This is a genomic window from Streptomyces gossypii (assembly GCF_025165795.1).
In the GTDB taxonomy this organism is placed as follows: Bacteria; Actinomycetota; Actinomycetes; order Streptomycetales; family Streptomycetaceae; genus Streptomyces; species Streptomyces gossypii.
In genome coordinates, this window is record NZ_JAJAGO010000019.1 from 57,672 (window position 1) to 112,755 (window position 55,084).

General features: G+C 65.7%; 65 protein-coding genes and 1 pseudogene (2 of these 66 only partly in view). 42 read left to right on the plus strand and 24 right to left on the minus strand.

Going from position 1 to position 55,084, the window contains the following annotated elements; translation table 11 throughout:
- From LHJ74_RS30780 to LHJ74_RS30975, 40 genes are all read left to right on the plus strand, one after another.
- On the plus strand, positions 1–1,777 hold the 3' portion of the coding sequence (locus tag LHJ74_RS30780) for a hypothetical protein (RefSeq protein WP_260221542.1). 86 nt of this gene lie to the left of the window's left edge; the window shows 1,777 of its 1,863 coding nt (coding positions 87–1,863); its start codon lies off the left edge, out of view; the stop codon is at positions 1,775–1,777.
- Positions 1,758–2,918, plus strand: a complete 1,161-nt coding sequence (locus LHJ74_RS30785) for a DUF5047 domain-containing protein (protein WP_260221543.1) — start codon at positions 1,758–1,760, stop codon at positions 2,916–2,918. Before LHJ74_RS30780 ends, LHJ74_RS30785 begins: the two co-directional genes overlap by 20 nt.
- Positions 2,918–3,505, plus strand: a complete 588-nt coding sequence (locus tag LHJ74_RS30790) for a hypothetical protein (protein WP_260221545.1) — start codon at positions 2,918–2,920, stop codon at positions 3,503–3,505. Before LHJ74_RS30785 ends, LHJ74_RS30790 begins: the two co-directional genes overlap by 1 nt.
- Before the next feature lie 11 nt (positions 3,506–3,516).
- Positions 3,517–3,756, plus strand: coding sequence for a hypothetical protein (locus LHJ74_RS30795; protein ID WP_260221550.1), 240 nt, complete (start codon positions 3,517–3,519; stop codon positions 3,754–3,756).
- Positions 3,756–4,415 (plus strand): DUF2793 domain-containing protein, encoded by a 660-nt coding sequence (locus LHJ74_RS30800; RefSeq protein ID WP_260221552.1) that lies wholly within the window; start codon positions 3,756–3,758, stop codon positions 4,413–4,415. Before LHJ74_RS30795 ends, LHJ74_RS30800 begins: the two co-directional genes overlap by 1 nt.
- A 207-nt stretch (positions 4,416–4,622) precedes the next feature.
- Positions 4,623–5,555, plus strand: coding sequence for a peptidoglycan recognition protein family protein (locus tag LHJ74_RS30805; protein WP_260221553.1), 933 nt, complete (start codon positions 4,623–4,625; stop codon positions 5,553–5,555).
- A gap of 247 nt (positions 5,556–5,802) precedes the next feature.
- Positions 5,803–5,961 carry a hypothetical protein gene (locus tag LHJ74_RS30810; protein WP_260221554.1) on the plus strand — a complete coding sequence of 53 codons (159 nt, stop codon included), beginning with the start codon at positions 5,803–5,805 and terminating at the stop codon, positions 5,959–5,961.
- Between the two features lie 54 nt (positions 5,962–6,015).
- The gene (locus LHJ74_RS30815; RefSeq protein ID WP_260221555.1) at positions 6,016–6,597 is read left to right on the plus strand and encodes a deoxynucleotide monophosphate kinase family protein; all 582 of its coding nucleotides are present in this window, start codon (positions 6,016–6,018) and stop codon (positions 6,595–6,597) included.
- A 114-nt stretch (positions 6,598–6,711) separates the two neighbouring features.
- Positions 6,712–7,707, plus strand: a complete 996-nt coding sequence (locus LHJ74_RS30820; protein ID WP_260221556.1) for a hypothetical protein — start codon at positions 6,712–6,714, stop codon at positions 7,705–7,707.
- A 258-nt stretch (positions 7,708–7,965) separates the two neighbouring features.
- Positions 7,966–8,898, plus strand: coding sequence for a hypothetical protein (locus LHJ74_RS30825; protein ID WP_260221557.1), 933 nt, complete (start codon positions 7,966–7,968; stop codon positions 8,896–8,898).
- Positions 8,898–9,047, plus strand: a complete 150-nt coding sequence (locus tag LHJ74_RS30830) for a hypothetical protein (protein ID WP_260221558.1) — start codon at positions 8,898–8,900, stop codon at positions 9,045–9,047. Before LHJ74_RS30825 ends, LHJ74_RS30830 begins: the two co-directional genes overlap by 1 nt.
- 8 nt (positions 9,048–9,055) lie before the next feature.
- Complete coding sequence (locus LHJ74_RS30835; protein WP_260221559.1) at positions 9,056–9,439, plus strand: hypothetical protein; 384 nt, start codon at positions 9,056–9,058, stop codon at positions 9,437–9,439.
- Between the two features lie 66 nt (positions 9,440–9,505).
- Positions 9,506–9,892 carry a hypothetical protein gene (locus LHJ74_RS30840; RefSeq protein ID WP_260221560.1) on the plus strand — a complete coding sequence of 129 codons (387 nt, stop codon included), beginning with the start codon at positions 9,506–9,508 and terminating at the stop codon, positions 9,890–9,892.
- Between the two features lie 74 nt (positions 9,893–9,966).
- Positions 9,967–10,155 carry a hypothetical protein gene (locus LHJ74_RS30845; protein WP_260221561.1) on the plus strand — a complete coding sequence of 63 codons (189 nt, stop codon included), beginning with the start codon at positions 9,967–9,969 and terminating at the stop codon, positions 10,153–10,155.
- A gap of 103 nt (positions 10,156–10,258) precedes the next feature.
- On the plus strand, positions 10,259–10,444 hold the full coding sequence (locus tag LHJ74_RS30850; RefSeq protein ID WP_260221562.1) for a hypothetical protein: 186 nt from the start codon (positions 10,259–10,261) through the stop codon (positions 10,442–10,444).
- Positions 10,441–10,977, plus strand: a complete 537-nt coding sequence (locus tag LHJ74_RS30855) for a hypothetical protein (RefSeq protein ID WP_260221563.1) — start codon at positions 10,441–10,443, stop codon at positions 10,975–10,977. Before LHJ74_RS30850 ends, LHJ74_RS30855 begins: the two co-directional genes overlap by 4 nt.
- Positions 10,970–11,452 carry a hypothetical protein gene (locus tag LHJ74_RS30860; protein ID WP_260221564.1) on the plus strand — a complete coding sequence of 161 codons (483 nt, stop codon included), beginning with the start codon at positions 10,970–10,972 and terminating at the stop codon, positions 11,450–11,452. The genes LHJ74_RS30855 and LHJ74_RS30860 overlap by 8 nt, the downstream gene beginning before the upstream one ends.
- Positions 11,453–11,933: 481 nt before the next feature.
- Positions 11,934–12,668, plus strand: a complete 735-nt coding sequence (locus LHJ74_RS30865) for a recombination directionality factor (RefSeq protein WP_260221565.1) — start codon at positions 11,934–11,936, stop codon at positions 12,666–12,668.
- Positions 12,669–13,094: 426 nt separating this feature from the next.
- Entirely contained in the window at positions 13,095–13,361 is a 267-nt protein-coding gene (locus LHJ74_RS30870; protein WP_260221567.1) for a hypothetical protein, read from the plus strand.
- A gap of 8 nt (positions 13,362–13,369) precedes the next feature.
- Complete coding sequence (locus LHJ74_RS30875) at positions 13,370–13,555, plus strand: hypothetical protein (protein ID WP_260221568.1); 186 nt, start codon at positions 13,370–13,372, stop codon at positions 13,553–13,555.
- Positions 13,552–13,788 (plus strand): hypothetical protein, encoded by a 237-nt coding sequence (locus LHJ74_RS30880; RefSeq protein WP_260221569.1) that lies wholly within the window; start codon positions 13,552–13,554, stop codon positions 13,786–13,788. Before LHJ74_RS30875 ends, LHJ74_RS30880 begins: the two co-directional genes overlap by 4 nt.
- Positions 13,789–13,890: 102 nt before the next feature.
- Entirely contained in the window at positions 13,891–14,340 is a 450-nt protein-coding gene (locus LHJ74_RS30885) for a hypothetical protein (RefSeq protein ID WP_260221570.1), read from the plus strand.
- Between the two features lie 8 nt (positions 14,341–14,348).
- On the plus strand, positions 14,349–14,837 hold the full coding sequence (locus LHJ74_RS30890) for a hypothetical protein (protein ID WP_260221571.1): 489 nt from the start codon (positions 14,349–14,351) through the stop codon (positions 14,835–14,837).
- A 74-nt stretch (positions 14,838–14,911) separates the two neighbouring features.
- Positions 14,912–15,286: a hypothetical protein gene (locus tag LHJ74_RS30895; RefSeq protein ID WP_260221572.1), complete on the plus strand. Its 375-nt coding sequence runs from the start codon at positions 14,912–14,914 to the stop codon at positions 15,284–15,286.
- The gene (locus LHJ74_RS30900; RefSeq protein ID WP_260221573.1) at positions 15,283–15,564 is read left to right on the plus strand and encodes a hypothetical protein; all 282 of its coding nucleotides are present in this window, start codon (positions 15,283–15,285) and stop codon (positions 15,562–15,564) included. Before LHJ74_RS30895 ends, LHJ74_RS30900 begins: the two co-directional genes overlap by 4 nt.
- A 177-nt stretch (positions 15,565–15,741) precedes the next feature.
- Positions 15,742–15,906: a hypothetical protein gene (locus LHJ74_RS30905; RefSeq protein WP_260221574.1), complete on the plus strand. Its 165-nt coding sequence runs from the start codon at positions 15,742–15,744 to the stop codon at positions 15,904–15,906.
- The gene (locus tag LHJ74_RS30910) at positions 15,903–16,277 is read left to right on the plus strand and encodes a hypothetical protein (protein WP_260221575.1); all 375 of its coding nucleotides are present in this window, start codon (positions 15,903–15,905) and stop codon (positions 16,275–16,277) included. Before LHJ74_RS30905 ends, LHJ74_RS30910 begins: the two co-directional genes overlap by 4 nt.
- Positions 16,278–16,370: 93 nt before the next feature.
- Positions 16,371–18,848 carry a phage/plasmid primase, P4 family gene (locus LHJ74_RS30915; protein ID WP_260221576.1) on the plus strand — a complete coding sequence of 826 codons (2,478 nt, stop codon included), beginning with the start codon at positions 16,371–16,373 and terminating at the stop codon, positions 18,846–18,848.
- 2 nt (positions 18,849–18,850) lie between these two features.
- Positions 18,851–20,842, plus strand: a complete 1,992-nt coding sequence (locus LHJ74_RS30920) for a DNA polymerase (protein ID WP_260221577.1) — start codon at positions 18,851–18,853, stop codon at positions 20,840–20,842.
- A gap of 448 nt (positions 20,843–21,290) precedes the next feature.
- Entirely contained in the window at positions 21,291–22,139 is an 849-nt protein-coding gene (locus tag LHJ74_RS30925; RefSeq protein ID WP_260221578.1) for a sigma factor, read from the plus strand.
- A 26-nt stretch (positions 22,140–22,165) separates the two neighbouring features.
- Complete coding sequence (locus tag LHJ74_RS30930) at positions 22,166–22,705, plus strand: HNH endonuclease (RefSeq protein WP_260221588.1); 540 nt, start codon at positions 22,166–22,168, stop codon at positions 22,703–22,705.
- Between the two features lie 49 nt (positions 22,706–22,754).
- Complete coding sequence (locus LHJ74_RS30935) at positions 22,755–22,904, plus strand: hypothetical protein (protein WP_260221589.1); 150 nt, start codon at positions 22,755–22,757, stop codon at positions 22,902–22,904.
- 71 nt (positions 22,905–22,975) lie between these two features.
- On the plus strand, positions 22,976–23,206 hold the full coding sequence (locus LHJ74_RS30940) for a hypothetical protein (protein ID WP_260221590.1): 231 nt from the start codon (positions 22,976–22,978) through the stop codon (positions 23,204–23,206).
- An 81-nt stretch (positions 23,207–23,287) separates the two neighbouring features.
- Positions 23,288–23,497, plus strand: a complete 210-nt coding sequence (locus LHJ74_RS30945; RefSeq protein ID WP_260221591.1) for a hypothetical protein — start codon at positions 23,288–23,290, stop codon at positions 23,495–23,497.
- Positions 23,498–23,733: 236 nt separating this feature from the next.
- A complete protein-coding gene (locus LHJ74_RS30950; RefSeq protein ID WP_260221592.1) occupies positions 23,734–24,390 on the plus strand; it encodes a helix-turn-helix domain-containing protein in 657 nt (218 codons plus the stop codon).
- Between the two features lie 47 nt (positions 24,391–24,437).
- The gene (locus tag LHJ74_RS30955; RefSeq protein WP_260221593.1) at positions 24,438–24,956 is read left to right on the plus strand and encodes a hypothetical protein; all 519 of its coding nucleotides are present in this window, start codon (positions 24,438–24,440) and stop codon (positions 24,954–24,956) included.
- Positions 24,957–25,024: 68 nt separating this feature from the next.
- The gene (locus LHJ74_RS30960) at positions 25,025–25,171 is read left to right on the plus strand and encodes a hypothetical protein (protein ID WP_260221594.1); all 147 of its coding nucleotides are present in this window, start codon (positions 25,025–25,027) and stop codon (positions 25,169–25,171) included.
- Positions 25,172–25,188: 17 nt separating this feature from the next.
- Complete coding sequence (locus LHJ74_RS30965; RefSeq protein WP_260221595.1) at positions 25,189–25,497, plus strand: hypothetical protein; 309 nt, start codon at positions 25,189–25,191, stop codon at positions 25,495–25,497.
- A 100-nt stretch (positions 25,498–25,597) separates the two neighbouring features.
- Positions 25,598–26,017, plus strand: a complete 420-nt coding sequence (locus LHJ74_RS30970; protein ID WP_260221596.1) for a hypothetical protein — start codon at positions 25,598–25,600, stop codon at positions 26,015–26,017.
- A 619-nt stretch (positions 26,018–26,636) separates the two neighbouring features.
- Positions 26,637–26,849, plus strand: coding sequence for a hypothetical protein (locus tag LHJ74_RS30975; RefSeq protein ID WP_260221597.1), 213 nt, complete (start codon positions 26,637–26,639; stop codon positions 26,847–26,849).
- Positions 26,850–27,833: 984 nt separating this feature from the next.
- Here LHJ74_RS30975 and LHJ74_RS30980 read toward each other — a convergent pair.
- From LHJ74_RS30980 to LHJ74_RS31070, 19 genes and pseudogenes are all read right to left on the minus strand, one after another.
- Positions 27,834–28,607, minus strand: a pseudogene (locus tag LHJ74_RS30980) (magnesium chelatase domain-containing protein); the annotation flags it as partial.
- On the minus strand, positions 28,607–28,981 hold the full coding sequence (locus LHJ74_RS30985) for a YraN family protein (protein ID WP_260221598.1): 375 nt from the start codon (positions 28,979–28,981) through the stop codon (positions 28,607–28,609). The pseudogene LHJ74_RS30980 and the gene LHJ74_RS30985, both read right to left, overlap by 1 nt.
- Positions 28,982–29,126: 145 nt before the next feature.
- Entirely contained in the window at positions 29,127–29,450 is a 324-nt protein-coding gene (locus LHJ74_RS30990; protein ID WP_260221599.1) for a DUF2469 domain-containing protein, read from the minus strand.
- A gap of 57 nt (positions 29,451–29,507) precedes the next feature.
- A complete protein-coding gene (gene lepB, locus LHJ74_RS30995) occupies positions 29,508–30,245 on the minus strand; it encodes a signal peptidase I (protein WP_260221600.1) in 738 nt (245 codons plus the stop codon).
- Between the two features lie 78 nt (positions 30,246–30,323).
- Positions 30,324–31,307 (minus strand): signal peptidase I, encoded by a 984-nt coding sequence (gene lepB, locus LHJ74_RS31000; RefSeq protein ID WP_375546874.1) that lies wholly within the window; start codon positions 31,305–31,307, stop codon positions 30,324–30,326.
- Positions 31,234–32,304, minus strand: a complete 1,071-nt coding sequence (lepB, locus tag LHJ74_RS31005; protein ID WP_260221602.1) for a signal peptidase I — start codon at positions 32,302–32,304, stop codon at positions 31,234–31,236. The genes lepB (LHJ74_RS31000) and lepB (LHJ74_RS31005) overlap by 74 nt, the downstream gene beginning before the upstream one ends.
- Complete coding sequence (gene lepB / locus LHJ74_RS31010) at positions 32,297–33,034, minus strand: signal peptidase I (RefSeq protein ID WP_260221603.1); 738 nt, start codon at positions 33,032–33,034, stop codon at positions 32,297–32,299. Before lepB (LHJ74_RS31010) ends, lepB (LHJ74_RS31005) begins: the two co-directional genes overlap by 8 nt.
- Positions 33,035–33,079: 45 nt before the next feature.
- Positions 33,080–33,430, minus strand: coding sequence for a 50S ribosomal protein L19 (rplS, locus tag LHJ74_RS31015; RefSeq protein WP_260221604.1), 351 nt, complete (start codon positions 33,428–33,430; stop codon positions 33,080–33,082).
- Between the two features lie 130 nt (positions 33,431–33,560).
- A complete protein-coding gene (trmD, locus tag LHJ74_RS31020; RefSeq protein ID WP_260221605.1) occupies positions 33,561–34,382 on the minus strand; it encodes a tRNA (guanosine(37)-N1)-methyltransferase TrmD in 822 nt (273 codons plus the stop codon).
- The gene (rimM, locus tag LHJ74_RS31025) at positions 34,379–35,041 is read right to left on the minus strand and encodes a ribosome maturation factor RimM (RefSeq protein ID WP_260221606.1); all 663 of its coding nucleotides are present in this window, start codon (positions 35,039–35,041) and stop codon (positions 34,379–34,381) included. Before rimM ends, trmD begins: the two co-directional genes overlap by 4 nt.
- A gap of 85 nt (positions 35,042–35,126) precedes the next feature.
- Positions 35,127–35,366 carry an RNA-binding protein gene (locus LHJ74_RS31030; protein WP_260221607.1) on the minus strand — a complete coding sequence of 80 codons (240 nt, stop codon included), beginning with the start codon at positions 35,364–35,366 and terminating at the stop codon, positions 35,127–35,129.
- Positions 35,367–35,368: 2 nt separating this feature from the next.
- Positions 35,369–35,815 (minus strand): 30S ribosomal protein S16, encoded by a 447-nt coding sequence (gene rpsP, locus LHJ74_RS31035; protein WP_260221608.1) that lies wholly within the window; start codon positions 35,813–35,815, stop codon positions 35,369–35,371.
- A gap of 186 nt (positions 35,816–36,001) precedes the next feature.
- Complete coding sequence (locus LHJ74_RS31040; protein WP_260221609.1) at positions 36,002–36,676, minus strand: hypothetical protein; 675 nt, start codon at positions 36,674–36,676, stop codon at positions 36,002–36,004.
- Between the two features lie 519 nt (positions 36,677–37,195).
- Positions 37,196–37,717: a GNAT family N-acetyltransferase gene (locus tag LHJ74_RS31045; protein WP_260221610.1), complete on the minus strand. Its 522-nt coding sequence runs from the start codon at positions 37,715–37,717 to the stop codon at positions 37,196–37,198.
- Positions 37,718–37,744: 27 nt separating this feature from the next.
- Positions 37,745–39,301: a signal recognition particle protein gene (gene ffh, locus LHJ74_RS31050; protein WP_260221611.1), complete on the minus strand. Its 1,557-nt coding sequence runs from the start codon at positions 39,299–39,301 to the stop codon at positions 37,745–37,747.
- Positions 39,302–39,613: 312 nt separating this feature from the next.
- On the minus strand, positions 39,614–42,169 hold the full coding sequence (locus LHJ74_RS31055) for a [protein-PII] uridylyltransferase (RefSeq protein WP_260221612.1): 2,556 nt from the start codon (positions 42,167–42,169) through the stop codon (positions 39,614–39,616).
- Between the two features lies 1 nt (position 42,170).
- Complete coding sequence (locus LHJ74_RS31060) at positions 42,171–42,509, minus strand: P-II family nitrogen regulator (protein WP_260221613.1); 339 nt, start codon at positions 42,507–42,509, stop codon at positions 42,171–42,173.
- Complete coding sequence (locus LHJ74_RS31065; protein WP_260221614.1) at positions 42,506–43,834, minus strand: ammonium transporter; 1,329 nt, start codon at positions 43,832–43,834, stop codon at positions 42,506–42,508. The genes LHJ74_RS31060 and LHJ74_RS31065 overlap by 4 nt, the downstream gene beginning before the upstream one ends.
- A gap of 328 nt (positions 43,835–44,162) precedes the next feature.
- Entirely contained in the window at positions 44,163–45,827 is a 1,665-nt protein-coding gene (locus tag LHJ74_RS31070) for an NsdA family TPR-like regulatory protein (RefSeq protein WP_260221615.1), read from the minus strand.
- 304 nt (positions 45,828–46,131) lie between these two features.
- Here LHJ74_RS31070 and LHJ74_RS31075 point away from each other — a divergent pair, with 304 nt between their 5' ends.
- Positions 46,132–46,827, plus strand: coding sequence for a bifunctional DNA primase/polymerase (locus tag LHJ74_RS31075; protein ID WP_260221616.1), 696 nt, complete (start codon positions 46,132–46,134; stop codon positions 46,825–46,827).
- 31 nt (positions 46,828–46,858) lie between these two features.
- Here the strand turns inward: LHJ74_RS31075 and ftsY are convergent, their stop codons facing one another.
- From ftsY to LHJ74_RS31095, 4 genes are all read right to left on the minus strand, one after another.
- Positions 46,859–48,064, minus strand: a complete 1,206-nt coding sequence (gene ftsY / locus LHJ74_RS31080; RefSeq protein ID WP_260221617.1) for a signal recognition particle-docking protein FtsY — start codon at positions 48,062–48,064, stop codon at positions 46,859–46,861.
- A 564-nt stretch (positions 48,065–48,628) separates the two neighbouring features.
- Positions 48,629–52,258 (minus strand): chromosome segregation protein SMC, encoded by a 3,630-nt coding sequence (gene smc, locus LHJ74_RS31085; protein ID WP_260221618.1) that lies wholly within the window; start codon positions 52,256–52,258, stop codon positions 48,629–48,631.
- Between the two features lie 291 nt (positions 52,259–52,549).
- Positions 52,550–52,756, minus strand: a complete 207-nt coding sequence (locus LHJ74_RS31090; protein ID WP_260221619.1) for a hypothetical protein — start codon at positions 52,754–52,756, stop codon at positions 52,550–52,552.
- Positions 52,757–53,055: 299 nt separating this feature from the next.
- Positions 53,056–53,346 carry an acylphosphatase gene (locus LHJ74_RS31095; protein WP_260221620.1) on the minus strand — a complete coding sequence of 97 codons (291 nt, stop codon included), beginning with the start codon at positions 53,344–53,346 and terminating at the stop codon, positions 53,056–53,058.
- 184 nt (positions 53,347–53,530) lie between these two features.
- Between LHJ74_RS31095 and LHJ74_RS31100 the strand changes: the two genes are divergently transcribed.
- Positions 53,531–54,496, plus strand: coding sequence for a CAP domain-containing protein (locus LHJ74_RS31100; protein ID WP_260221621.1), 966 nt, complete (start codon positions 53,531–53,533; stop codon positions 54,494–54,496).
- Here the strand turns inward: LHJ74_RS31100 and mutM are convergent.
- Positions 54,432–55,084, minus strand: partial view of a bifunctional DNA-formamidopyrimidine glycosylase/DNA-(apurinic or apyrimidinic site) lyase gene (gene mutM / locus LHJ74_RS31105; protein ID WP_260221622.1) — the 3' portion only. 280 nt of this gene lie beyond the right edge of the window; only the last 653 of its 933 coding nucleotides appear in the window; its start codon lies beyond the right edge, outside the window; its stop codon occupies positions 54,432–54,434. The genes LHJ74_RS31100 and mutM overlap by 65 nt on opposite strands.

Sequence of the window (55,084 nt, forward strand, 5' to 3'; positions counted from 1 at the left end):
CCTACTCAACACGGTCAAGGGAAACGTTTATTGGGGAAGTGACAGTGACTACATCTGGGTCATAACCTCTACCGGATCCACCGATACCGTGGCGGATACCGAAGCCGCAACCGTATCCCCCGGTGAGGAGTACACCGCCGGAGTGTGGGTCATCCCCGCCGACCGAGCAGCAACAGTCACAATCTCAATCGTGTGGCTGAACAGTGTGTCGGCTCCGGTAGGAACCCCCGCCTCGCAGATATGGAACACGCCTTCCGGCAATCTTCAGCGGCGGGCGTCCGTGTACGGGACTGCCCCCATAGGCGCCTCTAAGGCGCTTGTACGCGTTTCGGTGACCAACGGTGCAGCGGGCGACGAAACGTACATGGACGGCACTTATCTCGGCCTGCAATCGTCGCAGATATGGGAACAGAGCATGCTCACCTTTGGTGAGGTGTACTGCGAACCCACGGGCGCGGAGTCCCTTTGGTCAGCTGCCGGGGGGACCCTGGTGCGCGACGAATCCGCGTACGTCCCGGATGAGGCGCACGCTGACGGCGCTACGATGCTCAAGGCCATCCCGGACGGGGTTGCGCCCGTGCTCACGGTGTGGCCAACCAGAGAGCTGCCGGTCACACCTGGGACTGAGTACTCTTTTGGCACACGTGTGGTCATTCGGCAGAACAGTGATCCTCTTGCGGTAATAAACGCGCGCGTACGTGCGGAGTGGTTGGGGGAGGCTGGCGAAGTCTTGTCCAGTAGTGAGGGTGACTACGGCACCTCCACATCGGCGGACGTCTGGGTGTACACCGTTCGAGAGCTGGTGGTGCTCGCTCCCGAGGGAGCTGTGTCAGTCCGCGTGCTAGTGGATGTCGACCCCACGGCGTCCACCGCTACGGGCTACTACATGCACGGGTGGCGTGTAGTCCCGGCTACTCCGCTGTACACGCTCTCGACAGATGAGGATGCCGGGGCAGTAATCCTGACCATCCCTGCATACCCCTGGCGGGACACGGACCGGCTCACTATTTGGCGCGTCCACGCGGACGGCTCACAGCACCCGCTGCGGGCCTGGCATGGGGATGTCAACGGGGATGAACACTGGTCCAGTCAGACGGAGACGTTTGAGGACTATGAGGCACCCCCCGGAGTAGAGATTCGGTACCGGATTATTACCTATTCCGACACGACGGAGGAGCACTACGACACGACTACACATAAGATCACAGCTCCGTCACTGCCCGACCCGAGTTACGTGTGGCTCAAGTCGCCCGGCCTGCCGGTCCTCAACACGAAAGCGGTCATGCAGTCTCCCCCCGCATGGTCGTATGCGTCCCGGTCGGCCTCGCATCCCATTGTTGGACGAAGCGAGCCGCTCATCATATTCGCGCCACGAGACGGACGCGTAGGAACCCTGTCAGTACTCACGTGGACTTACGCGGACGAACAGGCCGTGTTGGCGCTGCTGAAATCTGGGTCGTCCCTCTTGCTGCACGCCGCACCGGGGTACGGAATAGAAGGCGGGATGCATCTATCCGTAGGTGACGTTACTACATCCCCCGTAAGCCCGGACGGACGGGAAGAGACTCGGATTTGGACACTCGCCGTTTCCGAGGTGAGCAGACCAAAGGGACGACTCCAAGGATCCAGGTTGCGCACTTGGGACACCCTTGCCGACCCGTTCTATAGCTCACAGCCCGACTGGGCAAGTCTGCTCAACGATTTCAGTAGCTGGGCCAACGTGCTGGTCGGTATTACGGGAGGAGGTTACGACGACGATGCACCCGACGTCGCCTGAGTTCCTGGCTGCGCTGACCACAGACCACGGCTGTGTAGTCCGCGTAGATTTGATCCACGAGGGTGCTGTGACTGCCGCTGACATTCCGATAGTCGGAGGTACCGTCACGGTGGACGCGCAAAGCGATATTCGCCGCTCGTTGTCTCTCGAAATCGCTGATCCCACGATGTTTCCTGGGGGGAACTCGGCGCACGCGAATTGGAACGGCACCTTGTTGGGTATAGAGGGACAGGAACTCTACGTTCAGCGAGGAATCCGTTTCACGGATGGCACGGTGGAGATGGTCCCTCTTGGGTTCTTCGTCATTACGGATATCCGGGGAGACGCGCACACCGGGCCCCTCAGCGTGACTGCGCAGGGCCGTGAATACCTCATCAAACAGTCCCCTTTCGACTTTCCAACCAACACCGGACTTGCTACATCACCGGCTGCCTTCATAGAGGCACAGCTAGTTGAGGCATACCCGACCGCCGAGTTCGTGAATGAGTCCACATACGGTACGTATGGCCTACTCTTCGCACAGTGGGACACAGGTGAAGACAGGTGGTCCGCACTGTGTGAGGTTGCGAAGGCTGCGGGGGCAGAATTGTTCTGCAACGCGTCGGGGACCTTTGTACTCCGGGACATACCGCAGACCAACACCGGAAACAGCCCGCACGTCTGGGATGTCTCAACCGGTGCCAACGGGGTGTTGATTAGCTCCGTGCGGGGGCTTTCAGCCGAAGGAGTTTTCAACCGCGTAGTAGTAGAGATGGACTCCGTGGGATCAGATGACCCCAACGCATTGAGCTGGGCCCAGCGCCTCATAGACGACCCGGATGACCCTCTCCGCTACGGCGGTCCGTTCGGCAAGCGTACCTACTTGTACACAACGGATGTCACCACGGAGCTAGGTGCGATTCACACTGCCGGAGAACTGCTGCGTAGCTATTCAATGCCGCACCGGACAACGACACTTACCACTATACCTAACCCTGCGCTGGACGCTGGGGACTGTATTCGCGTCGGGTACCAAGAGGGTGTCGATTCAACCGGGTACCTCTATTTTCCAGAGTTGTACATCGTGCGAGCAGTCACAATACCTCTCTCAGTCGAGGGAGTTTCCGAAATTGGGACCGTAGACGGTAGGCGGGAGGGGTGATGAAGGAGCTTGTCGATTCTCTCAACGAAAGCGCCGTTGACGCGGTAATGAAAAGCGGACTGGCGAAGAGGCTGTCCCGCTCCGCAGTCGTAATCGCCGTACGCAGTGATTTCACAGTCGATGTACACACTGGGAACGACGAGATACTAACCGAGCGCGTGCGTGTACTCGGGTACGGCGTAGAGGTAGGCGACAGTGTGACCATACTCCGCACCGCTGGCGGTTGGGTCTGTCTAGGGGTCCAAATGGGGACCTACTCCACCCAATGGACCAACTTCTCTTTGGCGTCGTGGCAACAGCCATTCGGTAACGGATTTCGACAACCCCGCTACCGGCGCATCGGGTCTGCTGTGGAAATGGAAGGGGTTGTCGAGTTCAAACAGGATGTAGGCGGCGGACAGATGGGGCTCTTCTATCTCTCTGGAGATTGCTCCCCGCCCATGAGAGTTGCGCTGACTGTGAGCAGAAGTAGCGGCAATTTCTGCCAGCTAGTGGTTGAGCCGGACGGGCTTGTGAGAACACACGGCGCACCGCCCCTTGCGGCAGCATCCTGGCTGGTTGTCGACGCAAGATTTTCACTCAGATAGCGAGGCACCAAATGAACTACGAAGACGGATACAAGATTCGTTACAGCATCACCATCGGTGATCAGATGGACAACTACGTCTTTATGGATGTCCTGATCGACACAGTGTGGGGTGCGGTAACGGCCGATGATGTCGGCAGGGCAGTCCACGCCGCAATGGTCGACCTGGCAACAGAGAAGGGCGTGCTACCGGTGAATACGGCAGCTATGGAGGTCAGGCGGTCTGTGTTTCCCCCGGAGGTGGCGCCGTAATGCCAGCCAACGACAACTACGGGCAGCAGATTCCGTACCCGCTTCTCACCGACCGGCCTAACGCGCAGTCCGCATTCTCTAACCTGGTTGACGCCATGGTCCCCATGACCAACATGCGTTTCATCTCCGCATCCGTACGTGGTGCGGTCCTCACGAACCCCCAGGCCGGAATGGTCACCTGGATTCAGGACGTCGGCCGCCTTGAGGTCTACGACGGTGCGGCGTGGGTGGCTTTCTCGGTCGGTACGTCGCTATGGACTGACATCCCGCTTGTCAGCGGCTACAGCGACGTCAATTCTGAAGACAACAATTACCAAGGGCCCGTTCAGTACCGGGTCGTGAACCTTAGCGGGACTGACGCGCTGATGTTCCGTGGCGGAATGCACATCGATTATGTTGGCGGTACGCCGGAGAACAACAGCGGACAACTCCCGAATCCGTCTCATGGCGGGGGCCGTTTCAACGCAAGTCTCATGCCCGCGTCGCTGCGTCCCGCGTACCTCCGTACGACTCTCATTGCGACATCGGCGAAGAACACCACCACGTCTACGTGCAAGCTGGACATCCACCCGGATGGAGAACTCACGGTCGTCGGTCTCAATGACACAAAGGACTCACCCCCGTGGGTCAGCCTGAACGGCGTTGTCTGCCCGCTGTGACACGGCCTCTGCCTCGCGAGACACCCGCTGTGTCATGACACACGGCGGGTGTCTAACCACCGCCTCACTACCTAGGGATGACCCATGGCCACACCCATGACTGCCTCACAGCTCGTGTCAGCACTGAAGCGAGAGGGCGTGCGCGTCTCACAGCCGTATCCCGGCTGGTCAACGCACAATCGCAACCACAGGGGCCGGTGGGGAGGTGTGAACGGCGCAGTCATCCATCACACCGCCGGGCGTAACTCCCTCAGCCTCTGCTACAACGGCACGTCGAGCCTGCCGGGCCCGCTGTGTCACACCCATCTCAGCAAGAGCGGCACTGCGTCAATGCTGAGCGCTGGACGTGCCAACCATGCGGGGAGCTTCGCACGAAACGCACATGACGCAGTGGTGAGTGAGTCGGCGACACACCCGCGACCGTCTGCGAGCGAATCAGTCGACGGTAACGCGCACTACTACGGCATTGAGATTGAGAACCTGGGTGACGGACGCGACCCGTATCCGGCTGTGCAGTATGACGCAGCGGTGAGATGGGCTGCCGCTATCTGCCGGTTTCACGGGTGGTCCGCTGACTCGGTGATTGGCCACAAGGAAGGCACCCGCCGAAAGATCGACCCCACGTTCAGCATGGATCGCTTTAGGGCTGATGTGGCGGAGCGGCTCAAGGACAGCGCAGGATCAGATGACACAACCCCCGACAAGGAAGACGACAACGACATGCCGCAGTATGTGAGCCTCACCCGCACCGATTCGCACACCGTTGAGCCGGGTAAGTGGGTGGCGATTGAGTTCGGCAATGAGTACGCAGACGACCGTGGCGACCATGCCAAGGATGGCTCGCAGTTTGTCCACGGTCCGGCCCTGTATGACGGCACGTGCAGCCTCAAGATTGAGGGTATGGACGTCGGCGCACAGATTCAGATGCGCGCGGTTGAGATTGACCACAAGACCGGCAAGTCAGTGTCCGATGGGCCCATTGGCGAGTTCTTCGGCAGCGACGGAGCCACCTACCCGCATTTCGCGTTCACCGACTACGTATCGTCCGGTAGGGGTGTCCGCATTCGCATGGTGCATTTCTCCAGCAAGCCGGTAGAAATCAAGTGGGCATGCCTCAAGTCCGTCGTTTGGGGTAGGTAATGACATCCACACCCCCGCCCGATGATCTACATGGAGTAACCATCGGCACACGAGAGATTTACGATCAGCTAGTGGCACTCCGTACCGACGTCCAGACGCTGACCTCAACCACCGAGCACACTGATAGGTCCATCACTGACCACGAAACGCGTCTCCGCACCGTAGAGCGCTGGCTGTGGTCCGCACCCGCCGCACTGCTGACCGGCATTGCATCCGCTGCCGTAGTCCTCACCCGCTAGGAACACACATGACAGATCGCATCCGAGCAGCTCTCACGTACGCGCGTGAGCACAAGGCCCTCGTGACCTCCGTCGCCGTCGCCGTCGTCAGCCTCGCTGAGCAGTGGGTACCCGGATTCCCCGCCGACGACGTGCTGAGGGCTCTCGCGTCCGTACTGGGCGCCTAGGAAACCTCTGCGCTCCCCTTGTCTCCGAACGCACACACGGCGACAGGGGACCCCATGAAGCACCCACACATTGCACTCACCGGACTGGCACGCAGCGGTAAGGACACCGTGGCCGGGTACCTGGAGCACCGATACGGATACACACACCTGGCACTCGCCGATGAGGTCCGCGAAGCAGCACTTCGCACAGACCCCATCATCATCCCTGATGATGAGCGTGATGACTGGGGGTCTGACCACATGCGGCTTGCTGAGCTAGTCAGCGGGCATGGTTGGGAGTACGCCAAGACGAATCCGGAGGTACGCCAGTACCTACAGCGTTTCGGCCAATCTATGCGTGACGTGGACCCCCGAATCTGGATTCGTCCGGTCCTCACGCAGGTGCTCAACGCCACAGCTCACGACACGCCGTGCGTCATCTCGGATCTTCGCTACCTCAACGAGGTAGACGAGCTTCAGCGGCATGGTGCCCTCACTGTGCGTATCGTCCGCCCGGACTCAGGTCTGCGGGGAGTTTCCGCAGCTCACGTATCCGAAACGGAGCTTGCCGACACAGAAACCGCACACACTCTTCACAACGACCGTCACTACCCGCACCTTTTCTCACAGGTAGACTCTTTGCTTGGCCGAATCTGACCTATCACCCCTCGTGGCCTATCGGCTGCGGGGGGTGTTTGCGTACATGGGTCATGATCGTGTAGTAAGGTGCACCTGACCTTCACAACCGACCAAGCACCCAAGGGGAACACAGTGGCCAGCAAGTACGACAAGGCGCGTGAAGAGATCACAGCCAGCATCGAGCGAGTCAGGGCGTTGCTGGCAGAGGGGAAGACACCAGAGGCAGACACCCTCTCAGATGAAACGGAGAGTCTCATCACCACACTGCCTAAGCGTGAGCAGAAAGCATGGACCCTGGATTTGGAACGTGTGTTTACAAACCGCCGCGAGCCCGCACCGCAGACCACCGACGTAGACAGGGTGCACGAAGGAACAACCACTCTATCGTCCGAGGACTGGCGCTCAGCCTCACCCGACGTAGAGGAGATCGCGCACGCGACGGCACGTGCTATGGCAGAGGGTGTTCGCAGTCATGTCAGCGCCAGTGAGGCATCCTGGAAACTGGCAGAGGGGATGCTGAAGCTCCGTCTCCGGGTACTCAATCAGAAGGACGTGCCGGACTTCCTGGTTCGTGACCCCCGCACTCGCAAGGCCGTAAGCGACGTGTACGAAGAGGCGGGACGCCCGTTTGTAGTCGCAGAGGGCAAACACCCTGACTACGACTCCCGCGAAGCGCTCAAGTCAGTGATCAAGGCGGTGCAAAACCGGATGAGTGACGTCATGGTCACCTACATCCGGGGACTAGACAACGACCCCGAAGAGTACGCCACGCGCTTTCCGATGGTGCAAGAGAAGTACCCGGAAGCCACCCCCAGTGAGGCCGTGTGGATGTACTACGAGACTGTAGGGCAGGCACTCCCGCGCAAGGGGACACTGGAGAGGCGACGGGAGGCGTATGAGGCTGCCGTGGCTGAGGGTCGCGACCCCGACGCTCCCCGCGAAAAGGCACTGGAGGCAGGCACTCCCGATGAGCGCGTAACGGCAGGTATCAAGCGGATGCGTGCGGACGTAAAGTCTCTGGTTCCGGAGGACGTAGCCAGCGCCAGCGATGAGGTCAAAGAGGAGGTAGTCAAGGCACTCAACGAGATCGCTAAGCAGATCCGCGAAATTGTGCCTAAGGCACTCTGACCTCCTTACGTAAGTACCTCCTAGCGCCCGTCCCTCACCACGAGGGACGGGCGCTTCGTCGTGTCTGGGCAGGGACCACAGCGAGGAAGGGTGTCTATGACGGAATGACGAATTTGACTAGGAAATCAGATAACACCTATACGCCTTAGAGCTAACCTCAAAACCCCCTTCGAATCGTCATAGCGTCATCCGGCCCCTTGGAAACCTCTGCGCTCCCCATCGAGTGCAAGCACACGACGACCCAAGGGGCACCACCGCATGGCTATCACCGTACGTACCCAACACATCGGATCCAGCCGATACTATGTGGCGCGGGAGACCGGCAAAACGGCAGTCACCGTACCTGGCGTCACCTCCGTTCTGGACGTCATCCCTAAAAACTACCTCCGGGACTGGTACGCCAAGATGGCTGCCGAACTCGCCGTCGATAGTGTCGACTTCGTGGCACGCATGTCGTCGTCTTCCCGCAAGGGAGCCGTTGACTACCTTAAGGCCGCTGCACCTCGTCACTCGGGTAGGCGTTCAGACATCGGATCCGCCGCTCACATTCTGTTTGAGCAGATCATCCGGGGGGATGCACGGGTCTCCGTGGCAGCAGCAGTCAAGGGAACGAAGTACGCGCATCTCGCCGACGACAGCGAAGCACTCGCCGAGACAGAGTGCATAGTTGACGGGTTTGAGGACTTCCTACAGGACGTCCAACCAGAACTTGTCTCCGCCGAAGACATTGCATGGTCTGATACGTACAGCTACGGCGGATCCTTTGACGCCCAACTGCGAATCAAGGTCAACCCTGACACCCGCGAGCTTGACCCACAGGGCACCCCAATGACCCTGATGTGCGACTGGAAAACCGGCAAGGCGGTCTACCCGGATGTCTCTCTTCAGCTCGCAGCCTACGCGCACGCTGACCGGGTTATCTCCGCTGACGGAACCTCCTACCCTATGCCTGAACTCAATGGCGCGGCCGTAATGCACGCCACGGAACTGAAGTGGGAGTTCAGGTCAGTACGTGCCGACGATCGAGTCTTCGCCTTCTTCCTGACGTGTCTCGACTTCTTCGCTGAGCTTCGTCTCTGGGAAGGTGAGGGCTATGGCCGCAACCGTATCCCCGGACTCAAGGACGAAGTTCTCGGCAAGGCTCTTGCCAAGTCCTCCCGTCGCGTCACGGGTACCGAGCGGCGTGCGTAGTGGACGACAACCCTACGGTTTTCGATGCCGTAGCCAATCGCGCTGAAGTCTTTGATATCGCCTACGCCCGCGTGCGCAGCAAGGATTGGCACGGCACTCCGAGCATTGACGAAGTGCTCGATCTGGCTAAATTCCTTCTCGGAGAGTGAGGGTCACCATGCTGAATGTCGTTGACGAAGAGGTCATGGATATCCTTCGGGAGGTCGTAGCGGAGAATCCGGACTACATCTACCGGGCCCCTCCGGTCGATCCGCCTCACGTGGCGGACCGTCAAATGAGCTGCCTCTACGTCCACACCGACGCAGACGGGAGCAACCCTCGGCCCGGCTGCGTTGCGGGTCACGTGATGTACCGGCTAGGAATTCCGCTGGACACTCTCAAGAGGTGGGAGGGTGTGGACGCGCTCTCACTAATGCAGGAGTTCACTGACGCTGACAAGTACACCCGCGAAGCGCTGGACGTAGCACAGACTCGGCAGGATGCGGGCGCCACTTGGGCCCAAGCGCTGCACGCAGCAGAGAAGGCATGCGGCCTCGAATAACCCTGGAACCCCCGGTTGCTTCGGCGCCGGGGGCTTTAGGGGGTATCACCGGATAGAGGAGAGAGCATGCTGAAGGTCGTTGACGAAGAGGTCATGGACATCCTCCGTGAGGTTGTGGCGGAGAATCCGGGGTACATCTACAAGGCTCCGCCGGAGGTACCTCCGCATGTCAAGGATGTAGACACCAAGTGCCACTACGTCCACACCGACCCGGACGGCAGCAATGTGCGTCCCGGTTGCGTAGTTGGTCACGTGCTGCACCACATGGGTATTCCGCTGGACACCCTGAAGCTGCATGAGGGGGCGCCCGCCACAACGGTGCTGTACCGCCTCACTGACGCTGACGAGTATGTGCGCTCAGCGCTGGAGATGGCGCAGACATGGCAAGACAGCGGTTATCCCTGGGCTGAAGCCCTGAATGCGGCCGAGAAAGCCTACGCCCCCGACGCATAACCCTGGAACCCCCGGTTGCTTCGGCGCCGGGGGCTTTAGGGGGTATCAGCACACCCCCAATCCAGGGAGTCATCATGGCCCTTCCCCGTAGCATCTCCACGTACGACGGCTCCACGGTCGAAATCTTCAATCACGGAGTCGAGTACGAATTGGTACTCCGCACCGCTAAGGGCGACACCATCGCCACCGTGTACATGGGTCGCAGCGAAGTGGTTGATCTCGTCGCTGACGCCATCGACATCGCTGACCTCCGGTGGTTGTGATGTGCCCCGACGGAGCACACAACATCGCCACGCATCAGCACACGGATTCCAGCGGGAACACCCGAACGGTCACTTACTGCACGTCTTGCGGAATGGAGTTCTGATGGACCTCTCAGACATTGAACTCGACATCCTTGACGACATGCTTGATGAGTGGGCGGACAGGGACCGGCACGGGCAATTGGAGAGCGAGCACCGATACGACTCGGCGAAGATCGAGGCTTTCGGCGCGCTGTACACGCGGGTCTATCTGGAGATCAAGCGGCGCCGAAAGGGCGGCAATCGATGACTGACAACGAACGTCGCGATCGGTACGCGGACGCGATGCGGTGCACGTGCGGGGAGACCGCGTGTGAGTCGGAGCTGTGTGACTGCGATGCGTACCCATGTCCCGTAGACCATGCGGCCGACGAACGCCGGGAGCGATACGCGGCAGCGATCCGGGAGAACGTCTACATAGCGGTAGGCGACCTGGACAAGTGCGCTGACGCTGCCATTGCCGTCGCTGACGCTGAGAAGCGGCAGATCATTCAGGACTCCGCCCGCATTGTCGAAAAGTGGGCGGACGCTTCAGAAGAGAACACCAGACTCCGCGCCGAGCTGGACGAGATCGCAGAGGAAAACGCGCGGCTTCGGGTTGACTTGGACCAGGTGAGGATGGGTCGCCGGAATGATGCATACCTGGCACGGGAGCACATCGCACAGCTTGAAACGACCCTCGATCGCGTCCGCGCAGTGCTGGAGGAACGCTACGAACATAGGGGAGTGGATGATCTAGCCAACTCGATCTTCAACGTGCTGTACGGAGACACCAATGTTTGACGACGAACGGCGAGAGCGATATGCGGCAGCGATCATTGAGCCTGACGGAGTTTTGTGGTTCATGCTCACGGAAGACGAGAAGCGCGCGGAGTACGCCCGCGCCGATGCTGCCATTGCCGTAGCAGACGAAGAGCGAGCCGACGACGCACAGGTGTACGGGGACGCCGTGTCCGCGTACCGGGAAGAGATTCTAGATCTCCGCAAGGAGTTCTACGAAGAGGCTACCCGTCTGCGCGCAGAGCTGGACGTCTGGAAGGGGCGGTATCGGTCATCGGTTGAGACGTACCGAGACGTGACGGCGGAGATCGCCCGTCTCCGCAGCGACTGCGAAATGTGGGAGCGACGCGCGCTCGCAATGGCAGACGCCGCAGAGAACCGCATTGCGGAAGTGGAGGAGGCACAGAGGCGTATGGCCACTATCCGTACTGAGCTGACGTCGCGTCAGCGGCAGATGGCAGAGGGAGAGAACCTCTGATGGGATGCCCTACGGACCAAGGGGACACCCACATGTACCGGGCAGCAGTCGTGAGCGCCCGACACGATCTAGACAGGTTCATGTGGGACACCTTCCGAACATCTCCATGGGAGACAGCGGAAGCATTTGACGCCTACACCCGAACAGTGTGGGCTGCCGCTATCCGGGACGCCGCATTGGCCATCATCAAGGAATCCCGAGACAGCACGGGCGGTGCTGGCCTGAATCCCACATGGGACATGCTGGACCGGCACACGTTCAACCTGGCGGTCCGGCTGAGGCGTGCGGCGGAGGAGTCCGAGTGATGTACGGCGATCTACGTGCCACCCAGAACCGGGCAATGCCGTAACGCCTAGAAACCCCCCACAGCATCCCGCTGCGGGGGGTTTCTGCTGTCTCGGCGCCCCTGGAAACCTCTGCGCTCCCTCGTAGTCAGAGCAAGCGGACAACGCGCCGCAGACGACGACAAGGGGAGACACACATGCTCGATAGCATCTTCGAGGCTGAAGAGGCGGAGAACGCCAGCAAGTACGAGCCCCATCGTTTCACCCTCAACCCTGGCATGCTCACCATTGGGGAGGACAAGAACGGCAAGCCGATTGACAAGCCGACATCACTTCCCACTTGGCGGTTTGTGTCCGAAGACCGGGACACCCTTTCCGCTCTTGCGGAGTTGTACGGCGGTACCCCCGAGGAGTTCACGACCACGAAGAAGACGGGGCTTCACCTCATCTCTGAGGCACCGACGATCGAGGCGGTTGTTCACTCTCCCTCTGACATTGACTCCAATCTGATTCTCTGGGGCCCCCACGGTCCCGCCCACAAGTGCGACGGGCGCGTTTATACCTCACGTGATGAGGACGAGGGTCAGCCGTGTGGTTGTGAGCGGTTCACTCCGGAGGAGCTGCGGGCGCGTGCTTCTTCCGGCAAGGGCGGTGCGCCGTTCACCGAGTATGAATTCACCCTGGCTGGCAAGGGTGATGATCTCGGCAAGGGCAAGTTCATCAACGGCGGAAAGGAGCCTTCCAATTGGAAGGCGTCCGCCACCGCTACGAAGATCCGCAATGCCGCTAAGAGGGCCGGGGAACCGATTCTCGTTGAGTTCCTGAAGGAGTTCTACTCTTTCACCACGGACACAGGCCAGCTGCGTGAGGGCTACCGCGCGGTTCTGTCCGCCAAGGGTACCTACTCTTCGGCCGTAGCCGAAAACCGCTAATGAGCACGGTCAACTGGTCGGGGCTCATGAGGGCTGCTACAGACGATGAGATCCGCTCTCCCCTCTGGGAGTTCCCGCCGGAGGTGCGTAAGGCAGTCCAGTCTGAGCGCAGACGTAGGTTCCCTGGCAAATACGACGACGGCGACGACAACGCCCCTGACCCCGAATACAGCTAGGAGCGTGGCATGACCGCACAGGAGTACGCAGACGCGCTGTCGGTGCTCATCCAGTCTGCTGACGCGGACGGGCACGCGGTGTACATAGACAACGACTGCTGCGGGTGTTCTCAAATGGAGCTTCGCGTGTCAATAACCCCTGACAGTGATTGCGATGCGGATCCCTCCGTGACTTTCCGCTGACCTTACCGCCCGGATTCGCTGACGCGGGTCCGGGCCATAGGCGGTAGGAGCTACGTAAGGGGAGATCATGCACTTGTACCTGGTGAGCCGCACGGATCACGTCGACTACTACGAATATGACGCAGTGGTGGTACGCGCCGAGAACGCATCCGCTGCTCTGGCGATCGTCTGCGCTGTTGAGACCGAGGACACCTACACGGTGAACAGCGTGTCGTATTCATTTGTAGATATGGCGTACCGGGGGTTCCACAGGGATGACAGTAACGCTGACGTGAAGCTCATTCCGCAGGACGGCGAGCCCGGCGTCATTCTCGCATCTTTCAACGCTGGCTAGGAGCACGCATGCGATACAAGGAGATCGAATTCACGGCCGCCATGCTGGTCCCGCTGGATATGTGGGAGGACGACCCTAGGCCCGAACGTTGGGTGCAGGCCAGCCTCACCTACGGGTGTATGCACCAAGACTTCAGTACGGGTATGGACGGAGTTGTCTCGGTGCGTGACTACGACGATGGGGAGGCCGAATGAGCGCACGCGATGAGCTGTTCGAAGCCATGACCCCCACGTACGCCACACAGTACGCACCGGGTGAGGCTGAGAGCGCAAACGCAATGCTGGACGCCTACCGAGATGAGATCCTCCGGGAGGCGGCTGACGTGTTGGACGCGAGATCCCCGGACCCCAATCCGCTGGCATCGATATTCAAGCCATACGTCGGCAGGCAGATGACCGAGGAGCTTCGCCGAATGGCCGCTGAATGAGCCCCCGCCAAATCCAGAAGCCGAAGCAGACCAGGCCGCAGAAGCCACCGCCCGACACCCGCACTCCGGGCGGAAAGCCCATGCCCTACTGAGGAGAGACGCATGACGGAGTTCAATACCGGCGACAAGGTGCGCACCCGGAACGGCACAGAAGAATGGACCGTCACAGCTCCCCCGGCGCCCGCTGTTCTGCTGACCAATCCGAGCGGGGGATACAAGGTGGCGTTCACGGAGCGGCTGACGATGGTTCCACCCGCCGACCCGCGTCGGGAGGCAGTTCGAATGGCCCTAGCGCAGTACCACGGGGTTACTAAGGCTGATGTGACCGCGCATGACTGGGAAGGTGCACTGGAGGAAGCTGACGCCGTGCTCGCTGCCCTCGATGCCCTGGCGGTTGAGTATCGCGACAACGACGGCGACATCTGGCGGGAGAACTCAGACGGCACGCTGAGCATGGTGCGCAGCGTGGATGGCGTGCTGGATCTGCGCAACTATCAGGGGTTCGAAGCGGCGAGTGTACACGAGCTTCACGGACCCCTCACCAAGGTGTAGGGAGAGGCATGACAGATTTCAAGCCTGGTGACCGCGTGATGTGGTACGACGAGGAGTACGAGGTGAAGTACGGTCCCTTCTCCAGGCCACACAGCGGACCGGAATACCTCCTTGCAGTGCCCGGAATGGCACACCACTACAGGGCAGCAGCGGAGAAGGTGACCGCCGTTCCTGAGCCCGATTCCCGCCGAGTGGCAGGCGCTAAGGCCCTGCATGCGTTCTACCACGTGAACAATAATACGTCCCCGTGGGATGAACTGGCGGATTGCGTCCAGACTACGTACCTGGAATATGCTGACGCCGTTCTCGCTGCCGCAGACGCCGTACAGGCCACAACCCTGGTGCTGTATCGGGATAACGACGGCGACACCTGGAAGGAAAACCCGGACGGCACATTCAGCATGGTTGCTTGCGTAAGCGGAGTCGACACCTGTAACTACCAGAACGTACCGGCCGAGGAATTCCACAGCGATTTCGGACCTACTGCAAAGCTCTAACCCTCTTCGCCCGGATTCGCTGACGCGGGTCCGGGCCATAGGGGGTAGGAGCTACGCCTACGGCAGGAGACAGCATGGCTACCGCATCAAAGCACACGACGACCGAGACGGTAACGAAGGAAATCACTACTTACACGCTGACGCTGACGGAAGAGGAAGTAGCGGGCATCAAGGAGGAGTACTCGGGACTCATCGGTGAGTACTCACCCGAGTACACGACAATGCACGCAATCCGCCGTGCGCTCTCACTGGCGACACCAGAGCCGCTGAAGAAGGGCGACCGAATCCGCATCACAGCCGACAAGGCGCACGGTGCTGCCGGTGACATCCTCACCGTGACCACGGGTACTCCGGATAGCGATGGTGACATTTGGGCGGAGGACCGGGAAGCGAATGCGTGGTTGATCCCGGCTGAGGGCGACGACAAGGGTTGGGAGCGGGTCGCATGAGTAAGCGAGGCACTATCTGCGACTACGCGGGAGACGAGATCCGCAAGGACGACGTTGTCACCTACGCCGCACGGCGCGGTAACACCGTCCGCATGGCAGACGCGGTAGTCATTAAGACCTACACACGCAAGCTGGGCGGACGCATTTACCCCATGCTGCGTCTCGCACCCACGGGGCAGGAATCGGGTTGGGTGGCGCGCGGCAGTATGCGTGTGGTCCACGTCGCTGCTGTTCACGTCCGGCGGGTGGCGACTGGTGAGGAACTGGGGTTCCTGTGAGGACTGTGCTTGTCAGTAGCTCCGTGTCTATGACCATGGGTGAAATCCGCATGCTACCCGCTGGCAGCCTCATCGTGATCAGAGCTGACGCGCGCAGGCGTAAGGACTGGCCACGGTATGTAGATGCAATCTCCGCTGCTGTGTCGCACGGAGTCAACGTTATGTGGAAGGAGAGAGATGACTGACAGCCTGTGGGGCCTCATGCAGATGGTCGCGGCAGTGAGCGCCATTCTGGTAATGCTCGTGTTCGTGATCGCCCTGGTTATGGGGCTTGTCCGCGCGGTGCGGCAGGAAAAGGCCAATGCCGACTTCCGCCGGGAGCTGCGGAAGTACAAGAGGTGAGCGCCAACAAGGACAAAGGCACTCGCCACGAAACGGCGGTAGTCAACTACCTCAACAAGAAGCTTGGCCGTATCACCGAGGACGGCCGGTTCAAATGGCCTATTGATTCCCGGAACATCAAGCGTCAGGCTCAGACTGGTCGAAAAGACGTCGGCGACATCTGGGCTTACCCGTTCATCCTTGAGGCCAAAGACGAAGCCCGTCACAGCATCCCCAGTTACATTCGGCAGGCCAATCAGGAAGCACTTAACGCCGGGACTGAATACGGGGCAGCCGTAGTCAAGAAGCGAGGCGCCAACATAGCCGACTCTTACGTCTGCATGGATCTCCGCACATTTGCTCGTGTTCTGGAGTCGCTCCGCCGACCCTGAATAACTTCCCACCAAACGGCCACCCCCGCTATGAGGGTGGCCGTTTGTGCTGGAAACCCTTGCACTCCCGAACATCAGACGGAAGGAGACACCGTGCAACTGCAAGAAATCCTCGACCGGTTCGAGTCGGTGACCGAAGAGGGAGACGGCGGGTACCTGGCTATCTGCCCTGCCCACACTGACAGCCGTCCGTCATTGCGTCTTTGGCGCGGAGACAACGCCAAGATGCGCGTTGTCTGCCGCGCGGGATGCGACAGCGGCGACGTCGTGAAGTCTGCCGGTCTGAGGTGGCCGGACATGTTCTCTGTCACCGGAGAGGGACCCAGGGTCCCCACCGAGCGGCCGACGATGGTCGGCGACAGTCATCTCGCTGAGCTGTCTCGGTACCTCTACAAGGCGTCGCGCGCGTACGTGAGCGGCTCCCCGGCTGCCGAGTACGCCAAAGAACGGTTCGGGGTCAGCCTCGCTCTCGCTGAGTCCCTGGAACTCGGCTACGACCCAGGAGACGGATTTGCACACACCCCCGCCGCGTACACCAGGAACCCACGTCTCGTGGTCCCTCTGCGGGGGTGCGACGGAATCCCACACGGTGTACAAGGTCGGGACATTGGTGGACAGTGTCCCGCCCGATGGGTCGGCCTGAGGAATCCAGACGGGCACCGTTGGGGGCAGTACGGAGTCTTCCTCACCGGAGACACCATGCGGTCCGTCATCATCTGTGAGGGCATGTCTGACCCCCTTACGGCAGTGGCGGCAGGTTATGACTCCATCGGCATCCGTGGCGCCGCTCTGGCAGGCACACAGGGTCTCATCGCTGAGCTTGCCGACAGCCTCCAGGGACGTGCCGTCTATGTGGCTGGAGACAACGACACTGCCGGTCAGAAGTTCAACGATGCCATAGCCAAGGGCATGGCAGCGCATGGGATCCAAGTGCGTGAAATCCGAATCCCTGATCTGGGCCCTAAGACTGACCTCACTAAATGGCGGGAGTCAGACCCAGATGCGTTCTCCGATTCTCTTGTCTCCGCAGTACTTGGTGCTCGTGTGCTCATCCCCAAGGAGGAGGAGATCTTGACCGGAACGGAATTGCGTACGACCACCGATGATCTGGACAAGCGGACTGGTGTGGATACCGTCACGAAGGAACAAGGGCGGGAGGCATTCCGGGTCATCACCGAGTGCGCGGCCCGGTACGGTTCCAATGACCGTGGGGAGGCATCTGACACAGCCAATGCGCATGCGCTGGTAGCGTGGACCGAGGGACGCATTCGGTATGCCGAGGGACTTGGTTTCCACGTGTGGGACGGACGCACCTGGAACCCAAGCAATGCACGGATGCGGCAGGAGATTCACCGCATGGGTGCTGCCCTCATGATGGATGGACAGTCCACAGCATCCCGTGGATTTGCGTACACCGTGCGTATTGACGCAATGATCAAAGAGTTGATGTCCGTACCGAGTGTGTACGTGGATGCGGATCAGTTCGACAGTCACGCGGAGCTGTTGTCATTCCGGAATGGTGTGGTGAACCTCCGAACAGGCGCGCTCCGGCCGCATTCCAAAGAGGACATGATCACAGCAAGTGTCGATTTGGACTACAACCCTTCCGCTACGTGCCCGAGATTTGAGGAGTTCCTGACTCAGATTTTCCCCGGCATGCCGGACATGCCTCCCTACCTCCAGCGGCTCATTGGGTACGGCATCACGGGTAGCGTGGATGAGCAGTGTTTCGCCGTGCTTTTCGGTAAAGGGGCTAACGGCAAGTCAGTGCTGTGCGACGTACTTGCAGACGTTTTCAAGGCTATAACCAGGGACACCCCTTTGTCCACTTTCGAAGAGAAGTCGTCCGGCGGAATCCCCAACGACCTGGCTGCACTTCGTGACGCACGACTCGTCACAGCGTCTGAGGGTGAGAGCGGAAAGCCGATGTCCGAGGGTGTTATCAAGAAAGCCACCGGGGACAAGAACATGACCGCTCGGTTCATGCGGCAGGAGTATTTCACTTTCACTCCCCGGTTCCTGGTACTCATGGCCACCAACCATAAGCCGCAATTCAAAGGGCAGGATGACGGGCTGTGGAGGCGGGTGAAGCTGATCCCGTTCAAGAGGTTCTTCGCTCCCTCTGAGCGTGACCATGGCCTACAGGCGAAGCTGTGGGAGGAACGCCACGGTATTGCAGCATGGGCAGTACGTGGGGCGGTGGACTGGTTTGCCGGGGGGTTGAAGGATCCCACGGAGATCGTGTCTGCAACGCAGGACTACCGGGAGACGTCCAATCCCTTGGACGGGTTCGTGCCCGGTCTGTACGAGATCGACAAGGGCAGCCGGGATAGCGTCAAGGGTGCCGACCTGTATCTAGACTACAAGGACTGGTGCGAGGCAGAAGGACTACCCCTCAAAGACCAGTGGCGCCGCAACACACTCTATAGACATATCGAGGACATGGGCGCAGGTAGGCGAAAGACCGCTGACGGTATCCGCCTATTCGGTATCCGCAAAACTCCGCTCGTTTCCTCCGACTCCGACCCCGTTGAGGATGACGGTACACCGGACATGTTCAAGGAAGGATGAGCGTGCGTGACTACGGCGGAACGCTGGCGGGTCTCCCATGGCGAGGCTGGACGATTGAGACAACGGAAGACCTCGTGCCGTTCTTCTCTTGGATCAAGCGACGCGCGGAGCACGGTGACCGAGTAGCTGTAGACACAGAGGGTCGCGGCTTGAAGGTCCTCAACGGTGAGCCCGGGTACGTCCGTCTCGCGCAGTTCGGCACGGTGGATGAATCCTTCACCGTGCCCATTGAGTTGGGGAAGCCGTTCCAGGAAGCCACCAAATGGGCACTTGAGACACTGCCTCGTCTACTCGGTCACAACTGGCACGGGTTTGATGCACTCGCCCTGCATAAGACATTCGCCCTCGATTACAAGATGCTCTGTGACAAGGCGCAGGATACATGGCTTTGGTCCAAACTCTGGGACCCACGGGGGGTAGAAGAGGGAGGGACGGGTGGCAGGCTTAAACCTCTGTCCGCTCACTTCATAGACCCTTCCGCCCCGGACACACAGGGCGGGTTGGAGGCGGTGTTCCGATCGCTGAAGTGCGGGCACACGAAGAAGAACCAAACCGGTTGGCGACACGTTCCGCTGTTTCACCCGGTGTACCAGGAATACGCGCACCTTGACGTCATCCTCACGAGTCGTCTTTTCCCACACCTACAGCGGGGGGTAAGCCGAAACGGGACCTCCACCAAACTGCCAGGCTACGAACACAATCTCGCGCGCATCTGCGGCAGCCTGACGATTCCCGGTCTGCTGGTTGACAAGCCGTACACGTCTGCCCTTTCGCAGCGTCTCGGTGAGGAATCGGAGAAGCACAGCGCCATCTGCGCCCGGTACGGCGTGGACAACATCAATTCCACGGCTCAACTCATTGCGGCCCTACAGGACATGCGGGAGGAATGGGACCGGTCCAACCCAAACGACCTGACTGACGGAGGACAGCTAGCCGTCAGCAAGCTTGTGCTGTCCCGGTTCGCAGACATCAACCCGCGTACGGGTGAGCCCCTGGAATCCAGGAAACCCAACCCTCTCGCTGCCGCAGTCATCAAGGCGAAGCGTGCGGGGAAATGGAAGACCGCGTATGCCGATCACTTCCTCGCAGACGTAGACTGCCGTGGCGCCATTCACCCCAACATCCGGACCATGGAGGCACGCACGGGCCGGATGTCTGTCACCAACCCGGCAGTCCAGACTCTCCCCGCTGGAGAGTGGTCTATCCGTCGGTGTCTGCTCATGGACCCCGGACACGTCGCAATCTCCGTCGACTTCGATTCAGTTGAGCTGAACGTTTTGGCTGCCCTGGCTGACGTGAGAGAGATGAAGGCAGCCATCCTCCGGAAGGAGAAGTTGCACAACACCACGTCGAGACTCGTGTTCGGCGAGGGTTTCACCAAGTCTCAATACAAGATTGGCAAATCGGGCAACTTCCTCAAAGTATACGGAGGTGGCATAGAGAAGCTCATGTCACAGACTGGTGCGTCTCGCGCGGTGTGCGAACGGTTCTTCTCTCAGTTCAATCGAGCTTACCCGGAGGTCAAGGAATACGGGAGAAGGTTGATCCGGGAAGCCTACGGCGAGAAACAGTCACGCGGGGGCAATCTAGCGGTTCGCACCATTACCGGTCGAGTCCTCCCGATGGACCGGGACCGCATGTACGCGGGCACGAACTATGCCGTACAGTCCACGGCTCGCGACTGCCTGGGCATGGCGCTCGTCCGCATGGACGAGGACGGTCTGACACCGTACCTACGCCTAGCCGTCCACGATGAGGTTCTGGCCTCAGCTCCCCCGGAGAATGCCGAAGATGTCGGACGGGAGATCGCCAAGCACATGAACTTCACGCTGAAGGGTGTTCCGATCACAGCCACCCCCGAGATTGGGGGGCGGAGCTGGGGCAGTCTGTACATGAAGGACGAACACGACCAGCTCATCCCCGAGTTGGCCGTGGCGCAGGATGAGTTCTACGCCGCGAATCCCGATGTGGCACACGCACGGGCAGCCGCGTAAGGGTCTCTAGCACTGGACGCACTTACGTAAGTACCCTCTTTCCTGTGATGTGGGTCACACGAATCAAGGTACTTACGTAAGTGTGCGCTCACCTATGCATCTAGGTCACGTTCCGGTAACGGTGTACAACCCCCGCCCGTACCGGGCCGCGCACACCTTCCTCACACCTCCGTGACCTCAGCGTCACCCACCATTGCATAGGCATGCGTTGTCACGCATGCGGGGTTTACGAATCACCCCCGATTGAACAGTTGCGCCATCGAATCCACGGGCGCACGCTCTGTCTCCCGCTCCGGTTGAGTGCACCTCCCGGAGTGGAACCGAACTACCTCCCCCACGGAGACCCCCTCTGGTCGGCACCGCTGTGCCTTGACCACTCCCGGTAGCTCACAGCGCTGGAAACCCTTGCGCTCCCCTGCCTCAGACAACGCAGCTACTAGGAGACACCGTGACTGATTTCGCGATCACTGACGTCCAGACCGCCCAGGCCGGTGGCCTTGAAGGTACGTCCGCAGCTGGACGCCTCATAGATGCGTTCGGACCCCGCATTCACTGGCACGCGTACAACGCCGCGACAGTCGGCGGGACCACCAACTACGACGTGATCGAGGACCTGGAGCAAGACGCGCGGCTCAAGCTGTGGCAGGCCCTCGACCGCTTCGAGGGCACCACTGAAGGGCAGTTCGCATCCTTCGCTGAAGGGGTCATCAAGGGTGCGGTAGGTATGTCCCGGCAGGCCGGTGACTCTCTGGTGTCCCGTGACACAGCCAACCGGTTTGAGCGCGCACTGCGTGCAGCCAACGGGGATGTCTACTTGGCACAGATGCTCGCCAGTGACCCCGACGTAATGGGCAAGCACGGACTGTCCACCGAGCTGGCGCTAGCTGCCCGCATGGCTTACCAGGGGGTCTTCTACCTGGACGCACCACTGCCGAATCAAGCAGACACGACCGTTGGAGACATGCGCGAGCCAAAAATCGGACCGGTCCTTGTGTCTGAAATTGGTATACCCGAAGACTTGATCGAACCCGCCGACATCACAGCAGCGCAGAACGCCCGTGAGCGGCGTGAGACCGTGCCTAAGGTCCACAGCGTGCTGTCCATGCTGTCCGCCACGCAGAGGCTCATCCTCCAGGCTCTGACCGGCATTGAGCCCGTGGCCTACTACGGCACCGAGAACGATGACGCACTGGCCGAAGACCACGGGCTTGTGCGCAAGCAGATCAAGGTCAACCGCAGCAAGGCCAAGTCGAACTTCGCGGCCAAGTGGATTGCCACCTACGGCGAGTGGTCGTAGTGGTCCTGTCTGCCAAGGGGTACCCCGTGCCCGTGGCGAAGCGGTGTTCGGGGTGTAGGGGGACGAAGCCGGTTGGAGAGTTCAGCAAGCACAAGGCGAGGGACGATGGTCGGCAGTCGTATTGCAAGAGCTGTATGCGGGAGACCTGCGCAGCCTGGTACGCAGTCAACAAGGACCGGGAGCGGGAGACCAGCGCAGCCTGGTACGCAGTCAACAAGGAACGGGCGCGGGAGACCAGCGCAGTCTGGAGAGCGGCCAACAAGGAACGGGCGCGGGAGAACCTTGCACGCTGGCAGCGCGAGAACCGCGACAGGGTGCGCGAGCACAACGCACGACGGCGCGCCCGCAAAGCCCAAGTCTGCACCGAACCCTACGACCGCGCCGCTCTCTTCGCTCGCTGGTCCCACACGTGCTGCTACTGCTCCTCCCCCGCCACCGACGTCGAACACATAACCCCAATCTCCAAAGGTGGTGACGATATCCTGAGCAACGTTACGGTGGCGTGCGCAGCGTGTAACTCTTCCAAAGGCGCCAAGACGCTTGCCCAATGGGCAGTGACGTTCTGATCACTACCTGCAACACCCTTACGTAAGTACCTCCAACCCAAGGAGCCCCATGGCCAAGAACGGCTACACCGAGTCCACCAACCCTGACGACTGCGGACACCCGAACATGCAGCCGGTCATCTACCGCACCGAGGAGGAGCCGACGAAGGATCAGCAAGGAGCTGAGTGCCCCGGTTGCGATGAATCTTGGCCCAAGTGACCGACAGGGGTTGCGGCTTCGGGAGGCGGTGTGCTCTACTAGGGGCACACCGCAACGAGGGAGCACACACCATGGCTTACTGCCCCGACTCCGACACCGTCCGCCTCAACGGCCGTACCCACCACCTGAGCTACCTCATCCCTGACGACACCTACGATGGGATGATCCACGATGCGGCCATGCTTCCTCTGCTTGCTGGATTCGCACGCCGTGCGCTGCTGGCGAGCATTGCCCGCTGGTACGGCGTGAATGACCGCATCGCCTTCCTGATCGCACGCGACATGTACAAGGTGCTTCGCTGACACACAGCCCCGATGGTGACCTTAACGGGTCGGGAGGTTCGATTCCTCCCCGGGGCACTCCGACCTACAGAAGGAGACATCATGCAGACAGCGAAGAATCTGAAGCGGGGAACGCGAGTCCTGATCAATCAGGACTCCGTGTACGCAGGAGTAAGCGGAACGCTTGAGCGGTCACAGACGCGCAACATCGCCGATTTGGGCCAACGGATGGAGATCGAAACCGTCATCATCAACTCCGATACAGGTGGGCAGTTCTGGGTCTCACCGTGCTTCGTTGACGTAGAAGACTGACACATAGCCCCGAGACGGAGCCGACCGGCTGCCGTGCGAGCGTCATAGCTCACTCGGGGCGCCATCCCCCACACACTTCTACGCAGGAGTCACTGTGCCCAAGATCCCTAGCATATTGCTCACAGTACTGGTGAACGTCGTCGGCTTCGTCATCATCTACGCAGTCTCCTTCGTCGTCTTCTCCGCAGTCGCATCCCTCTTCCGCTGACACGTCCCCGACATCTGGAGAGACACCCGTGAACACCTTCATCCGCTTCGTGATCCTCATCGGCGCTCTCGCGTCCACGGGATACGCGGAGTACACACTCGCCGCGCATCTGGGCTGGCATTGGGCTGTCGCAGCGACACTGCCGGTCGTCCTTGATCTGTACCTTGTGCACGCCGTGCGACAGGGGCAGGACGTCGCACCCGCTGTGCTCGCTGTGGTAGCCGCGTCAGCCACCTCTTACACCATCGCACACCCCATTGACCAGGACACTCCGGTGCGCATTGCTGTGTCATGCATCGCGCCCGTCATCCTGTGGCGCATGGAGGCGACAGCGAGGCGGAGTCGTGAGACGGAGCCGACACCGCCCGAGACACTCGCGCCAGTCGCTGAGACACCGTCTGCGACGCATGAGGCACCTAGCCAGATCATCCCCGTGTCACTCATCGACGATGACATGGTTACCGAGATGCGTGACACGCTCTCCCCCGTCTGGGACACGATCATTGGAACCCCCGCTGACACATCGGAACGTCTCAGCGACACCGACGCGCGCCGCATGGCTGAAGAGGCTTTCGCGGCCGGTGTGTCGGCTCGCGCTGCTGCTGAGTCGGTGACACGATCGGTCGCTACCGTGTACCGCTGGTTCCGGGAGTTCAAGGCTGAGGGTATCAAGCAGCTTGCGTGAGACACCCGCGTCATGCTCTAACGAGGTTCACGGAGAAGGAGGACCCAATGATCACTGCGACAGACGGCACGTACACCCCCCACGAGCGGGGAGCTAAGACACTCGCTGATGCTCGTGAGCTGAGGATCAACGGTGAGCGCGTGACTGCGTCGGTGGTCGGCTCCTCCGTATCGGTAACAGTAGGGCTGAAGATCGTGTACCAGGGTGATCTTCCCGTCCGCTGCAAGGGTCTCGCTGAGTTCTTTGAATGGATCGCCTTCACTGCAAATGCGTTCCTGCCCGTCGCCGACGACGACGACAAGTCAGGGGTCCTTGTGGCCGTACCTACGGCAGATGGCGGAACAGCTGACGTGGACATCGACGACGTGTATGAATTCTTCGAGATGTACACGGGGTTCCAGTCTGCGCGTAGGGGGTTTGAGAACGACCGGTCCGGCAAGATTCAGATGGCGATGCGTTTCAAGGCCAAGGAGCTAGGACTACGTCCGGCAGACGTCCGCCCCATTGCCCGCTGGTACCGATCGAATCGGTATGACCCGCGCATACGGGGACGCTGCCCCGTATGAACCTCTGCCGCTCCATCGGGTACACGTCCCCCAACGTGTACCCTCTTGGACCTACAGAGGGAGACACCATGAACGACAGTGACGACATCCCGTGCCTGAACTTCCGGAAGCCGCAGCATGACGTGCCGTGCGACCAGGACTACGGACACGCCTCTAAGTGCAACTCGTACGAGCGTGCCGACTACTACTCAGCCTCCATCCGCCGCAACCCGTGACCTATAGAGGAGACGCCATGACCACCACATCGATTTCCCTGCCCGGTAAGTTCCACACCGACACGCTGGCAGACGGCTGGTATGCCTTCATCAACTCCGGCGAGTACACCAGCGAGCAGCAGGATGCGCTGGTGAAGGCCCTTCTGGAGGCTCAGGTTGAGGCAGCGAATCGCATGCTGCCCGATGGGCACGTCTGGCACCACATGGTGGACGAGCTGGTCTACCCGGTAGGGGACGATAACGAGTTGGACATGTGCGAGATCCTGGCGGACGCCACCCAGGAAGTGATCGACTCCTTTGAGGCGATCGAGGCGCGCGTCATCTGAGCTGCGCAGCTCTACAGACCCCCGGTCATCCGATCGGGGGTCTTGTGCGTTCCGCCTGCGTCATGCTCTAATGAGGTTCCGCACACCAGAGGGAGACACCGTGAAGGTCTACCAGCGCACCGAGAACGGCACCGTCACAGAGGTCAGCGTGCGAGAAGCACTGGCAGAGGTGAACACGGCGATGATGGAAGGCAAGCGCTACGTACGCGAGATGTTTTCTGGGCGCGGACAGCACTCGATCGAGTACAAGGACGGCCGTTCCGTCCGGCTGGTAGAGGTGTACGCGCCAAGGGAGGAGTCGGAGCCGCGCGAGTGGCACGGTACGCACAGTACGTTCCACCACCTGCACCGCATGGACGAGACGAACCGCGCGCGATGCAATCGCCGCATCCGCGCCAACCTGGTACCCCCGTCAGGTGGTAGGGGCCCGTGGGGGGTTTTCAAGCGCACCCGCAGTGAGATCGAGAACGGTGAAAGCGCGCGCCTGTACACGTTCTGTCCGAAGTGCGCGACCAAGTGATGGCCACCCGCAAGCAACTCGACACAGACCGCGTGAGTACCCTTCTCCGCCGAGAGACGCGCATGGGTCACGAACTGTGGATGAGGATCCCACGGGATTCCATAGGATCCTTCCGGGAATTCGCGTGTGCCGTTCTAGGGGAACGCACAGAGGTCAGCTCCCGCTGTCTGCGAAATGCCGACTGGCAAGAGCTGTACGTACGCGTGTGCCGACTGTCAGGGGTCCCTCAGCCTGACGCTGCCGTAGGTATCCGCGTGCGCAGTCTGTATTGGGGCTGGACGGGCTCCCTGGTGGAGCCTCGGGGTTTCGGATACTGGACCGCACGCGCAGACAACGGAGTGACCGTACTGTCGGCACTGGACGATCTGGCACCGGAGTAGCATTGGCCGGGCTGACTACGATTCCCCTGCCACTAGGCGGGGGTCATCTGAGTTGCTCGGCCTACAGGCCCCCTCTTATGAGGGGGCTTTGTGCTGCCGCGATCTGGTACGTTCACGTGATCTCATACAAGCCCGCATCATCTTTGTACCACGCTCACCCTGGTACGTTCACGTGAACACATTCACAAGCTCTACGCGCGACCAAGAGGCCCGAGTTACGCACTCGGTACGCTGAGCGCATGACTAATCGACACGGGTACGAGACCGGTTCCCGAGATGAACTGGTGGCGGGGCTCAACTCCCTGTCAGACACCAGTCTGTTCTTCGGTAAATACGATCTGGCAGAAGCGGCCTCGACTGCGGCGCGCGAGTTGCTCGCCGGTGCCAGCGAGGCTCAGGCGGGGTACGTGACATACCGGGTGACGGATTTGGGTGACACACCCCACACGTAGCGCTACTATGGGAATCCGCCCGGTCATTCTGGGCCGGGCATGGACAAGGGAAAATCATGACCCTAGCGGACAGTCCTGAGGGACTGAGAATGTCGCTTACCTCCCCGAACGCAGCCGCGTGCGCCGAGTGTAAGCGACTCACAGACGACATTGACTACGCACCGGACGCGAGCGAGGCATCAGATGCCCGCGTGCTCCTCCAGCGCCACCAGCTAGCAGCACACGGAGCCGCCGCGTGATCCACGTAGGCGCACTGGTACATGATCTGACGACCGGTCAGGACGTCAAAGTGGTCAGCGTGACCGGCCCCTGCCCTTACCTGTACGGGCTGGAGATCCCAGGTAAGGGCGTGGCCTACCGGTACGCGTATGAGCTGCGTCTGCTGCCCCGCGTCGCAGTATCCCGTGAAGGCTGAGAAGAGCACACCCCCCACGGAGTACTGCGGTGCCTGCACCGGTCACGCAGTCGTCTGGTGTCCCCGCTGCCTTGGGTTCACCGGCTGCCGGGCCTGTGATGGCACACGGAAGGTGGCGTGCCCCGTGTGCGCCAACGGCAAGTACGGAGGAGGAAACATACGGTGGCGGCAGCCTCTCGCAGGGTGAAAGTCAGGGGCATCAAGCGCAAAGCCAGCCTGGCAAGGAAAGATGACCAGGCTACGGCGCAGCAGCGCGCGAACCGAGCAGACCTGGTAGCGCGCTTCCTGACGCATCAGCAGAGCAGATAGGAGTAAGTACATGTGCTGTGGCCAGCCGATGGAAGACGCGGGCAGCCTGAAGAGGTGCAGCGTGTGCGGCTTGACCGTAGGCGTGTGACCGCAGACCAGCCGTAGCCCCAAAACAGCCCGTCCATGTGCTCCCCCGTGGCGCATGGGCGGGTTTCTCTTTGCCACGACCGATGAGCCGCGCAGCGTCGGCCTCGCCGCTCGTCTGTGCCGCTATGCGGACCGTGGTCGTTCTGTACGGCCAGCGTGAAAACATCCGGGACCTCTTCCAAGTGGTGTGCACCCGCCCCTGGGGGGCCTTTGAAGAAAATGTGGTGCCGTCCTGCCGCCGCCACCTCCAGGGCACAGCGGGCCGCGCCCTGGCCGGCGACCTCGGACAAGTCCAGCGCCTGCTCGCCGCCGCGCGTTCCGCCCGGCAGGCCGGTCCTCGGCGCGGTGAGGCCGGCGAGCGGGGAATCCCTGCCGCCCGTAGCGGTGACCGGATCAGGGGCGTCGCCCTCCGGCGCCTCTTCATCCGGAACCGGCTCGTCGGTGAGCAACGCGATCAGCTGCCGGAGGCTGCGGACTCCGAGGACTGTGACATCGGGTACCAGTGCCGCCTCGGCGGCGGCCTGCTCGGCCACGACGACCTGCCGGTATCCTGCGTCCGCGGCGGCCAGCACCGCGGGCAGCACGCCGCGCACCGGACGCACCCGGCCGTCCAGACCCAGCTCGCCGATCATCATGAGGCCAGCGATGACGCGCGGGTCGATCCTCTCAGCGGCGCCGAGGACCGCGCAGGCCACCGCGAGGTCGAACCCGCTGCCGCTTTTGGGCACGGAGGCTGGGCTGAGGCCCACCGTGAGCTTCTTCTGCGGCCACTGCTCCCCCGCGTTGACCACTGCCGCGCGAACCCTGTCACGGCTCTCCACCAGGCTCTTGTCGGGCAGCCCTACCAGGGTGAAGGTGGCCACGCCGGGCTCCAGGTCCGCCTGGACCTCCACGACGACGCCTTCCACACCCAGCAGGGTCACCGAACACGTACGCGCGAAGGCCATCAGGCCACCCCTCGCGCGTGCTGTACCAGCGGCGCCCCGCGGCCCGGGACCAGCACTCCGACGAGATCGATCCGGACCCCGCCGACGGGTGGCCGGCCATACCGTGCCAGCCAGCGCTCGCCGAGCCAGCGGGACGCCAGTCGGCGCAGCCGTGCCGCCTTCGCGGGAGTCATGGCTGCCATCGGATGCTCGTACACGCCGAGCCGCCTGGTCTTCACCTCGCAGATGACGAGGGCGTCCGCGTCTCTCGCGACGATGTCGACTTCTCCGTCGGCACAGCGCCAGTTGCGGTCCAGAATGGTCAAACCGCTCTCGCGCAGTCTGCGCGCGGCCACATCCTCGCCATAGCGGCCGAGTGCTCCACGGGCGTTCATGGTCACCACCTCCGGCACCGACTGTGACGGCAACGGCGGCATTTCGGTGATCCGGCTGTTTTCCAGTGGATAACCTACTGGCTGGGGATAACTCGGTCACCCTCACGGAGTAAGGCCGCGGACCTTCGCAGCGAACGCTTCCGGTTCAGCCCTTGAAGCCGGAGTCCTCGGGCAGATCGAGTTCGCTCTTGTTGAGCTCCTCGACGTTCACGTCCTTGAAGGTGAGCACGCGCACCTGCTTCACGAAGCGGGCCGGACGGTACATGTCCCAGACCCAGGCGTCAGCCATGGACACCTCGAAGAAGACCTCGCCCTGCACCGAGTGCACCTGCATCTCGTAGTCGTTGGTGAGGTAGAAGCGCCGCTCGGTCTCGATCACGTACTTGAACAGACCGACGACGTCGCGATACTCCCGGTAGAGCTTGAGCTCCATCTCGGTCTCGTACTTCTCGAGGTCCTCGGCGCTCATGGCATGTTCCCCTTCAGCCGTGCGTCCCCCCATTGTGCGTCAGCGCTGAATCGCGCGTCAGCCCTGAGGGCGACTGCGTGGGGTGCGTGCCCTGCGGCGCGCTATCGGGCCGTGGGCGGCTCCGCCGAGAATGAGCACCACGCCTGTCACGATCGCGAGTACCAGCGGCTTCAGCGGCCCCTCGTCGGAGACCCCTCCTGGCAGGGCGGCGAAGGACTCAGGGCGGGAGATCGTGCCGAAGCTCGCCATCGGCCAGGCGACGGCGTCCACCCGGGCGTCAACCGCCGACCGGTCGACAGCCCAGTGATCGCTGTCCAGGCGTACCCGCGAATCCTGGGATCCGCGTCGCTGATCGCCGAGCAGGAAGAGCTTGCCCTCGGGCACCGTCTCCTCGAAACCGGTGTCCGAGGCGGGGCCGCCGTCACTCAGATACGGCTCGTCCACGGCCTTGCCGTTGATGGTGAGCCGTCCTTGCTTGTCGCAGCAGGCGACGGTGTCCCCGCCCACCCCCACGACCCGCTTCACCATCGGCAGGTCGCCCCAGACGGAGTCCTGGAAGACCACGACATCGCCGCGGCGTACGGCGCCGCCGTCGGTGCGCTCGGCCAGCACCCGGTCGCCGGCCTTCACGGTGGGGTCCATCGAGTCGGTGGGCACGGTGTAAGGCTGGTAGACGAGCGCTCCCCAGACGAATCCGCCCAGGAAGAGGACACATCCCAGTGCCACGGCGAGCCCGGACAGCAGCTGCCCTCGGCGCCCTGTCCCCGGAGCGCGCGTACGTCCTGCTGTGCCCATCCGTGTACTCCCGGGTGCTCGCCTCGTAGACCCGCTCCTGCTGGTCTGGGCGCACCCTACCGGGGCGTACGGAACGCGTCAGCCGCTGACCGGTGTCTCCGCCGTCCGCCCGTGGCGGCGCCTGCGCCGCCACATCACCAGCGGCAGGGCACCGGCCAGGCCGAGCGCCGCCGGAGCGGCGTTCGCCGCCTTCGCGGCCAGGTCACTCTGCGCGAAGGTGTCCGGTACCGGGAGCGTGGACAGGCGGTTGAGGGGCCAGGCGACCACGACCGCACGCCCCACGGCCTCCTTGACCGGGACGGCGCCGCCCGCCTTGTTCTGGTGATACCGGGAGTCCAGCGAATCCTGACGGTGGTCGCCCATCACCCACATGTGCCCGTCCGCCACCTTGACCGGTCCGAAGGGCTTGTCGTCGCAGGGTGTGTCGCCCGGGAAGAGATACGGCTCGTCCAGGGGCTTCCCATTGACCATGACCTTGCCGCCCCGCTTGCACTCCACGGTGTCCCCGCCGACCCCGATCACCCTCTTGATCAGGTCCTTGTCGTCGGCGGACGGCATCAGGCCGACAAAGCTGAACGCCTTCTGGACGAAGTTCTGATCCGTTTCCGTGTCGGGCAGCCAGCCACCCGGATCGTGGAATACGACGACTTCGCCGCGCTCGGGCTCGGAGCCGAGCCAGGGCGTCAGTTTGTCGACCAGCACCCGGTCGCCGACCTGCAGGGTGTCCTGCATGGAGTTCGACGGGATGGAGAACGCCTGCAGCAGAAACGTCTTGATCACCAGCGCCAGAATCAGCGCGACACCGATCAGAAGCGGCAGTTCCTTCCAGAACGAACGGGGGGTCTTCGGTTTGCCCCGACCGTGGCCCCGGCGAGGTCCGCCGGCCTCCTCGGACGGGCCGCCCGGCTTCTCCGGGCCCCCCGGGCCTTCCGGCCCACCGGGCCTTCCGGGCTCTGCCGGCTCACCCTGCTCCGCAGCGGGGCCTCCGTCACTCCTGTCGGGCCGCGCTCCGGAATCCTCTCCCTCCGGATCGCCCGAACCGGACTGTGCGCCGACGGCCACGTCCCCCACATCCACTCCTCACACTGCGCTGTCGTCTGTCCCACAGCCGGGACAGACCCACCACTCCCATAACGAGCGGGAGTTCCGCAGGGCTCGGGAGCTGAACCAATCGATTGTCCCCGAGGGGACCCTGCGCTGTCGCCGCGCCGCGCGCGTCGGGCACCGAGGCGTAGGTTTCCGACTCCTCGAGCTGCCGCCAGTGGTCGAAGGGCCAGGCGATGACCACGGCCCGGCCGACGATCAGGTCCTCCGGAACGGTACCCTGCCCTTCGTCGTCCAAGTGGTAGCGGGAGTCGGCGGAGTTGGACCGGTGGTCGCCCATCACGAACACCCGCCCAAGGGGCACCGCGACCTCGAAGCCCATCTTCGACGGGGCGTTGTCGGGATAGAGGTACGGTTCGTCCAGCGGCGTGCCGTTCACCGTCACTCGGCCGTCCTTGCCGCAGCACTTGACCGTGTCACCGCCGACCGCGACGACACGTTTGATCAAGTCCTGCTCGTCGTCCGAGGGCAGCAGTCCGATAAAGGTCAAAAAACCCTTTGCCTGCTTGATCCCGATCGGATCGTCGCCCTCCTTCTGCTGCTCCTTCCCCAGCCACCCGCCCGGGTCCTTGAAGACGACCACATCGCCCCGCTCCGGCTTCGAGCCGAACCACGGGGTGAGCTTGTCCACCAGGACCCGGTCACCGATCTTGATGGTCTGTTCCATCGAACCGGACGGGATGACGAACGCCTGGACGAGAAAGGTCTTCAGGACCAGCGCGATCACCAGCGCGACACCGACCAGGATCGGTATCTCCTTGGTCATCGACAGCCGCCGACGGCGCTTGATCCGCTTGGCGGCACGCCGTCGCGCCGCCCGGCCCTCACCGGGCCCTCGCATTCCGGCGGACGGCCTGGCGGAGGTGGGCCGCTCGGCTGCTTCGCCGGCAGGCTCGGCGGACTCCCCCTCGGGGCGCCGGTGGTGTCCATAAGACCGCCGACCGCGGTCAGCCATGGCCGTCGGCCCCGGCGGCGGCGCTCTGGCCCGCCGCGAGGGAAGTCCAGCGGCTGGGCGGCCAGCCGATCCAGTCCACCCGGCCGATCACGCGGTCCACCGGCACGGTGCCGCCGCCGGGGCTGCCGAGGTGGTCACGGGAGTCGGCGGAGGCGGAGCGGTGGTCACCCATGACCCAGAGCCTGCCAAGAGGCACCTCGATGTCGAACGGCACGGCCGAGGCCTCGTCGCCGCGATGCAGGTACTCCTCCTCCACCGGTACGCCGTTCACCTCGATCCTCCCCCGTTTGTCGCAGCAGCTCACCCGGTCACCGCCGACCCCGATCACGCGTTTTACATAGTCCGTGTCGGACGGCTCCACCAGGCCGACCGCCGCTCCGGCCTCCCGCAGCAAGCCGGTCACCGGATTGCCGTGCGACTCCTCCACTACGAACGACCCCCTGCCGTCAAAGACGACAACGTCCCCACGTTCCGGATGGTTACCGAAACGGTAGGCCAGTTTGTTGACCATGACCCGGTCGCCGACCTGCAGTGTGGGATCCATCGAGGAACTCGGGATCAGGAAAGGCTGCACCAGGAAGGCACTGACCAGCAAGACCGCGGTCACCACGCTGGTAGCGGCCACGGCAACGCGAACGGAGCGCGACCAGCGTCGCCGCCCCGGCGGGGGGTCGGCGGCGCGGTCGCGCTCCGGTTCGTGCCGATCCTGCTGCGGCGGGTCGATGTCCATCAGGCCGAGAGCCTATCCGGCCACCCCGGACCCGCCGGAAGGAGATCAGTTGTAGCGCTTCTCCTTGATCTTGGCGGCCTTGCCCCGCAGGTTGCGCAGGTAGTAGAGCTTCGCGCGGCGGACGTCACCGCGGGTCACGACCTCGATCTTCTCGACGACCGGAGTGTGCACCGGGAAGGTGCGCTCGACTCCGACGCTGAAGCTGACCTTTCGGACCGTGAACGTCTCGCGGACCCCGGAACCCTGGCGGCGGATGACCACGCCCTTGAACTGCTGCACACGGGAGCGGTTGCCCTCGACCACGCGCACGTGGACGTTGATCGTGTCACCCGGACGGAAGGCCGGGATGTCGCTCCGGATCGAAGCGGAGTCGACGTTGTCGAGAAGGTGGGACATGCCGTCTGCTTTCCTCGCCAATGCCACAGGTCATCAGCGGAATATCTCGTGATACGGGTGGGGAGCCGTCGATCCGAGCGGGCGCCGGTCCCCCTGTGGCAGGGTCGCGCGCTGGAGGTGAGGCAGCTGCCTATTCTTCCACGGCCGCGCTCGTACGCCCAAATCGGGGCCCGTCCGGTTCGGCTTCCCAGCCCAGGGCGGCGAGAACCGCACGGTCCTGCTTGTCGAAGATTTCAGGGTCGGCGCCCTCGATCAGCTCCGGACGGTGCCTGCTGGTGCGCGCGAGCGCCTCGTCGCGGCGCCAGCGGGCCACCTTCCCGTGGTGCCCGCTCAGCAGCACCTCCGGCACGGCCCGCCCCCGCCACTCGGGCGGCTTGGTGTAGACGGGTCCCTCCAGCAGCTGGGCCATGGCACCCGGCGCGAAGGAGTCGTCGCGGTGGGACTCCGCGTTGCCGAGGACACCCGGCAGCAGCCGTGCGACCGCCTCCACCATCACCAGCACCGGTGCTTCACCCCCGGCGAGGACGTAGTCCCCGATGGAGACCTCCAGGACCTCGAGGACATCCGGCCGCGCGTCGTACTCCTCGATGACCCTGCGGTCGATGCCTTCGTAGCGGGCGGGGGCGAAGATCAGCCAGGGCTTCTCGGCCAGCCGGACGGCGAGTTCCTGGGTGAACGGACGCCCGCTCGGCGTGGGCACGACGATCACCGGCTCGCCCTGACCCGAGTCGAGGACGGAATCGAGCGCCTCGCCCCAGGGGTCGGGCTTCATGACCATGCCCGGCCCGCCCCCGTACGGGGTGTCGTCCACGGTGTGGTGCCGGTCGTGCGTCCACTGCCGCAGGTCGTGCACCCGTACGTCGATCAGGCCGCGGGCGCGCGCCTTGCCGACGAGGGAGACGTTCAGCGGCTCCAGGTAGTCAGGGAAGATCGTGACGATGTCGAGCCTCACGGGGCGCCGCTCCCGCCTGGTGTGCCGGGCGTGCCGGGTTCACCCGGCCCACCGCTGGACTCACCGCCTGGTCCGTCGCCTGCTTCACTGCCAGGCGCACCGGTCGGCTCCGCATCGGCGGCGCCGTCGGAGTCCTCCGCCGCCAGCAGCGACTCGTCGATCAGCCCCGGCGGCGGTTCGACGACCACTCGCTGTGCCTCCAGATCGATCTCCGGCACGATTTCCTGGACGAACGGGATGAGGATCTCATCGCCGGCCGGTGTCTTCACGATCAGCAGGTCCTGTCCGGGCAGGTGGGAGACCTCCTCGATACGGCCGAGTTCCCGGCCGTCCCGGGTCACCACGTCGAGGTCGGCCAGCTGATGGTCGTAGAACTCCTCCGGGTCGTCCGGCCGGTCCTCCGGATCCACCTCGGCGATCAGCAGGGTGTTGCGGAGCGCCTCCGCGCCGGTCCGGTCCCGCACCCCTTCGAAGCGCAGCACGAGCCTTCCGCTGTGCACGCGTCCCGACTCGATGGTGAGCGGCCCGGTGGCAGCCGGGTCGGTCGCGAGCACGGCCCCCGGCCCGAGTCGCATCTCGGGCTCGTCCGTGCGCACCTCGACCGTTACTTCGCCTTTGATCCCGTGGGCGCGGCCCACCCGCCCGACTACCAACTGCACTGTGTCCGGTCCCCTTCGTACGAAAGGCAGCGGCCGGGGGAGGCCGAAGCCACCCCCGGCCGCTGCCGGTGCTGCATGCTGCGGCTCAGTGGACCTGGTCCACGTCGACGAAGTCGACGCGGATGCCACGGCCACCGAGCGCTCCCACGACGGTGCGCAGCGAACGCGCGGTGCGTCCGTTGCGGCCGATCACCTTGCCGAGGTCTTCGGGATGCACCCGGACCTCGACCACTTGGCCCCGGCGCAGGTTGCGCGAGGCGACCTGCACTTCGTCGGGGTTGTCGACGATGCCCTTCACGAGATGCTCGAGGGCCTCCTCGAGCATCCTCAGGCCTCGGTCGGCTCAGTGGCGGGCTTCTCGGCCGCCGCCTTGTCGGCTTCGTCGGCCTTCTTGTCGGCCTTCTTCGCCTTCGGGGTGATGGCCTCACCCTTGGGGCCGCTGTCCTTGGCCGCAGCCTCGAAGAGGGCCTTTTTGTCGGTCTTGGGCTCGGCCACCTTCATCGGCGCCGGGGCGGGCAGACCCTTGAACTTCTGCCAGTCACCGGTGACCTTGAGGATGGCCGCGACCGGCTCGGTCGGCTGCGCGCCGACACTCAGCCAGTACTGGACACGCTCGGAGTCGACCTCGATGCGGGACGGGTTCTGCACCGGGTGGTAGAGGCCGAGCTCCTCGATTGCCCGGCCGTCACGGCGGGTACGGGAGTTGGCTACGACGATGCGGTAGTGAGGCGAACGGATCTTGCCCAGTCGCTTCAGCTTGATCTTGACTGCCACGGGTGTGGTGTCTCCTGGCTCTTGACGTGGTTGGGCACAGCGAGTGGCCACGTGGGGTTGTGGTACCCGAGTGTCCGATGGACGCGTCAGCCGGAGGAGAGAGGGATCCTATGCGACTGTCGAGTACAGCCGTCCATGATGCCACACCTCACCCTGACCGCTGAACGCGGGCCGAAGATCCGGCTCTCAGCCCGCCACCGCCATCGGCTCGGCGGTACCCGGCGCCTCTGCCTCCGGAGTGTCCGGGATGCGGAACTGCTTACCGCACGCCCCGCACATGATCGGCGCCTGCGCCAGCACGGACGGGACTACGCGGACATTGCGCCCGCAGTCGCAGACCGCCTTGACCCGGACGCCGCCGCCGGAGGATCCGTGCCGGGCGGCCGGCCCCCGGAAGCTTCGCCCGGTGTCGGTCTCGGTGGCCGCGGTGTGCGCCTTCAGCGCGCGATGGAGACGCTCGATCGTCGGCCGGTAACGCCTCCGCGTCTCGGGAGAGAGGAGCACCAGCGAGAAGCCGCTACTGGGGTGTGGCTCCTCGGCGTGGTCGAGGCCCAGCTCCTCGGCGACGGCCAGGAAACGTCGGTTGTGATAGCGGCCCGCACGGGACGTATCGCGGATACCGCGCGCGGCGGCGATACCGTGGACCGCCTCGTGCAGCAGCCGTTCGAAGGAGAGTTCGGCGCCACAGGCGGACGACGACTCTCCGATCAGCGATTCAGGTGCGGCCAGATCCGGCAGCTCGCGGTGGTGCCTTTGAATATCGGCCCAGGCGGCTGCCAGCTCGGCGGCAAGAACTGGTGGTGTCGTGCTCACGTCGCGTACAACGAGCGGAAGTGCCCCGGTGTTCCGATTCCGGGGCATCCCAAATAATTTGCACGTACCAGTCAGTTCACTCTGATGGGTCTGGAGGAGGGCGGGTACGCAGATCTGTGGAGAACTCGCACACCTGCCGCATCCCCGGACGTAACGCCAAGTGGCGCACCGGGCGCCTGGCCCCGGCGGCGGGGTTTCGCGGGACGTCCGCTCCCACATGCCGCGGCTCGGAGCCCGGCTCGGATTTCGATGAATCCGCGGAGCGGAGTGGCGTCGTCCGGTTCGTCCGGCTCACCCGGATCGCCCTGCCGGAGTCCGGCGATCACCCGCTACCTGCCGTCTGCCGAACGGTGCTCCCGTCCCGGCGCCCAGGCGGCGGTGTGTCCTCGCCACGCATGCTACGGCGGGGCGGGGCGCGACCGAGACCCGGGTCGCCAGAAGCCGTACGGGTGCCCACAAGAAGGGCGCTTCAGACACAGAGCACCATCAGCAGCACCTCGCGGGCCGGGGGAACCGCCGGAGCCCCGTGATGCGGCGGCCGCGCTGGAGCCGGGGCCCCAGTCATGCCTACGCCTCGGAGCCCGGCCACTCTTCGGCTGTCAACGCGAAACGCTCGTGATCGCGCCAGGCGTCGTTCAGATAGAGCAGGCGGGGCGAGAAGCCCTCGTGCCGGAAGCCGAGCCGTTTGGCCATGGCGATCGAGCGCTGGTTCTCCGGCTGGACGTTGATTTCCAGCCGGTGCAGCGCGAGCCCGTCGGAGCCGTCCGCGAAACAGCGGTCGATCACTAGCCGCAAGCCCTCCGTCATGCGGCCGGTCCCCTCGTACGGCACATAACTGTCGTAGCCGAGGGTGGCGTTGCGCAGACGGGCCCGGATGATGTTGGCGACGTTCACCCGGCCCACCAGCCCGTCATCCTCCCGGTTGAAGATCATGAAGGTGCGCAGCACCGCTCCCTGGCGCCGGAGCAGATCGGGCAGGCCGTCCGGCTCCACCGGGTTCCAGGGGCTGAGATGGCCGGCCGAGCGCACGACCGCCTCACTGTAGACCCGTTCGTCCTCGGGCCGCGGGGGCCGGATGTGTACACGCATGTGTCACATCATCCCCCCATCCACCCGTCATTTCGGCGGCAGCAGGTCCTTGAACTCCTTCGGCAGTTCGAAGTCCTCGGGAGCCTGCCCGTCCTGCGGCAGTCCGAAGGCGCCGGTCTGGCCCGCGGCACGCCGGTCGGCGGCTTCCTGCTCCTCCTGCTTGCGCTTCATCGGGTTGCCCGACTGGCGCTTGCCCTTCGCCTTCTTCTGCTGCTTGCCCTTCTTCCGCCCCGGGCCGCCGCCCATGCCCGGCACTCCGGGCATCCCCGGCATGCCGCCGCCCTGGGCCATCTTGGACATCATCTTGCGCGCTTCGAAGAAGCGCTCCACCAGGTTCTTGACCGCACTGACGTCGACGCCGGAGCCCTTGGCGATGCGGGCCCGGCGCGAACCGTTGATCAGTGTCGGCTCGGCGCGCTCTACGGGTGTCATCGACTTGATGATCGCGGCCGTGCGGTCCACGTCCCGCTCGTCCAGGTTGTTGATCTGGTCCTTCATCTGGCCCATGCCCGGCATCATGCCGAGCAGCTTGGAGATGGAGCCCATCTTGCGGACCTGCTCCATCTGCGCCAGGAAGTCGTCGAGCGTGAACTCCTTCGGCCCCTTCGCCAGCTTGGCCGCCATCTTCTCGGCCTCTTGCTGGCTGAAGGTCTGCTCGGCCTTCTCGATCAGCGTGAGCATGTCGCCCATGCCGAGAATGCGGGAGGCCATCCGGTCCGGGTGGAAGGCGTCGAAGTCGTCGAGCTTCTCGCCGTTCGAGGCGAACATGATCTGCTTGCCGGTGACCTGCGCCACGGACAGCGCGGCGCCGCCGCGCGCGTCGCCGTCGAGCTTGGAGAGGACGACACCGTCGAAGCCGACGCCGTCCCGGAAGGCCTCGGCGGTGGTGACCGCGTCCTGGCCGATCATCGCGTCGACGACGAAGAGGATCTCGTCCGGCCGGACCGCGTCCCGGATGTCCGCGGCCTGCTGCATCAGCTCCTGGTCGATGCCCAGACGGCCCGCGGTGTCGACGACCACCACGTCGTACTGCTTCTCCCTCGCGTGGGCGAGGGAGTCGGTGGCCACCTTGACCGGATCGCCGACACCGTTGCCGGGCTCCGGCGCGAAGATCGCGACTCCGGCGCGCTCCGCGACGACCGACAGCTGGTTGACGGCGTTCGGCCGCTGGAGGTCACAGGCCACCAGCAGCGGAGTGTGCCCCTGCTGCTGGAGCCAGCGCCCCATTTTTCCGGCGAGGGTGGTCTTACCCGCGCCCTGGAGACCGGCCAGCATGATCACGGTCGGCGGGTTCTTGGCGAAACGGAGGCGCCGGGTCTCGCCGCCGAGGATGCTGACGAGCTCCTCGTTGACGATCTTGATGACCTGCTGGGCTGGGTTCAGCGCCTGGGAGACCTCGGCACCTGCGGCGCGCTCCTTGACCTGCTTGATGAAGGCCCGGACGACGGGCAGTGCGACATCCGCCTCCAGCAAGGCGATACGGATCTCGCGCGCCGTGGCGTCGATGTCCGCCTCGGTGAGGCGGCCCTTGCCCCTAAGGTTCTTGAAGGTCGCTGCGAGGCGATCGGAGAGAGTGTCGAACACGGCGGTCGCGGATCCTTCGCGTCGGATGTCATACGGACTGTCCACCCCCGGAGGGGCATGCTGCGAAAGTAACCCGGCCTTCCCCCGGAGCCGACGGCCAGGGTGAAGCCGAGGACGCACCCGCAAGGCGACGGACCGTCCTCGTAGGAGCTACGCGGACGGTCCGACAACGCGGTCACATCCCCCGGCGGGTGCCGGGGGAGACGCTCGCCCACCGCGGCAGCGGCTCGTTTCTCCGCGGCGTCGCGGGCCTGGCGGACCTTCACAACACGTCCCAGGGTATCCGCCCGACGGCGGAACGGTCAGATGCGGTCAGCGGCCCAGTGCCCGCTCCAGCTCCCGGGCCAGGTCGGCGGCGTCCGCGCAGGGCAGCGGCGCCCCGGTGGGGCCGGTGACGTAGAAGGCGTCCACCGCGTTCGCGCCGAGCGTGCTGACGTAGGCACTGCGCACCGTCACACCGGCCCGCTCCAGGGCGCGGCCGACCCGGAAGAGCAGCCCGGATGCGTCCTGCGCGCGCACCTCCAGCACGGTGGCGAGCCGCGATCCGGTGTCGGCGACCGTCACGCGGGGCGGCGGGGCGGACGCGCCGTGGCGGCCGGGTCCCCGGTAGGCGGCCTCGCGTTCGGCGAGGCGTGCGGCCACATCGAGTGTGCCGTCGAGCACCCGCACGAGGTCGGCCCGCAGCCGGTGCGCCGGCGGGAGCGCTCCGTACTCCGCCGCGACGTGCCAGCTGAGCAGCAGGACCGAGGCGCCGTACGGCGCTGATGAGGGCGATGACGGCGGAGGCTGCGACGGTGGAGCTGAGGCCGGGTCCAAGCCGGTCACTTCGAGCGGGAGCGGCAGGTGCCGCAGCTGAGCCGTGCGCACCGTGAGCCGGTGCAACGCCAGTATGCCCGCGACGGCGGGCAGCACACCCGGCCGGTCCCGCAGCGCGACGACGAGTCGGGCCCCCGCCGGTTCCCCGGCCCCGGTTCCCTCCTCGGCTCCCCCACCGGCCCCGGTCTGAGGTTCGGCCCCCGGCGTACGGCGCGGTTGCGGCCGGAGCCGCAGCGCCAGCGCGGGGCCGTCGAGGCGCCATGCCTCCAGTGCCAGCCGCTCCGCCTCGACCGCCGGCAGGAAGTGGTCGTCGCGGTCCGTGCCGTCGGCTTCGGCGGGCAGCGTGTCCCCGCCGAGGACCGCCCCGACACGCTTCACGAGATCGCCCACGAGTGCGGCACGCCAGTTGGACCAGGCCGCGGGGCCGGTGGCCAGCGCGTCGGCCTCCGTCAGGGCGTGCAGCAGTTCGAGTGCACCGAATTCACCGACCGCGTCCGCGACGGACCGCACGGTGGCCGGGTCGTCCAGGTCCCGGCGGGTCGCGGTCTCGACCAGCAGCAGATGGTGACGCACCAGGGTGCCCAGCACCTCCACGTCGGCCGGTCCGAAGCCGATACGGGTGGCCAGCTCCCGGGCGACGCCCGCGCCCGCCTCCGAGTGGTCGCCGGGCCGTCCCTTGCCGATGTCGTGCAGCAGCGCCGCGACCAGCAGCAGATCGGGGCGGCGCACCCGTCGGGTGAACGCGGCGGCGCGTACGGCCGTCTCCACCATGTGGCGGTCGACGGTCCACAGGTGCACCGCGTTGCGCTGGGGCCGGCACCGGACGCGTTCCCAGCCCGGCAGCAGCGCCGTGACCAGGCCCGCAGCGTCCAGGGCTTCCCACACCGGGACCATCGCGCGGCCCGCTCCCAGCAGGGTGACGAATTCCTCGCGGGCCTCGGCGGGCCAGGGCACCGGCAGCGGGGGTGCCGTCCGGGCCAGCCGGTGCACGGTGGCCATGGTCAGTGGCAGCCCGGCCCGTGCGGCGGCGGCCGCCGCACGCAGCGGGAGCACCGGATCACGCTCGGGACGTGCGCTGCGCGCGAGGGCGGCCTCGCCCGCATGCTCGACCACCCCCTCGGCCAGCGGGGCCCGCTCCTGCCGGGCCGCCGCGGTGGCTCCGCGGCGGCCCGGCAGCATGCCGCGGAGCCGCTGCCGCCCCGAGCGCCCACGGACCACCCGGCCGACCTCGCGCCAGGTCACCTCACTCGCGTACGAGAGGGTGCGCGCCGCCTCGTACACCCGCTGCAGCAGGGCGTCCGCGTCCGGCAGGGCGAGATCGGCGGCCACCTGGTCCTGGTCCTGAAGGGAAAGCCGGTCGGTGGCCCTGCCGGTGGCCAGCTGGAGCGCGTCGCGTACGTCGAGCAGTGTCCGGCGCGCCTCCTCCAGTCCCTCACGGGGCGCGTCGGCCAGCCACGACGCGGCTACGGCGCGCAGCGCGGTGGCGTCTCGCAGGCCTCCCCGTGCCTCCTTGAGGTCGGGTTCCAGCAGGAACCGGAGTTCGCCGTGGCGCTCCGCCCGCTCCCGGGTGAGTTCGTGCAGCTGCGGCAGCCGCCGGGCGGCCTGTGCGCGCCAGTTGGCGAGCGCGTCGGTGCGCAGTGCGGTGGTGAGCGCGGTGTCGCCCGCGAGATGCCGCATGTCGAGGAGCCCCAGCTGCACTTTGAGGTCCTCGCCCGCGGTGGCACGCGCCTCGGCCGGGGTGCGTACCGCGTGGTCCAGCGCGAGTCCCAGATCCCACACCGGGTACCAGATCCGGTCGGCGAGGGCGGCGATCCCGGTCGGCGGGGTTCTGCCGTCGTGGAGCAGCAGCAGGTCCAGGTCGCTGCGGGGCGACAGTTCGCCACGCCCGTATCCGCCGGTGGCGGCGAGTGCGACACCGGGCGGCAGGCGGCCGGCCAGTCCGGCCAGCCAGTGGTCGGTGAGCCGCGCCAGCTCCGCGCGGCGCGGGGCGCCCGGCCGCGCGGAGCCGCCAAGCAGGCGCCGCCGGGCCGCCGCGTAGTCCCGGGGCGGCATTTCAGAGTGCGTCCGGGCCGCGTTCGCCGGTGCGGACCCGGACTGCCGTGTCGACCGGCACGCTCCACACCTTCCCGTCGCCGATCTTGCCGGTCCGGGACGCCTTGACGACCACCTCGATCAAATGTTCCGCGTCCTCGTCTTCGACCAGTACCTCGATACGCACCTTCGGCACCAGGTCCACGGTGTACTCCGCGCCCCGGTACACCTCGGTGTGACCGCGCTGCCGTCCGTATCCGCTGGCCTCGGTGACCGTGAGGCCCTGCACGCCGAACGCCTGCAGCGCGTCCTTTACCTCGTCGAGCCGGTGCGGCTTGATGACCGCCGTAATGAGCTTCACGCGTCCACCTTCTGATTCGTCTCCGTGCTGCCGTCCGAGCTGCCGTCCGAGCTGCCGTCCGAGTTCCCGCGGGTGCGGAGGGCACCCGAGCCGCGTACCGCGGTGCCGCGTACGCCGGAGGAGGAGCCGACCGCGCTCGCGTCGTACGCCGTCTCGGCATGGAACACCTGGTCGAGCCCGGCGACCTCGTCGTCCTCGTCGGCGCGGAACCCGATCGTCGACTGGATCAGCTTGGCCAGGAGCCAGGAGACGGCGAAGGAGTAGGCCATCACCGAGAACGCCCCGACCGCCTGCTTGCCGAACTGGCCCGCACCGCCCGCGCCGTCGACGGCCAGGATGCCGACCAGCAGCGTGCCGATGATGCCGCCCACCAGGTGGACACCCACGACATCGAGTGAATCGTCGTAGCCCAGCTTGTACTTGAGGCTGACGGCCCAGGAGCAGGCGGCGCCTGCCAGCAGTCCGATGAGGATCGCACCCATCGCGTTGACGTGCGCACCGGCTGGGGTGATGGCGACCAGCCCGGCCACCGCGCCGGAGGCGGCGCCGAGGGTGGTGAACGCGCCGTGCCGTACGCGTTCGTACGCCAGCCAGCCGAGCATGGCGGCGCCAGGGGCGACCTGGGTGTTGAGCGCCATGGTCGCCGCGGTGCCGTCGGCGGCGAGCGCGGAGCCCGCATTGAAGCCGAACCAGCCGAACCACAGGAGTGCGGCGCCGAGCATCACCAGGGGAAGGCTGTGCGGGCGCATCGGGTCGTCGCGGAAGCCGATCCTTCTGCCGACGACCAGCACGGCCGCGAGCGCGCCGATGCCGGCGTTGATGTGGACCGCGGTGCCGCCCGCGAAGTCGATGACCTCGAGTTCGTACAGCCAGCCGCCCTCGGCCCACACCCAGTGCGCGACGGGGAAGTAGACGACTGTCGCCCACAGGGCGATGAACAGGCCCCAGGCGCTGAACTTGACCCGGTCCGCGAGGGCACCGCTCATCAGTGCGGGGGTGAGGACCGCGAACATCAGCTGGAAGAGGGCGAAGGCGAAGACCGGGATCCCCTCGTCGCCACCCGTCAGGGTGGTGGTGTCGATGCCTTTGAGCCCGATGTGGTCGAAGTTGCCGATGACGCCGCCGTTGTCGGCGCCGAAGGCGAGCGAGTATCCGTAGAGCACCCACAGCACACTGACGATGCCCATCGAGACGAACGACATCATCAGCATGTTGAGTGCACTCTTGACCCGGACCATGCCGCCGTAGAAGAAGGCGAGTCCGGGCGTCATCACCATGACCAGCGCTGCGCTGATCAGTACGAAGGCGGTGTCCGCACCGTTCACAGGGGGCGTCTCCTCGGGACTGGCGACCGTGCGGCGCACGGTCTTGGTGGCCGGAATGCGCCCCAGAATCCCCAGACCCGGTTACCGGTCGTGCCGTGCGGTGTTTCACGGTGATGACGAAGCGACACGGGTTGTTACGCCTCGGTGAACTCGGGGCGGCCGCACGGCGCACGAGAACCGGCCGCGACACCACCCGGAGGTGACCTGGCGGGGGAGCCGAGTCGGGCTGTCCGGGGTGGCCGTCGCGGCCGGCGGTCTTCGGCCGCGGGCACCTCCGTACGTGACGCCTCAGGTGTCACCCACGGTGGCGCGCACGGCGCACGATGCCTCAGCAGGCCATCGCGCCCTCTCCCTCCGGGAGTTCCGCGAGACGTTCGGTCAGCCGGACGACCTCAGGCACCTGCCCGAAGTCCCGCGCCGCCGTCGCGGCCGTCTTGCGGAGGCGGTTGTGCACCCGCTCCGATCGCAGCCGGCCCGCGACGTCCATCGCCTCGGCCGCGCGCGAGGCACAGCGCTCCGGTTCCTTCTGCAGCAGGTGCACACTCGCCATGCCGATCAGATTGAGCGCGTAGGAGCGCTGGGGCCCGCGGCCCTGCGACACCAGGGGCTCCTGCCGGAAGAGCTCCAGGGCGCGCTCCATCTTCGGCTCGGCGAGGGAGGCGTAGGTGGGGCTGCGGCCGGAGGAGTAGGCGAGGTCGCGGTAGGAGTGGGCGTTCTGCGCGTGCAGTTCGGCCTCGGAGAAGAAGTGGATCCAGTCCGGATCGCCGTCGCCCGCGTCGATGTCCTGGAAGGTTTCCTCGGCCATCCGCACGGCCCGCCTGCACTTGCCGGGCTGGCCCATGTTGGCGTAGGCGCGCGCCTCCATGGCGTGCAGCATCGCCTGGGTGCGTGCCGTGGCCGCCTCGCGGCTGCCGTACTGCGCGAGGTGGATCAGCTCCAGCGCGTCCTCGGGCCGGCCCAGATGGATCATCTGCCTGCTCATGTCGGAGAGCACATACGACCCCAGTGGGCGGTCCCCCGCCTCCTTGGCGGCGTGCAGAGCCAGTACGAAATACTTCTGCGCCGTCGGCTGCAGCCCGATGTCGTACGACATCCAGCCCGCCAGTTCGGCCAGCTCGGCCGTCACCCGGAACAGCCGGTGGGTCACGGCCTCGGTGTGGGTGTCGTGCAGCAGGTCCGTCACCTCGTGCAGTTGGCCCACGACGGCCTTGCGCCGCAGGCCGCCACCGCACTGCGCGTCCCATGTCCGGAACATCACGGTGGTCTGCTCCAGCAGTTCCAGCTCCGGGATGGAGAGGCCCACGGCCCGGCACCCGCCCGCCCCGCCACTCCGGCCGCACGCGGGCGGCGGCTGCCGGGCACCGGGGCCGCCGTGGGCGCCAGGTAACCCAGGGCCGGGGAGGGGGCCCGGGACTCCGGCGCCCGCGGGGCTCCCGGCGGGCATCCCGCCGGGAGGTCCGGGTGGCGCGACCGAGGGGAGGGGCCCCGGGACCGCCGGGGCACCGGCCGCCGCGGGGGACGGGACCAGCCACCTCTGCATCGGCTCGATCAGCGACTGGCCTGCGGACATCGCCAGTGAGTTACCGAGGAAGCCGCTGCGGCCCAGCATCAGGTCGCTGCGCGAGAACTCGTTGATCATCGCCACGGTCTGCGGTCCGGCCCACGGCAGATCGACTCCGGAGGAGGCGGGCGAGCGGCGGGTGGGCCGGAGACCGAGGTCCTCCACGGCCACGACGCAGCCGAAGCGTTCGGAAAAGAGCTCGGAGAGGATGCGGGGAATGGGCTCACGCGGCTGCTCGCCGTCCAGCCAGCGGCGCACCCGCGAGGTGTCCGTGCTGATGTGGTGCGCACCGAGCTGGCGGGCCCGCCGGTTCACCTGACGGGCCAGCTCGCCCTTCGACCAGCCGCTGCGGGCGAACCACGAATCCAGTAGCTCGTTCGGGCACTTCTCCGCCGCGCCGCCAACGCTGCCGCTCACGGGTAACGCCCCCATCCGGCCCGCCACTCGCCATGCCTCCGGCATAGGCGTGTGCGGAGCATCTCGCCGCTGTGTGTACCGAAAGTAACCCCACGATCACCCTTCGCGCGAGGGTGAAGACGGAATCGCCACCATTCGCCACCCCTTCGAATGAACCTTTCAGCAGCCCACCACGATTCACTTGACGACCGGGCCGCCCCAGCGCAGCCCGGACCGGCGGGCAGCAGCCCGGACACCCCGGCCGAGGCGGCGGCGGTCCCGGCCCAGCCGTCCGCACCGCGGTCGTAACCATCAGCACCCAGGACCCGTTGGAGGGAGCATGGGCTTCACGATCGGCGCCATCGGCAGCGGCATCCGGGATATCCGTGACATTCGTGAGCTGCGCCCGGGATCACGGCGCCGAAGCCGCGCCTCGGAGTGCGTCGCCGTCGCGGAGTACGCCGGGCTGTGGGGCTGGCCCGTGGTACCGGGGGCCCGTGCCGCGCGCGGCGGCGGCCGCACGAGATGCTCCTGCGGCGCCGACTGCTGCCCCGCGCCCGGCGCGCATCCGCTGGACGCCGCTCTGGAGGTTCATGCGGGGGCGACTCTGGACGAGGTCACCGAGGCGTGGGGCCAAGTGCCGGGGGCGGCCCTGCTGCTGCCGACCGGGCGGGCCTTCGACGTCCTGGAGGTGTCCGAGGCGGTCGGCAGGCAGTCGCTCGCCCGACTGGAGCGGATGGGGCTTCCGCTGGGCCCGGTGGCCCTCGCGCCGCACGGGCGAGCCTGGTTCCTGGTCGCTCCGGGCGCGGCGGCCGAGCTTCCCCAGCTGCTCTACCGCATGGGCTGGGACGACGCGGGGATCGATCTGCGCGGGCTCGGCGCGGGCGAGCACATCACCGCGCCGCCCTCCGACCTCGGCGGTCTGGGCGCGGTGCGCTGGCTGCGCCCGCCGAGTCCGGAGCGCGCCGCGTATCCCCCGGAGGCCCGGCTGCTGCTCGGGACTCTCGCGTACGTCTGCCACCGCTCGGGCGACTGACGCCCCGGTGGCACCGGGCACCGCCCACGTCTCACTCCGTGCCGATGAGCGCGTCCACGAACGCTCCCGGCTCGAACGGGGCCAGATCGTCCGCTCCCTCACCGAGACCGACCAGCTTGACCGGTACGCCCAGCTCCCGCTGGACCGCCACCACGATGCCGCCCTTGGCCGTACCGTCGAGCTTGGTGAGCACGATGCCCGTGATGTTTACGACCTCGGCGAACACTCGCGCCTGCACCAGACCGTTCTGCCCGGTCGTGGCGTCCAGCACCAGCAGCACCTCGTCCACCGGGCCGTGCTTCTCGACGACGCGCTTGACCTTGCCCAGCTCGTCCATGAGGCCGGTCTTGGTGTGCAGCCGGCCCGCGGTGTCGATCAGCACGACGTCCGCGCCTTCCTCGGTGCCTTCCTTGACCGCGTCGAAGGCGACCGAGGCCGGGTCTCCGCCTTCCGGCCCCCGGACGGTGCGGGCACCCACGCGGTCGCCCCAGGTCTGGAGCTGGTCCGCTGCCGCGGCGCGGAAGGTGTCGGCCGCACCCAGCACGACGGACTTGCCGTCTGCCACCAGCACGCGGCCCAGCTTGCCGGTGGTGGTGGTCTTGCCGGTGCCGTTGACGCCGACCACGAGCACAACGCCCGGCCGGTCCACAGTCCCGCGGGTGTCGGTGTGCACCGTACGGTCGAGGTCCTCACCGACGAGCTTCACCAGTTCGTCGCGCAGCAGCGCGCGCAGTTCCTCAGGGGTGCGGGTACCGAGTACCTTCACGCGCTCGCGCAGCGCCTCGACAAGTTCCTGGGTGGGGGCGACGCCGACGTCCGCGGTGAGCAGCGTGTCCTCGACCTCCTCCCAGGTCTCCTCGTCCAGGCGCTCCCGTGACAGCAGGGTCAGCAGGCCCTTGCCCAGGGAGTTCTGGGAGCGCGAGAGGCGGGCGCGCAGCCGTACGAGGCGGCCCGCAGCGGGTTCCGGGATCTCGATCTCGGGGGCGGGCGGAGCGACGACGGGCGGGGCCTCCCGTACATCGGTATCGGGCAGGCCGACCTCGTCGATCGTTCTGCGCGACTCCTCCACGGAGGTCTCCGCGTCCTCACCGATCTGCGGCTCGGCGGGCGGCGCGGTGGTGGGGGCGGCGGGCTCCCGGGACTCGACGGCCTTCTTCCTGCGGCCGGTGACCACGAGTCCGGCGATCGCGGCGAGCGCGACCACGGCGATGACTAGGGCAAGGATGACGATGTCCATCGGCGCCTTTCAGAACAAACCCACCAGCTGAGCCGGTACGTGAAATATGAGGGCCGTCTGCCTCCGGGCAGCGGTCTGGGCTTGGCCGTCATGAGGCCGTCGGGACGGCCGAGTGGGAATCCCCTCCTCGGAGGGGAGGAGTCACGACGCGACCCAGTATTCCATCAGAGGGTCGCCGTGCCGACGGGTGCTCGGCCGCGTCGGGGAGGGGCCGCATGCAGATGCCGCCCCGGCTCGGGACTGAGCCGGGGCGGCATCATGCGGAGGAGACGGCGGCGGGGATGGTGCCCGCCTCCTCCCACGCTTTTGAAGATAAAAGCGACGTGCTGAGAATATTCCTTCAAGTGTCTAAGTCAAGGGGTCTCGGGGGGAATCACTCGTGGTGCCACCAGAAATGCTGTGTGTGCATCCCCGGATGCGTGGCTGAGTCCGTACTGCGTCCGTGGCGAGTCCGTGTCCGGCTGCATCAGCCGGCAAAGCAGGAAGGTGAGCGAGGTGCACCTCAGGATCCGTCACACAGGTCGTGTTCAATCTGTGAAGGTGAGCCCCGAACAGAGATGAGGTTCAGCTCAGCCGCTGGCTGATCACCTTCGAGACGCCGTCGCCCTGCATGGAGACGCCGTAGAGAGCGTCGCCGACCTCCATTGTGCGCTTCTGATGGGTGATGACGATCAGCTGCGAGCTGTCCTTCAGCTCCTTCATGATCCCGATCAGCCGCTGCAGGTTCGTGTCGTCCAGCGCAGCCTCGACCTCGTCCATCACATAGAACGGGCTCGGGCGCGCCTTGAAGATCGACACGAGCAGCGCGACGGCCGTCAGCGAGCGCTCGCCGCCGGAGAGCAGCGAGAGCCGCTTGACCTTCTTGCCGGGGGGCCTGGCCTCGACGTCGACTCCGGTGGCCAGCATGTCGTCCGGCGTGGTGAGCACCAGACGTCCCTCACCACCCGGGAAGAGCCGCGAGAACACTCCTTCGAACTCACGTGCCGTGTCGTGATACGCCTCCGTGAAGACCTGTTCGACCCGCTCGTCGACCTCCTTCACCACCTGAAGCAGGTCGGCGCGGGTCTTCTTCAGGTCCTCCAGCTGCTCGCTGAGAAACTGGTGGCGCTCCTCCAGCGCCGCGAACTCCTCCAGCGCCAGCGGGTTGATCTTCCCCAGCTGCTGGTACGCGCGCTCCGCCGCCTTCAGTCGTTTCTCCTGCTCGGCCCGCACGAAGGGCACCGGACTGTTGCGCGGATGCCCGGGGTCCTCGGGAAGCTCCTCCCCCTCCGCCGGCGGCGAGGGCGGCACCAGCTGGTCAGGCCCGTACTCGCTGACGAGGCCGGCGGGTTCGACGCCCAGCTCCTCCAGTGCCCTGGTTTCCAGCTGCTCGATCCGGAGCCGCTTCTCCGCCCCCAGCACCTCGCCCCGGTGTACCGAGTCGGTGAGCTTGTCCAGCTCGTCCTTCAGCTCCCGGCCCTCGTTCCGTGCGGCGACGAGCGCCCGTTCCCGCGCCGCCTTGGCCGCCTCCGCCGTCTCCCGCTCCTGCTGGGCCCGCCGGAGCGACTCCTCGACATGCGCGAGGAGCTGGCGGGCGCCGCTCTCCACCGCGGCGGCGACCTCCGCCTCGTGCCGCAGCCGGGCACGCCGCTGCTGCGCCCGCGCCCGCGCCTCGCGCTCGGCCCGCGCTCCCCGGTCGAGTGAATCCGCACGGCCCGCGAGGCCCTTGACCCGCTCCTCGTGAGTACGGACCTGGAGCCGCGCCTCCATCTCCGTCTGCCGTGCGTTGGCGCCGTCGGCGGCCAGCCGGTCGCGTACGGAGGTGTCCGGCTCCGTCTCGTCCTGCTGCGCCTCCTGCGACACCGCCAGGCGCTCGGCCAGCTCCTCGGCCTCCTCCGTCGCCCGCATCAGCGACTCCTCGGCCCTGGCGACGGCTGCCGCGGACCGCTCAGCCTCGCCCGCCGCCGCCCGCGCCTGGCCGCCGAGCCGCCCCAGCTGCCCGGCGACCTGCGACTTCTCCCGGTCCGCCGCGCTGCGCCTGCCGCTCAGCTCCTCCAGCAGCACGGAGCACTCCTGGCGGCGCTCCTTTGCCCGCTCCTGCTGTCTCGCGGTGTCCTCGCAACGGATGGCCAGCGACTTCAGCTCGGCGGCGGCCTCGTCGACGGCGGCCTGGGCCTCCAGCAGGCTGGGCGCGCCCGCCGAGCCGCCCTGCGCGAAGTGCGCGCCGAGCAGATCGCCTTCGCCGGTGACGGCGACCAGTTCCGGCCGGGCCCTGACCAGCTCCTCGGCGTCCTCCAGCGTGCCGACGACCACCACGCCGCGCAGCAGCGTCCGCAGCGCGGGCATCAGCGGGCCGGGTGCCTGTACGAGGGCGACGGCGCGGAGGGCTGACGCGCCGCCCGCCCCCTCGGGGCCCCGCGTCGTGTCCGGGGCCCGCGTCGCGTCGGTCGCGCCCGTTGTTCCCGCCGCCTCCGGCGCCGCCGCGTCCCGCGCCTCGGCCGTGCCCAGCAGCAGTGCCGCTCGGCCGGCGTCATTCTTGCGCAGCAGCCGCAGCGCCTCGGCCGCCGTACCCGGGTCCTCGACTGCCAGCGCGTCGGCGGCGGCGCCGAGTGCCGCCGCCACCGGGACTTCGAAGCCCGGCTGCACCTTCAGCAGTTCCGCCGCGGGTCCGAGTACTCCGCTGAGCCGGTCCCGGGCGTCCAGCAGAGCACCGGTGCCGTCCTTGCGGCGGAGTCCCAGCGCCAGCGCGTCGTGGCGGGCGGAGGTGGCGGCGCGCCCGCGCTCCGCCGTGTTGGCGGCGTCCCTCGCTTCGGTGAGGGCGGCCTCGGCCTCCGCGAGCGCCCGCTTGGCCGCCTCGTGCCGCTCCGCGAGGTCCTCGTCTGCGCTGTCCAGGCCGTCGACTTCCGACTGGAGCGCCTCGTACTCCCGCTGCGCGATGGCGGCGCGGTTCTCGGCGTCCTCCCGGGCGGTCGCCAGCCGGTCGATCTCGGACTGGGCCGACGCCGCGCGGCTGCGGGCGGCGTTCACCTGCCCGTGCAGCCTGGCCAGACCCTCCCGGCGGTCGGCGAGGGCCCGGGTCGCGTCCTTGAGCCGCCGGTCCTCCTCCTGCAACTGGCGCTCCAGCCCGGCCCGGTGGGAAACGGTGTCTTCCAGGGCTGTCGAGGCGGCCTCCAGCGCTGCTTCGAGTTCCGCCTCCTGCTCGCGGATGCGGGCCGCCTCCCGCTCCATGTCCTCCGGGTCGCGGCCCCGCCGTTCCTCCTCGGGGCGCGCGCTCGCGCTCTTGACCCGGGCGTCCGCCAGGCTGACGGTGCCGCGTACCCGCTCGGCGAGCTGGGAGAGCTCGTGCCAGGTCTGCTGGGCACGCTGCAGACGGGGGGCCAGGGTGCGTACCTGCTGCTCCAGATCGGCCTCCCGCTGCCGGGCCGCCTTCAGCCGGGCCTCGGCCGTCTCCTTGCTTTCCTTGAGCGCCGCCTCGTCCGCGATCTCGGCGCTCAGTGCCCGGCGCAGCGTCACCAGGTCGTCGGCGACCAGCCGGAGCCGGGCGTCCCGCAGATCCGCCTGGATGACCTGCGCCCGACGGGCGACCGCGGCCTGCCGGCCGAGTGGCTTGAGCTGGCGGCGCAGCTCGTCGGTCAGGTCCTGAACCCGGGCGAGGTTCGCCTGCATGGCGTCGAGCTTCCGCAGCGCCTTCTCCTTGCGCTTGCGGTGCTTGAGCACACCGGCCGCCTCCTCGATGAAGGCGCGGCGACCGGTCGGGTCGGCGTGCAGGACGGAGTCGAGCTGGCCCTGGCCGACGATGACGTGCATCTCCCGGCCGATGCCGGAGTCCGAGAGCAGTTCCTGGATGTCCAGCAGCCGGCAGGTGTCTCCGTTGATCTGGTATTCACTGCCGCCGTTGCGGAACATGATCCGGGTGAGGGTGACTTCGGAGTAGTCGATCGGGAGCGCGCCGTCGGCGTTGTCGACCGTGAGCGAGACCTCGGCACGGCCCAGGGGCGGCCGCCCCGTCGTCCCGGCGAAGATGACGTCCTCCATTTTGCCGCCGCGCAGCGACTTGGCGCCCTGCTCGCCCATGACCCAGGACAGCGCGTCCACGACGTTGGACTTCCCGGAGCCGTTCGGACCGACCACGCAGGTGATTCCGGGCTCGAAGCGCAGCGTGGTGGCAGAAGCGAAGGACTTGAACCCCCGCAGGGTCAGGCTCTTGAGGTGCACGGCGTCGGACTCTACCTCTCGCCCCTCCCCCGGCGCCGTCCCCTGCCCGTCCCGCCGCGCCGCTCAGGCGCGCGCCGCTCAGGACACACCGCACGCAGGGGGCCGCAGGCCGGGAGGGGCATTGGGGTTTGGACGCGGAGGGCGCAGGGCACATCAGACGGTAAGCAGCATGCGAACAAACGGTTACCGGGGGCGACAGGGGCAAGCGGAAACGACGAAGGGACGCCGGAGCGTCCCTTGAGGTATCTGAGCGGATGGCAACGCCGTACCCGACTGGCCCGTGGGGCTGAGTCAGGTCAGCGCAGGCTCCGCCGTGGATACGTCGATGCTTTCGAGCAGCGAGTCGCCGTGTCGTGCGGCAGCCGACAGCGCGTCGTTTTCGGCCTGGATCCGCACGAGCTCGGATTCCAGATCCTGGACGCGCTGCTGAAGCCGTCGCATCTCGGCGAGGACTCGGGGGTCGGAACCGCCGACGTAACCGAGAAGCGCCTTTGCCATGATGGATGGTCCTCCACAATGAGTGACCGACCGTACGGTGTGGGTCGTCAGGGAATCGCACCCGCGATGCCTGCTCCGGGGCTTACTCCAGGGGCAGACTTCCGTGGTGCGCGGGGTTTTTCCAGCGTCTCACCAAAAGGATTGACGGTCAACACGATCACACCCCGACGGCCGGGCGGTCCTGACTCAACGGCGTTCACTCGCCGGAGACGGCCGCTCGCGAGGGCTCGTAGATCACTTGTGTCGGCAGCCTTCCACGGCAGGCCAGAATTGGCAACCAATTCTGGGACACCCCTGGATCACCGGGTCTCGAACCCGTCATAACCGCCTCTCGGTGTGTCCCAGATCTCAGTGACACCGTCGACCCGGCCGGGCGTGTCGCCGGTACGCAGCCACTCGAGCAGGGCGTCGCAGCGGTCCTGCCCGCCCTCGGCCACCACCTGCACCCTGCCGTCGCCGAGATTGGCCGCGAAGCCCGCAAGACCGCCGATGCGCAACGCCGCGGCACGGGTGAACCAGCGGAAGCCCACCCCCTGGACCTGGCCGCGCACCCAGGCGGTCATCCGGACCTGGTCCTCGTTCTCACTCACAGTTTCTCGCTCACAGTTTCCGGCTCACAGTTGTCACTCACCATGCAGGCACGAGGCGCACGCTATCGGGACAATTCCCCGAGTGGCACCTGGGCCACCCGCCTCATGCCGTAGTCTCCCCGGTCAAACAGGTTCACCCGGACGGGTGAACGCCTGAGACGCCGAGCATGTGAGGACGGCAGAGATGGGCCGCCACGGACGCGCCACGCCGCACGCTTCCGATCCCTCCGTCCACGCGACGGCCGGCACGCACGGAGCGCCGGAGGCGCACGACGGCGGGCGACACCGCGGATCTCACCGCAAGCGGCGCGCCGCGCCGGTGCGTACGGGGCTGCTGGGCATCTCGGCCGCGGTGGCCATGGGAGCCGTCGGGGTGTCTTCCGGGCTGATACCCGGGCCGGGCGGCTACACGCTGGCCGACTCCCGGGACCCGAGCGACAAGGTCCGGGCGGACGGGGTCAGCCCGTCCGATCTCGCCACCCAGGGCGGCCCGTCCTCGGCCCCGAGCGAGGAGCACGGCACCGGCGGACCAGGACGGAACGACGGACGCGAGGCCCGGCCCTCCTCCGCTCCCTCAGAAGAGGCCGAAACGAAGGACCCCGCCGCCCCGTCCTCCAAGCCCAAGCCGGAGTCCACGCCCGCTCCCACGCGCGACGAGTCCTCCTCCGAGGACGCGGAGGGCGGGGCCGAGAAGAACGAGGACGACCCGCCGCCCCCGGCTGAGGAGACCGCGAAGCCCCTCGGTGACACGGATTCCGGAGACCCCGGCGGGGAGGCAGCTGCCGAGGCCGCGGTGCTCACCCTGGTCAACCAGGAACGCGCCCGCGCGGGCTGCGAGCCGGTGACCGCCGATCCGACCCTGGCGGGCTTCGCCGCCGACTTCAGCGAGGACATGGCCGCGCGCGGCTTCTTCTCGCACACCACGCCCGACGGAAAGAGCCCCTGGGACCGGGCGAAGGCCGCGGGCATCAGCGATCTGGGTGGCGAGAACATAGCGCGCGGTCAGGCGAACGCCCAGTCGGTGATGGACTCCTGGATGAACAGCCCTGGCCACCGTGCCAACATCCTCAACTGCGACTACCGGACTATGGGCGTGGGAGCCCACTTCGCACCGGGCGGGCCGTGGTGGACGCAGAACTTCGGCTTCTGAACGGTCGCTGGCAGCGCGGGCAGTAGAAGCTGGAGCGGTTCATCCACGGGCGGCGGCGCATCGCCGTCCCGCAGCGGCGGCAGGGCTCGTCCTCGCGGCCGTAGGCATCGAGCGAGCGTTCGAAGTAGCCGGATTCGCCGTTGACGTTGACGTACAGGCTGTCGAAGCTGGTGCCGCCGGCGGCGAGGGCCTCCGTCAGCACGCTGCGGACGTGGGTGAGCAGTTCCGTGCTGCGGGCGGGGGTGAGCGTGGCGGTCGGCCGCTCGTAGTGCAGTCTGGCCCGCCAGAGCGCCTCATCGGCGTAGATGTTGCCCACGCCGCTGATCAGGGACTGGTCAAGCAGCGCGCGCTTGACCGTGGTCCGCCGGGCGCGCAGCGCGGAGTGGAAGACCGCGTCGTCGAACGCCGGGTCCAGCGGGTCCCTGGCGATATGGGCGATCACGTCGGGCAGGCCGTCGGAGGAGTCGGGGCTCACCGGGTGCAGGGAGAGGCCTCCGAAAGTGCGCTGGTCGACGAAGCGCAGTTCGGTCTCGCCGGCCGGGGGCGGAGCCGGATCGGAGAAGCTGATGCGGACGCGCAGATGCTTCT

Bases quoted from the DNA above. Each gene is read 5' to 3' on its own strand.
- LHJ74_RS31030 (WP_260221607.1), bottom strand. From the start codon at position 35,366: ATGCTCGAGGAGGCCCTCGAGCATCTCGTGAAGGGCATCGTCGACAAC.
- LHJ74_RS30880 (WP_260221569.1), top strand. From the start codon at position 13,552: ATGAGCGCACGCGATGAGCTGTTCGAAGCCATGACCCCCACGTACGCC.
- LHJ74_RS30855 (WP_260221563.1), top strand. From the start codon at position 10,441: ATGACTGACAACGAACGTCGCGATCGGTACGCGGACGCGATGCGGTGC.
- LHJ74_RS30965 (WP_260221595.1), top strand. From the start codon at position 25,189: ATGACCACCACATCGATTTCCCTGCCCGGTAAGTTCCACACCGACACG.
- LHJ74_RS30815 (WP_260221555.1), top strand. From the start codon at position 6,016: ATGAAGCACCCACACATTGCACTCACCGGACTGGCACGCAGCGGTAAG.
- lepB (WP_260221603.1), bottom strand. From the start codon at position 33,034: ATGGACATCGACCCGCCGCAGCAGGATCGGCACGAACCGGAGCGCGAC.
- LHJ74_RS30790 (WP_260221545.1), top strand. From the start codon at position 2,918: ATGAAGGAGCTTGTCGATTCTCTCAACGAAAGCGCCGTTGACGCGGTA.
- lepB (WP_260221600.1), bottom strand. From the start codon at position 30,245: ATGGGCACAGCAGGACGTACGCGCGCTCCGGGGACAGGGCGCCGAGGG.
- LHJ74_RS30865 (WP_260221565.1), top strand. From the start codon at position 11,934: ATGCTCGATAGCATCTTCGAGGCTGAAGAGGCGGAGAACGCCAGCAAG.
- lepB (WP_260221602.1), bottom strand. From the start codon at position 32,304: ATGGCTGACCGCGGTCGGCGGTCTTATGGACACCACCGGCGCCCCGAG.
- LHJ74_RS30940 (WP_260221590.1), top strand. From the start codon at position 22,976: ATGGCTTACTGCCCCGACTCCGACACCGTCCGCCTCAACGGCCGTACC.
- LHJ74_RS30875 (WP_260221568.1), top strand. From the start codon at position 13,370: ATGCGATACAAGGAGATCGAATTCACGGCCGCCATGCTGGTCCCGCTG.
- LHJ74_RS30870 (WP_260221567.1), top strand. From the start codon at position 13,095: ATGCACTTGTACCTGGTGAGCCGCACGGATCACGTCGACTACTACGAA.
- LHJ74_RS30890 (WP_260221571.1), top strand. From the start codon at position 14,349: ATGACAGATTTCAAGCCTGGTGACCGCGTGATGTGGTACGACGAGGAG.
- LHJ74_RS30895 (WP_260221572.1), top strand. From the start codon at position 14,912: ATGGCTACCGCATCAAAGCACACGACGACCGAGACGGTAACGAAGGAA.
- LHJ74_RS30975 (WP_260221597.1), top strand. From the start codon at position 26,637: ATGACTAATCGACACGGGTACGAGACCGGTTCCCGAGATGAACTGGTG.
- LHJ74_RS31040 (WP_260221609.1), bottom strand. From the start codon at position 36,676: ATGCCCCGGAATCGGAACACCGGGGCACTTCCGCTCGTTGTACGCGAC.
- LHJ74_RS31090 (WP_260221619.1), bottom strand. From the start codon at position 52,756: ATGGCAAAGGCGCTTCTCGGTTACGTCGGCGGTTCCGACCCCCGAGTC.
- ftsY (WP_260221617.1), bottom strand. From the start codon at position 48,064: ATGGACATCGTCATCCTTGCCCTAGTCATCGCCGTGGTCGCGCTCGCC.
- LHJ74_RS30785 (WP_260221543.1), top strand. From the start codon at position 1,758: ATGCACCCGACGTCGCCTGAGTTCCTGGCTGCGCTGACCACAGACCAC.
- LHJ74_RS30835 (WP_260221559.1), top strand. From the start codon at position 9,056: ATGCTGAATGTCGTTGACGAAGAGGTCATGGATATCCTTCGGGAGGTC.
- LHJ74_RS30885 (WP_260221570.1), top strand. From the start codon at position 13,891: ATGACGGAGTTCAATACCGGCGACAAGGTGCGCACCCGGAACGGCACA.
- LHJ74_RS30850 (WP_260221562.1), top strand. From the start codon at position 10,259: ATGGACCTCTCAGACATTGAACTCGACATCCTTGACGACATGCTTGAT.
- LHJ74_RS30990 (WP_260221599.1), bottom strand. From the start codon at position 29,450: ATGAGCGCCGAGGACCTCGAGAAGTACGAGACCGAGATGGAGCTCAAG.
- LHJ74_RS30905 (WP_260221574.1), top strand. From the start codon at position 15,742: ATGACTGACAGCCTGTGGGGCCTCATGCAGATGGTCGCGGCAGTGAGC.
- LHJ74_RS30985 (WP_260221598.1), bottom strand. From the start codon at position 28,981: ATGAACGCCCGTGGAGCACTCGGCCGCTATGGCGAGGATGTGGCCGCG.
- LHJ74_RS30810 (WP_260221554.1), top strand. From the start codon at position 5,803: ATGACAGATCGCATCCGAGCAGCTCTCACGTACGCGCGTGAGCACAAG.
- rplS (WP_260221604.1), bottom strand. From the start codon at position 33,430: ATGTCCCACCTTCTCGACAACGTCGACTCCGCTTCGATCCGGAGCGAC.
- LHJ74_RS30860 (WP_260221564.1), top strand. From the start codon at position 10,970: ATGTTTGACGACGAACGGCGAGAGCGATATGCGGCAGCGATCATTGAG.
- LHJ74_RS30945 (WP_260221591.1), top strand. From the start codon at position 23,288: ATGCAGACAGCGAAGAATCTGAAGCGGGGAACGCGAGTCCTGATCAAT.
- LHJ74_RS31100 (WP_260221621.1), top strand. From the start codon at position 53,531: ATGGGCCGCCACGGACGCGCCACGCCGCACGCTTCCGATCCCTCCGTC.
- LHJ74_RS30900 (WP_260221573.1), top strand. From the start codon at position 15,283: ATGAGTAAGCGAGGCACTATCTGCGACTACGCGGGAGACGAGATCCGC.
- LHJ74_RS31070 (WP_260221615.1), bottom strand. From the start codon at position 45,827: ATGGGGGCGTTACCCGTGAGCGGCAGCGTTGGCGGCGCGGCGGAGAAG.
- LHJ74_RS30845 (WP_260221561.1), top strand. From the start codon at position 9,967: ATGGCCCTTCCCCGTAGCATCTCCACGTACGACGGCTCCACGGTCGAA.
- LHJ74_RS30840 (WP_260221560.1), top strand. From the start codon at position 9,506: ATGCTGAAGGTCGTTGACGAAGAGGTCATGGACATCCTCCGTGAGGTT.
- LHJ74_RS31075 (WP_260221616.1), top strand. From the start codon at position 46,132: ATGGGCTTCACGATCGGCGCCATCGGCAGCGGCATCCGGGATATCCGT.
- LHJ74_RS31045 (WP_260221610.1), bottom strand. From the start codon at position 37,717: ATGCGTGTACACATCCGGCCCCCGCGGCCCGAGGACGAACGGGTCTAC.
- LHJ74_RS30935 (WP_260221589.1), top strand. From the start codon at position 22,755: ATGGCCAAGAACGGCTACACCGAGTCCACCAACCCTGACGACTGCGGA.
- LHJ74_RS30955 (WP_260221593.1), top strand. From the start codon at position 24,438: ATGATCACTGCGACAGACGGCACGTACACCCCCCACGAGCGGGGAGCT.
- LHJ74_RS30825 (WP_260221557.1), top strand. From the start codon at position 7,966: ATGGCTATCACCGTACGTACCCAACACATCGGATCCAGCCGATACTAT.
- LHJ74_RS31055 (WP_260221612.1), bottom strand. From the start codon at position 42,169: ATGCCGCCCCGGGACTACGCGGCGGCCCGGCGGCGCCTGCTTGGCGGC.
- LHJ74_RS30800 (WP_260221552.1), top strand. From the start codon at position 3,756: ATGCCAGCCAACGACAACTACGGGCAGCAGATTCCGTACCCGCTTCTC.
- LHJ74_RS30795 (WP_260221550.1), top strand. From the start codon at position 3,517: ATGAACTACGAAGACGGATACAAGATTCGTTACAGCATCACCATCGGT.
- LHJ74_RS30960 (WP_260221594.1), top strand. From the start codon at position 25,025: ATGAACGACAGTGACGACATCCCGTGCCTGAACTTCCGGAAGCCGCAG.